We start from the raw sequence: 56979 nt of genomic DNA, 5'->3' as shown, positions 1-56979 counted from the left end.
TGCGTTTGTTGAGCGGCATGGCTTTTACCGCACCGCTGGCAATCAGCTCCGCCAGTTCGGCGACATCCAGCAACGCGCACATGTGTTCGATCACGGTGCCCGCCAGCCATGGCCGCTGGCCCCGGTGGCTGCGCCATTTGATTTCGTTCGGGTCCAGGCGCAATGAACGGCTGACCTGATGCACTGCCAGCCCCCACTCGTAGCCCTGGACCGAAATAACGTATTGCAGGCCCTGGCGGAAATCATCCCGATAGCGGTCGGGCATGACCCAACGCGCGGTGTCCAATACCTTCAAGTTGCCCTGCTGGCTCGGCAGGATCCCGAGGAACCATTCCGGCTGGCCAAACAACGGCGTCAACTCCTGGCCTTCCAGGGAGTAGATCGACCCCAGGCACACCAGCGGCACTGCCAGGGTCAGCCCGGCGACGTCGAACAGCAAGCATTCGAACGGTTCTGCGGCCCACACCGGGCGACCATCGCCCTGCACCGGCGGCGGGGTGATGCTCGGCGGGAGGTGAACCTCAACCACGGGCGCGATCACCACAGGCGTAACAGGCTCGGGCACAGCCACCGTTTCCGGAACGGCTAAGGGAACCACCAACGCATCACGGGCCTGCTCTTCCAGGACCGCCAGTTGAAACTCGTCCAGGGCCGCGGGTGTTGGCTCGATGACTTCATCGAGGATCAGAATCGGTTCCGGCATTTCCTCGGTCGCGTCCTGGAGCAAGGCGTCCAGGTAGGACTCCAGCGCCAGCTGCGGCCGGGTCTTGAAATCAACGGGACGGTTCATCTGTATGCCCACGCGCAAGCCCCACCAACCCTGTATTCAGAGGTTATCGGCCTGTAAGTGTCCGGACTTGAATCGAGAGCCGGTTTTGTCAGAAAAACCGCGGCGTCTGCATCGCTGGCAAGCCAGGCTCCTACAGGGCTGTTTATGATCATCACGCCACCTGCGCCACAAGTTGCTGGGACAACAGGTGCTTGAGCAACGCCCGATACGCCAGCACCCCACGGCTCTTGCCGTCGAACTGCGATGGCGTCAGCCCTGCCCGGCTCGCATCCCGCAGGCGCGTGTCCACCGGGATGTAGCCTTGCCAGATGGTGTCCGGATAAGCGTCGCGCAATACCCGCAGGGTGCCGAGGGAGGCCTGGGTACGGCGGTCAAACAGGGTCGGCACGATGCTGAACGGCAACGCCTGTTTGCGCGAGCGGTTGATCATTGCCAGTGTGCTGACCATGCGTTCCAGGCCTTTGACGGCCAGGTGCTCGGTCTGCACCGGGATCACCAGCTGTTGGCTGGCGGCCAGGGCGTTGACCATCAACACGCCGAGCAACGGCGGGCTGTCGATGATCGCGTAGTCGAAGTCCTGCCACAGCTGCGCCAGGGTCTTGGCGATCACCAGGCCCAGGCCGCTCTGCCCCGGCGACTGACGCTCAAGGGTGGCCAGGGCGGTACTGGACGGCAACAGCGAGATCTTTTCATTGCTGGTAGGCAGCAACAGTTGGCCCGGCAAATCGGTCGGCACGCTGCCCTTGTGCAGGAACAGGTCATAGCAACTGTGCTCCAGGGCATCCGGGTCGTAGCCGAAATAGCTGGTCATGGAGCCGTGGGGGTCCAGGTCGACCACGACCACACGCTTGCCGGCCTCTGCCAGCAAGCCGGCCAAGGCGATGGAAGTGGTGGTTTTACCGACACCACCCTTTTGATTGGCAACTGCCCAGACTCTCATTCTGATTGTTCCTCCCGGCAGGCACAGGCTCGACCGAGAAATTGCATGGGGTTATAGAGCCGGTGACGGAGAATTGACGGCACTCCCGCGAACCGGCGCCTTTACGGGCGCTGGTGCAGTTTGTGTGCCAGCCCGCTTCAAGGCGGCATCCGGTGTTGCATTGGCGGTGCCGGTACCGGTCAGGCTGCGGCGCACATCCAGGTTGCGCGACACCACCAACACCACCCGACGATTGCGCGCGCGGCCTTCCGCCGTGGCGTTATTGGCCACCGGCTGGAACTCGCCATACCCCACCGACGCCAGGCGCCCGGGGTTCACGCCCTGCATCGCCAGCATCCGCACAATACTCGCCGCGCGGGCCGAAGACAGCTCCCAGTTGGTCGGATATTGCGCCGTGCTGATCGGCAGGTTGTCGGTAAACCCTTCAACGTGTACCGGGTTCTCAAACGGCTTCAGGATCGCCGCCACCTTGTCGATGATGGTGAACGCCTGGTCGCTGGGCATCGCATCGGCGCTGGCGAACAGCAGGCTGGAATTCAGCTCGATTTCCACCCACAACTCATTGCCGCGCACGGTCATCTGGTTGGAGCTGATCAAGTCGCCAAAGGCTGCACTGATGTTATCGGCGATGCTTTTCAGCGGGTCACTGGTGCCACCGATGCCGGCGGCGGTTTCATCGCTGTCATTGACCAGCGGCTTGGCCGGGGTCACGGTCTTGGGGCGTTCTTCGCCGATGGGAATCGGCTTGAGGGCGCGGTCAGCGTCGTTGAACACGCCGATCAGCGCCTGGGAAATGACTTTGTACTTGCCTTCGTTGATTGAGGAAATGGAGTACATCACCACAAAAAACGCGAACAACAGCGTAATGAAGTCGGCGTAGGACACCAGCCAGCGTTCATGGTTGACGTGTTCTTCAGGCTCGCGGCGGCGACGGCTCACAACAAATACCTCCCATCAATCCATGAAGCCCTGGAGCTTCAATTCGATGGAGCGCGGGTTTTCACCCTCGGCAATCGAGAGGATGCCTTCGAGCAACATCTCGCGATAACGCGACTGGCGCATGGCGATCGACTTGAGCTTGCTAGCCACCGGCAACAACACCAGGTTGGCACTGGCCACGCCGTAGATGGTGGCGACGAACGCCACGGCGATCCCGCTGCCCAGTTGCGACGGATCGGCCAGGTTGCCCATCACGTGGATCAAGCCCATCACCGCACCGATGATGCCGATGGTCGGCGCATAGCCGCCCATGCTTTCAAAGACTTTGGCCGCGTTGATGTCGCGGCTTTCCTGGGTGTAGAAATCCACTTCCAGGATGCTGCGAATCGCTTCCGGCTCAGCGCCGTCCACCAGCAATTGCAGGCCTTTGCGTGCGTAGCTGTCGGGCTCGGCATCGGCCACGCCTTCCAGGCCCAGCAGGCCTTCCTTGCGCGCCGTGAGGCTCCAGTTGACCACGCGGTCGACGCCGCCCGGCAGGTCGACACGCGGCGGGAAAATAATCCAGATAAGGATCTGCATCGCGCGTTTGAACGAACTCATGGGCGACTGCAGCAAGGCTGCGCCCACCGTGCCGCCGATCACAATCAACGCTGCCGGGCCGTTGGCCAGGGCACCCAGATGGCCGCCTTCGAGGTAGTTGCCGCCGATAATCGCGACAAACGCCATGATGATGCCAATCAGGCTCAATACATCCATTACAGGCAGGCCTCCACCAGATGCTTGCCGATGTCGTCCAGGCTGTAGACGGCGTCGGCCAGGTCAGCTTTGACGATGGCCATGGGCATGCCATAGATCACGCAGCTGGCTTCATCCTGGGCCCAGATCGCGCTGCCGCCCTGCTTGAGCAGGCGCGCGCCTTCACGGCCGTCGGCGCCCATGCCGGTCAATACCACCGCCAGAACTTTGTCGCCGTAGGACTTGGCGGCGGAACCGAAGGTGATATCCACACACGGTTTGTAGTTCAGGCGCTCGTCACCCGGCAGGATTTTGATCGCACCACGACCATCGACCATCATCTGCTTGCCGCCAGGGGCCAGCAGCGCGAGGCCCGGGCGCAGGATGTCGCCATCCTCGGCTTCCTTGACGCTGATGCGGCACAACTTGTCCAGGCGCTCGGCGAAGGCCTTGGTGAACGCAGCCGGCATGTGCTGGATCAACACGATCGGCGCAGGAAAGTTGGCCGGCAGCTGGGTCAACACGCGCTGCAAGGCAACCGGGCCGCCGGTGGAGGTGCCGATGGCCACCAGCTTGTAGGCCTTGCGCTTGGGAGCAGGCGAATGCGCGGCGGGCGCAGCCGTACGCACAGGTGCTGCGGCCGGGCGCGCAACCGGCGCAGGCGCCGGGCGACCAAAGGTGCTCGGGGCTGCCGGTGGCGGTGTAACAGGTGCCGGCGCCGGTGCACTGAACAGGCTGCGTCGGTTACTGCGGGAGATGCTGTGCACCTTCTCGCAAAGCATCTGTTTGACCTTCTCGGGATTGCGCGAGATGTCTTCGAAATTCTTCGGCAGGAAGTCCACCGCGCCGGCGTCCAGCGCATCCAGGGTGACCCGGGCGCCTTCGTGGGTCAGCGAGGAGAACATCAACACCGGAGTCGGGCAGCGCTGCATGATGTGCCGCACCGCCGTGATGCCGTCCATCATCGGCATCTCGTAGTCCATGGTGATCACGTCTGGCTTGAGGGCCATGGCCTGATCGATCGCCTCTTTGCCGTTGGTGGCCGTGCCGACCACCTGGATATTGGAATCCGATGAAAGAATTTCCGAGACGCGGCGGCGGAAGAAACCTGAATCGTCCACCACCAGGACCTTGACTACCATAAACACTCCGTTAGGCCGGGCGAGGGACAACCGCCCTGCCCGGGCCGAATCAAATACGCCGTGCGGCGTAACGCTTGAGCATGCTCGGAACATCCAGAATCAGCGCGATCCGACCGTCACCGGTAATGGTCGCACCCGACATGCCCGGGGTTCCCTGCAGCATTTTGCCCAAAGGCTTGATGACCACTTCTTCCTGGCCCACCAGCTGATCGACCACAAAGCCGATACGCTGGGTGCCCACGGAAAGAATCACCACATGGCCTTCGCGCTGCTCTTCATGCTTGGCCGAAGCCACCAGCCAGCGCTTGAGGTAGAACAGTGGCAGCGCCTTGTCGCGCACGATCACCACTTCCTGGCCGTCCACCACGTTGGTGCGCGACAGGTCGAGGTGGAAGATTTCGTTGACGTTGACCAGCGGGAAGGCGAACGCCTGGTTGCCCAGCATCACCATCAGGGTCGGCATGATCGCCAGGGTCAACGGCACCTTGATGACGATCTTCGAGCCCTGGCCCTTGGTCGAGTAGATGTTGATCGAACCGTTGAGCTGGCTGATCTTGGTCTTCACCACGTCCATGCCCACGCCACGGCCCGACACGTCGGAAATCTCGGTCTTGGTGGAGAAGCCCGGGGCGAAGATCAGGTTGTAGCACTCGGTGTCGGTGAGGCGGTCGGCGGCGTCCTTGTCCATCACGCCACGCTTGACCGCAATGTTGCGCAGTATCGTGGGGTCCATGCCTTTGCCGTCGTCGGTGATCGACAGCAGGATATGGTCGCCTTCCTGTTCGGCCGCCAGGATCACTTTGCCCTGGCGGTTTTTGCCCGAGGCTTCGCGCTCTTCCGGCGTCTCGACACCGTGGTCGACCGCGTTGCGCACCAAGTGGACCAGCGGGTCGGCCAGGGCCTCGACAAGGTTTTTGTCGAGGTCGGTTTCTTCACCCACCAGTTCCAGGTTGATCTCTTTCTTGAGCTGGCGTGCCAGGTCGCGAACCAGGCGCGGGAAGCGGCCGAAGACTTTCTTGATCGGCTGCATCCGGGTCTTCATGACGGCGGTTTGCAGGTCGGCGGTGACCACGTCGAGGTTCGACACGGCCTTTTGCATGGCCTCATCGCCGCTGTTCAGGCCCAGTCGCACCAGGCGGTTACGCACCAGCACCAGTTCGCCGACCATGTTCATGATGTCGTCCAGGCGCGCGGTATCAACCCGCACGGTGGTTTCGGCTTCACTGGCCGGTTGCTTGTCTGCGGCCGGAGCAGCAGCGGCACGCGCGGGTGCCGGGGCCGGTGCAGGTTTGGCAGCCACTGGTGCAGCGGCCTTGGCGGCCACCGGGGCTGGCGTTGTCACCGCAGCGGCAGCTGTAGCAGCCGGTGCAGCAGCGCCGACCACTTCGGTGAACTTGCCCTTGCCGTGCAGTTCATCCAGCAGGGCTTCGAATTCGTGATCGGAGATCAGTCCATCGGCAGCCGGTGCAGCGGCTGCAGTAGCAGCAGGTGCTGCAGGTGCGGCGGCGGTTGCGGCGACTTCCGGCAGTGCATCGGCAGCAAACGAGCCTTTGCCATGCAACTGGTCCAGCAGCGCTTCAAATTCGTCGTCGGTGATTTCGTTGCTGGCAGGCGCCGCGGCTTCCGTAGGCGCTGGCGCTGCGGCCACCGCGTCCGGGGCAAACTGACCCTTGCCGTGCAACTGGTCGAGCAACGACTCGAACTCGGCGTCAGTGATGTCTTCAGTGGTTGGCACCATGGCCGGCGCATTGGCCGCCGGAGCCTCGGCTTCGGCCTTGACGGCGTTCAGCGAGTCCAGCAGTTGTTCAAATTCGCTGTCGGTCACGTCGCCCGCAGGCTCGGCGACAGGCTCAGCCACCGCTTCGACCACCGGCGCGTTGGCCGCAGGTTCCGCCAGGCGCGCCAGGGCGGCCAGCAGTTCCGGAGTGGCGGCCGTGATCGGTGCACGTTCGCGCACTTCACTGAACATGCCGTTGACCGCGTCCAGCGCTTCCAGGATCACGTCCATCAGTTCCGAGTCGACGTGTCGCTCACCCTTGCGCAGGATGTCGAACACGTTCTCGGCGATGTGACAGCACTCCACCAGCTCGTGGAGCTGGAGGAAGCCGGCGCCCCCTTTTACAGTGTGAAAACCGCGAAAAATTGCATTGAGCAGGTTCGCATCATCCGGTCGGCTTTCCAGCTCGACCAGTTGTTCGGACAGTTGCTCTAAAATTTCGCCGGCCTCTACAAGGAAATCCTGAAGGATTTCTTCATCGGCGCCGAAGCTCATGGGTGTGCTCCTTAGAAGCCTAAACTGGACAGCAAATCGTCTACGTCGTCTTGCCCGGATACAACGTCTTCACGTTTATCGGCATGAATCTGCGGACCTTCACCCTTGGCGAGGTGTTTTTGTGGATCTTTTTCAGAAAGGATCGCTTCGCGGTCATGTTCGATGCCGGCAAACCGGTCGACCTGGCCCGCCATCAACACCAGTTTGAGCAGGTTGCTTTCCACCTCGGTGACCAGTTGGGTCACGCGCTTGATCACCTGACCGGTGAGGTCCTGGTAGTCCTGGGCCAGCAGAATGTCATTCAGGTTGCTGGAAACCGTGCGGTTTTCCTGCTCGCTGCGGGACAAAAAGCCCTCGACCCGACGCGCCAGTTCACGAAACTCTTCAGCGCCCACTTCCCGACGCATGAACCGGCCCCAGTCAGTGCTCAGGGCCTTGGCTTCACTGGCCATACCGTTGACCAGAGGCGTGGCGTTTTCCACCAGGTCCATGGTGCGGTTGGCCGCCGCCTCAGTCAGCCTGACCACATAGGACAGGCGTTCGGTGGCATCCGTGATCTGCGAGATTTCTTCGGCCTGGGGCATGTGCGGGTCAATCTGAAAATTGACAATCGCACTGTGCAACTCACGCGTGAGCTTGCCCACTTCCTGGTACAGGCCGCGGTCACGGGTCTGGTTGAGCTCATGGATTAACTGCACCGCGTCACCGAACTGGCCTTTTTCAAGGCTTTCGACAAGTTGGTGAGCATGTTTTTTCAGGGTCGACTCAAAGTCGGCCTGCGATGATTCTTTATGCTCCATAGCTCCCCCGTGGCAGCATCAATGACCGATGCGTTCGAAGATCTTTTCGATCTTCTCTTTCAAGGCCAGTGCAGTGAATGGCTTGACCACGTAGCCGTTAACCCCGGCTTGGGCGGCTTCGATGATCTGTTCACGCTTGGCTTCAGCGGTCACCATCAGCACAGGCAGGCTGCGCAGTTTTTCATCAGCGCGCACGTGGCGCAGCAGATCGATACCGGTCATGCCCGGCATGTTCCAGTCTGTTACCAGAAAGTCGATGCTCCCGCTGTTGAGGATCGGAATCGCCGTAATGCCGTCATCCGCCTCGACCGTGTTAGTGAACCCAAGGTCACGCAACAGGTTTTTTATGATCCGCCGCATCGTTGAGAAGTCATCAACGATGAGGATTTTCATGTTCTTGTCCAATTCGACCTCCAAGCAGTCTTAAACGCGCCCAGCACCTGGGCGCGCCATATCAATCAACAGGCGTTACACAAAAAGGACTACCGGGGGCGCACCACGGGCCAAGCCCGTCCGGGCGCAGAGCCCGGACGGTATCGTTCGCAGTGTCCCCACACTGCCTGTCAGCGCGCTCGCCACTCTCCCAAACGCCCCCGCAAGCGGGCCGCGCACTGGCTGTGTAACTGGCTGACCCGCGATTCGCTGACCCCCAGGACCTCACCGATTTCCTTGAGGTTCAGCTCTTCGTCGTAGTACAGCGCCAACACCAGTCGCTCACGCTCCGGCAAATTGGCAATCGCGTCCGCCAGCGCACGCTGGAAGCGTTCATCTTCCAGATCGCGTGACGGTTCGAGATGAGCACTCGCGCCGTCCTCGTGCAGCCCTTCATGTTCGCCGTCCTGCAAAAGGTCGTCGAAACTGAACAGGCGGCTGCCCAAGGTATCGTTCAAAATCCCGTAATAATCGTCGAGACTCAATTGGAGTTCGGCCGCAACTTCGTGATCTTTAGCGTCGCGACCGGTTTTTGCTTCAATTGAGCGAATTGCGTCACTCACCATCCGCGTGTTGCGGTGTACCGAACGCGGCGCCCAATCACCTTTACGCACTTCATCGAGCATGGCCCCACGGATACGAATCCCCGCGTAGGTCTCGAAACTCGCGCCTTTGCTCGCGTCGTACTTGGTCGACACTTCGAGGAGGCCGATCATCCCCGCCTGGATCAAGTCTTCGACCTGGACACTGGCAGGCAAGCGCGCCAGCAAGTGATAGGCAATGCGCTTGACCAGGGGCGCATAGCGCTCGATCAATTCGACCTGACTGTCACGTGCCGACTTCTTGTAAAGGTTGTAGCCGCTGGCTGTCATAGCACCGGTCCTGCGCTCGTCTGATGCACCAATCGCTCGACGAAAAACTCCAGATGCCCCCGAGGATTGGCGGGCAACGGCCAGGTATCGACCTTCTGGGCAATAGCCTTGAACGCCAATGCGCACTTCGAACGAGGGAACGCTTCATAGACCGCACGCTGCTTTTGCACGGCCTTGCGTACGCACTCGTCGTAAGGAACTGCGCCAACGTATTGTAAGGCGACATCGAGGAAGCGATCTGTGACCTTGGTCAACTTGGCGAACAGATTCCGCCCTTCCTGCGGGCTTTGGGCCATGTTGGCCAGCACGCGGAAGCGGTTCATGCCGTAGTCGCGGTTGAGCAGTTTGATCAGGGCGTAGGCGTCGGTGATCGAGGTGGGTTCATCGCACACCACCAGCAATACTTCCTGGGCTGCGCGCACGAAGCTGACCACGGATTCGCCGATCCCGGCGGCGGTGTCGATCACCAGCACGTCGAGGTTGTCGCCGATGTCACTGAACGCCTGAATCAGGCCGGCATGCTGCGCCGGGCTCAGGTGCACCATGCTCTGGGTGCCGGAAGCGGCCGGCACGATGCGAATCCCGCCGGGGCCTTGCAACAGTACGTCGCGCAGCTCACAGCGGCCTTCGATCACATCGGCCAGGGTATGTTTGGGCGTCAGTCCCAGCAGAACGTCGACGTTCGCCAGGCCCAGGTCAGCATCCAGCAGCATGACGCGACGGCCAAGCTCTGCCAGAGCCAGGGACAAATTCACTGACACGTTAGTTTTCCCGACGCCACCTTTGCCGCCGGTCACCGCGATCACCTGTACGGGATGCATGCTGCCCATTTTATTTCTTTACCTTGTCTTGCTTAGACGCAGGCTACATAAGTTGGCCGCGGGAACTGCTGGCAGGCCATCGATGTAGATACTTTGCAATGTGTTCATATTGCCTCAGCCGACTCGCTTGTTCGGGCTGTGGTAGAGGTCAGCAAACATGTCAGCCATCGCTTCCTCACTCGGTTCTTCCTGCATTTGCACGCTGACAGCCCGGCTGACCAACTGATGACGGCGCGGCAGATGCAAATCATCCGGGATCCGCGGCCCGTCGGTCAGGTAGGCGACCGGTAACTCATGACTGATGGCCAGGCTCAATACTTCGCCCAGGCTTGCCGTTTCATCCAGTTTAGTCAGGATGCAGCCCGCCAGCCCACAGCGCTTGTAGCTGTGGTAGGCGGCCGTCAATACCTGCTTCTGGCTGGTAGTGGCAAGTACCAAATAGTTTCTGGATTTGATCCCGCGCCCGGCCAGGCTTTCCAGCTGCATACGCAGGGCCGGGTCACTGGCTTGCAGGCCGGCGGTGTCGATCAGCACCACGCGCTTGCGCAGCAGCGGGTCGAGGGCGTTGGCCAGGGACTGGCCCGGGTCGACGTGGGTCACCGGCACATTGAGGATGCGGCCCAGGGTCTTGAGTTGCTCCTGGGCGCCAATGCGGTAGCTGTCCATGCTCACCAGCGCGATGTTCTGCGCGCCGTACTTGAGCACATAACGTGCGGCCAGCTTGGCGAGGGTGGTGGTCTTGCCCATGCCGGCAGGGCCGACCATGGCAATCACGCCGCCTTCTTCCAGGGGTTCGATTTCCGGGGTGACGATCATCCGCGCCAAGTGGGCCAGGAGCATGCGCCAGGCCTGGCGAGGTTCTTCAATTTGGGTGGTCAGTTGCAGCAGGTCGCGGGACAACGGGCCGGACAGGCCGATGCGTTGCAGGCGACGCCACAGGTTGGCCTGTTGTGGCTGGCTGCCCTGCAACTGGTTCCAGGCCAGGGAGCCCAACTGCACTTCCAGCAGTTCACGCAGGCCGTTGAGTTCGAAACGCATCGAGTCGAACACCCGCTGGTCTACCGCTGCCGCCGGGGCGGGCGCAGCAGGACGCGGCGGTTCAACAAAAGTCGGCTCTACCAGAGGCTCGGACGCCGTCAGCGGCAACCCGGCAAACAGCTGGCGATTGGTGGATGCGTCGCTGTCGCCACGCATGCTCAGTTCAGCCTGGGCCGAGACAATGCGCGAAGCGGTCTTGCGCAGCTCGTCTTCCAGTTCCATGTTCGGCACACGCGGCGCCAGGGCCGAGGGCTTGTAATCCAGGGCAGCCGTCAGCTCCACACCGCCGGCAATACGACGGTTACCGATAATCGCAGCGTCGGCGCCCAACTCATCACGTACCAGTTTCATGGCCTGACGCATATCGGCGGCGAAAAAACGCTTCACTTGCATATCCCACTACCTCAGCCGTTGGGCCCTACTGTCGCGACGATAGTCACTTGCTTATTGTCAGGAATTTCCTGGTAAGCCAATACATGCAAATTCGGTATAGCCAGGCGTCCAAACCGCGACAACATCGCCCGGACGGGGCCAGCCACCAGCAGGATCACCGGATGGCCTTCCATTTCCTGGCGCTGCGCGGCCTCAATCAACGAACGCTGCAGCTTCTCAGCCATGCTTGGCTCCAGCAACACGCCTTCATCAGCGCCCTGCCCAGCCTTCTGAATACTATTGAGCAATATTTGTTCCAACCTTGGTTCCAAGGTGATCACAGGCAGCTCAGAGTCAAGCCCTACAATGCTTTGGACGATTGCACGCGACAATCCGACGCGCACTGCGGCCACCAAGGCGGCAGTATCTTGACTCTTGGCGGCATTGTTGGCGATAGCTTCGGCAATGCTGCGAATATCCCGCACCGGCACCTGTTCGGCCAACAGCGCCTGCAGCACCTTGAGCAGTTGCGAGGTAGACAGCACGCCCGGCACCAGTTCTTCGGCCAGCTTTGGCGAGGCCTTGGCCAGCAATTGCAAGAGTTGCTGGACTTCTTCGTGGCCGATCAGCTCGTGGGAATGCTTGTACAGAATCTGGTTAAGGTGGGTCGCGACCACCGTGCTGGCGTCGACCACGGTGTAGCCCAACGACTGCGCCTGGCTGCGCTGGCTGATTTCGATCCACACAGCTTCCAGCCCAAAAGCCGGATCTTTGGCGGTAATCCCGTTGAGGCTGCCGAACACCTGGCCCGGGTTGATCGCCAGTTCGCGGTCCGGGTAGATCTCGGCTTCGGCCAGGATCACCCCCATCAGGGTCAAGCGGTAGGCGCTGGGCGCCAGGTCGAGGTTGTCGCGGATGTGCACAGTAGGCATCAAGAAGCCCAGGTCCTGGGACAGCTTCTTGCGCACACCCTTGATCCGCGCCAGCAACTGCCCGCCCTGGTTGCGATCCACCAGGGGAATCAGGCGATAGCCGACTTCCAGGCCGATCATGTCGATCGGGGTCACGTCGTCCCAGCCCAACTCCTTGGTTTCAAGGGCCCGGGCCGGCGATGGCAGCAGTTCCTGCTGACGCGCCACTTCCTGCTGGGCAATCACCTTGATGTTGTTTTGCTTTTTCCAGAACAGGTAGGCACCACCGGCGGCCATGGCAGCCATGCTCAGGAACGAGACGTGAGGCATGCCCGGCACAATACCCATGATGGCCATGATGCCCGCCGCCACGGCCAGCGCCTTGGGCGAGGCAAACATCTGCCGGCTGATCTGCTTGCCCATGTCTTCGGAGCCCGAAGCACGGGTCACCATGATCGCCGCCGCTGTAGATAACAACAGTGATGGCAATTGCGCCACTAAACCGTCACCGATGGTCAGCAAGGCGTAAACCTTGCCGGCGTCGCCGAAGGTCATGCCGTGCTGGAAGATGCCGACCGCCATGCCGCCGATCAGGTTGATAAACAGAATCAACAGGCCGGCGATGGCGTCGCCGCGCACGAATTTGCTGGCACCGTCCATGGAACCGTAGAACTCGGCTTCCTGGGCGACTTCAAGACGACGGGATTTAGCCTGGTTCTGATCGATGAGGCCAGCGTTGAGGTCGGCGTCGATGGCCATCTGCTTGCCGGGCATCGCGTCGAGGGTGAAACGCGCGCTCACCTCGGAAATCCGCCCGGCACCCTTGGTCACTACCACGAAGTTGATGATCATCAAGATCGCAAAAACCACGATACCGACTACGTAGTTACCACCGATCACCACCTCACCGAAGGCCTGGATCACCTTGCCTGCGGCGGCGTGGCCGTCCTGGCCGTGGAGCATCACCACTCGGGTGGAGGCCACGTTAAGCGCCAGCCGCAGCAGCGTGGCGATCAGCAGAATCGTCGGAAACACCGCAAAATCCAGCGGCCGCAGGGCGTACACACACACCAGCAGCACGACCACGGACAGCGCAATGTTGAAAGTGAAGAACACGTCCAGCAGGAACGGCGGCATCGGCAACATCATCATTGCCAGCATCACCAGCAACAACAACGGCACACCCAGATTGCCTCGCGAGAGGTCAGTCAGGGTGCCACGGGCCGTGCTGAGCATTTGAGAGCGATCCACCGGTATTCCTCGTTTCCTTGAAGCAAACTTTTGACGCCGGGAGGCGTCCTGAAGGCGGTATTGCAAGAAGCCTTCCAACTTTTGCTTGAGGGAGCAGATCGGTCTCACGGACAGCGAAGGGCTAGCGCCGTACACACATCACCTGTGGCGAGGGAGCTTGCTCCCGTTGGGCTGCGCAGCAGCCCCAGAACGGCTTACGCGTTTTGCCTGAATAACCGCGATAGCTTTATTGGGGGCGCTTCGCGCCCCAGCGGGAGCAAGCTCCCTCGCCACACAAGCTCGTTTACGGGAGATGGCGAAACGTCCGACAGGGATTTAGGGTTGCTGGTGGGAAGAAAAAGGCGCTATCGAAGATAGCCATTCCCCCTCCCACAACGCCCCCCGTCGAAGACCTGCTGGTCAACCTCACCGAAACACTGGCTTCGGCCCATGCCCTGACCTGCGACTTTGCCTGTGAACTGGAAGGATCGCGGCGGGAAGGCGCGCTGGGGATTGCGCAGTTGATTGAGATGGGTCGGTTGCTGGCTGATCGGGTGCTGGATGACATAGCGCCCTTGCCTGCGACTTAAACGTTGCCATAGGCAATTGCGGGAACACTCAGGAGATTTTTTTGCCTGGACGGACGCCATCGCGGGCAAGCCCGGCTCCCACAGTTGACCAAGTTGGCCGGGAGAATGCGATCAAAATGTGGGAGCCGGGCTTGCCCGCGATGAGGCCAGGAGAGGCGCTACAACACTCAGGAATCCCGACGCAAATCCGGCGGAATCGGCAGGTCTTTGAGCGGATCCGGCCGCTTGCCCTTGCCCGCCCGGTACTGGCGGATCTGATACACGTACGCCAACACCTGAGCCACCGCCAGGTACAGCCCGGCCGGAATCTCTTGGTCCAGGTCGGTGGAGTAGAAGATCGACCGCGCCAACTCCGGCGACTCCAGCAGCAGAATGTCATTGGCCACGGCAATCTCACGGATTTTCAACGCGGTGAAATCACTGCCCTTGGCCAGCAGCATCGGCGCCCCACCCTTCTCCGGGTCGTACTTGAGCGCCACGGCATAGTGAGTCGGGTTGGTGATGACCACGTCGGCGTCGGGAACGGCAGCCATCATCTTGCGCTGGGACATCTCGCGCTGCAGCTGACGAATCCGCTGTTTGACCTCGGGCCGGCCTTCCTGGTCCTTGTGCTCGTCGCGCACTTCCTGCTTGGTCATCAGCAGTTTCTTGTGGCTTTCCCACAGCTGGATCGGCGCATCCACCGCGGCAATGATGATCAACCCGCAGGCCATCCACAGCGAACTCCAGCCCACCACTTGCACACTGTGGATGATCGCCAGTTCGATCGGCTCGTGGGCGATGCGCAGCAGGTCGTCGATGTCGGACGACAACACCGTCAACGCCACAAACAGGATCAGGATGAACTTGGCCAAGGCCTTGAGCAGTTCCACCAGGGCCTTGGTGGAAAACATCCGCTTGAGCCCGGGCCCCGGGTTCATCCGGCTGAACTTGGGCGCCATGCTGCCGGCGGCAAACAGCCAGCCGCCGAGGGAAATCGGGCCGATCAGTGCGGCCAGCAGCAAGGTAATCAGGATCGGTTGCACCGCAAGGATCGCGATCTTTCCGGAGTGCAGCAGGTACAGGCCCATGGCGCCCGGGCTGAGCAGCACCTCACGGGGCAGGGAGAAATTCAGGCGCATCAACTCCATCAGGTCCAGGGCCAGGCCACCGCCGTAGATCAGCAGGCCACCGGAGCCGGCGAGCATGATCGCCAGGGTGTTGAGCTCTTTGGAACGGGCAATCTCGCCCTTTTCCCGGGAGTCCTTTTTACGTTTCTCCGTGGGGTCTTCTGTTTTGTCCTGGCCACTCTCGCTCTCGGCCATGGCTTACCGCGCCCGCGCCAAGTCACGTAAGAACTGCAGGGCGTCAGTCGCCAGCGGTTGATACTGATTGAGAATGTCAGCCATGCCGACCCAGAAAATCCCCATGCCCAGCACCAGGGTCAGCGGAAAACCGATGGAGAAGATGTTCAACTGCGGCGCCGCCCGGGTCATCACGCCAAAGGCGATATTGACCACCAGCAGCGCGGTGATCGCCGGCAATACCAGCAGCAACGAGGCACCGAGCACCCAGCTCAAGCGCCCCACCAGTTCCCAGAAGTGATTGACCACCAACCCGCTGCCCACCGGCAAGGTGGTAAAGCTCTCGGTCATGACCTCGAACACCACCAGATGGCCGTTCATGGCCAGGAACAGCAAGGTCACCAGCATCGTCAGGAACTGCCCGATCACCGCCACCGACACGCCGTTGGTAGGGTCGACCATGGACGCGAAGCCCATGCCCATCTGGATCGAGATGATTTGCCCGGCGATCACAAAGGCCTGGAAGAACAGCGTCAGGGAGAAACCCAGCAAGGCACCGATGATGATTTGCTCGGCGATCAACATCATCGCACTGAGGTCCAGGGCATTCACCGGCGGCATCGGCGGCAAGCCCGGCACGATAACCACGGTAATCGCCACCGCGAAATACAGGCGGATGCGGCGTGGTACCAGGGTGGTACCGAACACCGGCATGGTCATCAGCACCGCCGTGACCCGGAACAACGGCAGAATGAACGAGGCCACCCAGGTGCTGATCTGGGTGTCGGTCAACGCCAACATCGAATTCACGGGGTCAGCCGATCAACTGCGGAATACTGCCGTACAGCTGCAGGATGTATTCCATGAAGGTTTGCACCAGCCACGGGCCGGCAACGATCAGGGTGATCAGCATTACCAGCAGGCGCGGCAGAAAGCTCAGGGTCTGTTCGTTGATCTGGGTCGCAGCCTGGAACATCGCCACCAGCAGGCCCACCAACAGGCTCGGCACTACCAGCACAGCGACCATCATGGTGGTCAGCCACAGGGCTTCACGAAACAGGTCGACCGCTACTTCTGGCGTCATCGTCTACACCCCACCGAAACTGCCGGCCAGGGTGCCGATAATCAGCGCCCACCCGTCCACCAACACAAACAGCATGATCTTGAACGGCAACGAAATGATCAGCGGCGACAGCATCATCATACCCATGGCCATCAGCACACTCGCCACAACGAGGTCGATGATCAGGAACGGAATGAAGATCATGAAGCCAATCTGGAACGCAGTCTTCAGCTCCGAGGTCACGAACGCCGGCACCAGGATGGTCAGCGGCGCCATGTCGGGACTGGCGATGTCGGTACGCTTGGACAGCCGCACGAACAACTCAAGGTCGCTGGAACGGGTCTGCGACAGCATGAAATCCTTGATCGGGCCCTGGGCCTTGTCGATCGCATCCTGGGCGGTCATTTTCTCCGCCAGATAGGGTTGCAGGGCTTGCTGGTTCACCTTGTCGAACACCGGCGCCATGATGAACAGCGTCAGGAACAGCGCCATGCCGGTCAGGATCTGGTTCGACGGCGTCTGTTGCAGGCCGAGGGCCTGGCGCAGGATCGAGAACACGATGATGATCCGGGTGAAACTGGTCATCAGCATCACGAACGCGGGGATGAAGCTCAGCGCGGTCATGATCAGCAGGATCTGCAGGCTGACCGAATACTCCTGCGCGCCCGCCGCGTTGGTGCCCAGGGTAATCGCCGGGATCGACAACGGGTCTGCCGCGTACGCCAGCGGCGCTGCCAGCAACAGCATGAGCGTCAATAAAACGCGCATTACTTCTTATCCTTCTGATCCTTGCCCAGCAACTCCATGAGGCGCTGGGCGAATTCCGGCGTGGCCGCTTGGGTCTGGGCCACTTCCACAGGCTGCTTGAGCACGTGCAACGGGGTGATACGGCCGGGGGTGATGCCCAGCAGAATCTGCTCTTCGCCCACCTGCACCAGCACCAGCCGGTCCCGCGGGCCAAGGGCACGCGAACCCACCAGCTCAATCACCTGGGCATTGCCCGGACCGATGCGCTGTACACGGCGCAACACCCAGGCGAGCACGAAGATCAGCCCCACCACCAACAACAAGCCCAACACCAACTGGGTCAGTTGCCCGCCAACGCCACTGCCGAGCGCCGGTGCGGCCGCCTGGGCGACCGGTTCTGCTGCCATTACGCTCAAGGGCAGCGTCGATAACAGTCCTACCAATGAGCGCTTCATATCAACGCAACTTCTTGATGCGTTCACTTGGACTGATCACGTCGGTCAGGCGGATGCCGAACTTCTCGTTGACCACCACCACTTCGCCATGGGCGATCAGCGTGCCGTTGACCAGCACGTCCAGCGGCTCACCGGCCAGACGATCCAGCTCGATCACCGAACCCTGGTTGAGTTGCAGCAGGTTGCGGATGTTGATTTCGGTGCTGCCGACTTCCATGGAGATCGACACCGGGATGTCGAGGATCACGTCCAGGTTCGGACCGTCCAGGGTCACCGGCTCGTTGTTCTTCGGCACGCTGCCAAACTCTTCCATGGGAAGGCGGTTGCCCACCGGTGCGGTGGCCGCATCAGCTGCCAGCAGCGCGTCGATATCGTCCTGGCCGACATCGCCGGTTTCCTCCAGGGCAGCCGCCCACTCGTCAGCCAGGGCCTGGTCTTCGGCGGAAGTGTTTTCGTGTTCGGTAGCCATTACATGTCCTCGGCGGAGCAGAAATTAATGTGGATCAGCGGCGGTTGATCGGTTCAATCACTTGCAACGCGAGGTTGCCTTTGTGAGAACCCAGCTTGACCTTGAACGACGGCACGCCGTTGGCGCGCATGATCAGTTCTTCCGGCAGCTCGACGGGAATCACATCCCCCGGCTGCATGTGCAAAATATCCCGCAACCGCAACTGGCGACGGGCCACGGTGGCGCTCAGGGGTACGTCGACGTCCAGCAAGTCTTCGCGCAGGGCCTTGACCCAGCGTTCGTCCTGGTCGTCGAGGTCGGACTGGAAGCCGGCATCGAGCATTTCGCGCACCGGCTCGATCATCGAGTACGGCATGGTCACGTGCAGGTCGCCGCCACCGCCATCGAGTTCGATGTGGAAGGTGGAGACCACAATGGCTTCGCTGGGGCCGACGATGTTGGCCATGGCCGGGTTCACTTCCGAGTTGATGTACTCGAAATTGACTTCCATGATCGCCTGCCAGGCTTCCTTCAAGTCGATGAAGGCCTGCTCCAGCACCATGCGCACCACGCGCAATTCAGTCGGGGTAAATTCACGGCCTTCGATCTTGGCGTGACGGCCGTCACCGCCGAAGAAGTTGTCCACCAGCTTGAACACCAGCTTGGCGTCGAGGATGAACAACGCGGTGCCGCGCAGAGGCTTGATCTTCACCAGGTTGAGGCTGGTGGGCACGTACAGCGAGTGCACGTATTCACCGAACTTCATCACCTGCACGCCGCCCACCGCCACGTCCGCCGAGCGGCGCAGCATGTTGAACATGCTGATGCGGGTGTAACGGGCGAAACGCTCGTTGATCATCTCCAGGGTCGGCATGCGTCCACGGACGATGCGATCCTGGCTGGTCAGGTCGTAGCTTTTGACGCTGCCGGGCTCGGCAGCCATTTCGGTCTGTACCAGACCATCGTCGACGCCGTGGAGCAGCGCATCGATTTCATCCTGGGACAGCAGGTCCTGCACGGCCATGTCGTGATCCTACTGCAATACAAAATTAGTGAAGAGCACCTGCTCGATCACCGGTTTGCCGACTTCCTTCTGGGCCACTTCCTGCACGCTGGCAGTGACCTTCTGGCGCAGCATTTCCTGGCCCACCGGGGTGGCGAGGGTGTCGAAGGGCTGGGCGGAAAACAGCATCACCAGGTTGTTGCGGATCACTGGCATGTGCACCTTGAGGGCATCCAGGTCTGCCTGGTTACGCGCCAGCAGGGTAATGCTCACCTGCAGGTAGCGTTGACGGCCGTTCTGATTGAAGTTGGCGACAAACGCCGGAAGCATCGGCTCGAAGATTGCCGGTTGCTTGACGTTAGGGTTGACCTCGGCCGTCGCGGCCGGTTTGCTCTGGGCGCTGTGCATGAAGTACCAGGTAGCCCCCACGGACAGGCCGATCGCCAGGAACAAGGCCAGGACAATCAGCAGGATAAGCTTAAGCTTGCCCTTGCCTGCGGGTGGTGTTGCTACGTCGTCGCTCTTCGCCATGCCAATAATCCGTCACTATTCAGGGATTCATAGTTCTGGGGAAAGGCAAGAGCAAGTGTTATGCCAGAGTTGTCAGTTCAGATGGGAAGAGTACGGCTCTCTCACTCACAACCCCGATCAACTGTGGGAGCTGGCTTGCCTGCGATGAGGCCCTGCCAGCCGATATCTTGGTTGCTGACCCACCGCTATCGCAGGCAAGCCAGCTCCCACATGACCTGATTCCAACTGGAAAAAGGGCCGCTTCTCAGATCAGGCGTAGTAGTCCACGGCACTGGAACCAATGATGGACTGCACCACCGGCGCGGCAACCTCTGCCACCTCACCGATACCGCCACCATTAACCCCATCACCCCGCCCGCCGCTGCCACTGACGCCGCGTGCCTGGCTCTGCTGTTGTTGATCCTGACCCTGCTGACCCTGCCAGCCCCGGGATTGGTCAGACACGTTGACGTCGACCTGGCCCATGCCCTGCTGGGCAAACATCTCCCGCAGACGGCCCGACTGGCTTTCCAACGCGTCACGAACCACCGCGTGGCCGCTCATGAAGGTGACCTGCGCCTGTTGGTCAGCGGACATTTTCACGCTGATGTCCAGGCGGCCCAGTTCAGCGGGTTGCAGCTGGATCTCTGCCGATTTGAGGTTGGCGCTGGACAAGTACATGACCCGGTTCACCACCTCGTCGGTCCAACCGCTCTGGTGCATGGCCAGTGGTGCGTTGGCGACCGGCGGTAGGGCATTTGCAGTTTTCGGCGTGGCGGCCTGGGTCAGTGCAGCGAGGCGATTGGCGAAATCGTCGACACGGGTGTCGCTGCGGGCGTCTTTCAGGTCCTTGAGGCCGCCATCGATCTGGCCGGTGAAGGCTTTGTCGCCGCCCTGGTCGGTGCTGTCCTTGGACGCTTGCTGGTCGACCATACTGGCCAGGCCAGTGGCGAAGTTTTGCGCGGCAGTTGGCTGATCCTGGGTCGGGGCCGGCGTGCCTTTGGCTGGGGTTTGGCTGCTGGCAGATACGTGTCCGCCCTGCTCCATGGCCAGGCGCACGGCGGGCATGGCGTCCAGTGGATCGGCTTCTGGGTCGAAGGCGGGCTTGGCGTCGTCGGTGGCGGCCACGGGTGGCGCTACCACTGGCTGGGCCTTGTCGTCTTTCGCGACAGCCGGTGCCGGTGTTTCGACGGGCGCTGGCGTTGCCGGGACGGGAACGGGGACTACCGCGACCATCAGCGCCGGGTCGACGGCGGGGTCGACCGGGGGTTGCTGGGCCAGGGCGGGGTCATCTGCCGGGGCCGTGTCGTCGGTCTTGGCGGTGGTGTCCGGGGTGTCGGGCTTGGCCGGCGGGGTGGCAGGCAAAGTCTTGCCGTTATCGGCAACCGATGGAGTGCCGGCGGCAGGCTTGTCGTTGTTGGCGGCGGGCTTGGTGCTGGCGTCCGCAGGCTTGTCGCGGGTCGACTTGGTGGTGGTGTCGGTGGGTTTTGCCGTGGGCGCGGGGGCCTGTTTGGCGAACACCTGAGCGAAGCCCGGGGCCTTGTCCCGCGGGTCCGCAGCCACTGCCGGTGGATTGGCAGCGGGCGCTTGAGGCTTGGCCGCGGGGGCCGCCTGAAGAAGCGAATTCGGGGTGATTGCCATAGCTAAGAGTCTCCGCCGCACAGGGGTCGAGGGTGCGGTTACAGGAGGTATAGCAAGAGTTGGGCCAGGTTTTGGTTTTGGGTGTATATCCGTTATTTGGGTGATGGCTTCTATTGGTTCCGCTCTTACAGCGGGTCACTTTGGAAAAGCCCCAAAGTAACCAAAGGGCTCTTGCCCCACCACTCGGCTCCTCGCCTAGGCTCGGAGTGCCCTCACTCCGGCTTTGGACCGTGGGCCGCCGTCATGGGCCATCCCTGGCCCAGGACGGCTAACCTGGCGTCCTGCCAGGTTACCCACGCTCCAAAGCCTGCGTTCGGCCAGCGTGGTTTAACGGGGCGCCTAAGATCAAGATCAAAAGCAGATCAAGGGCACAGCGGCCTCCCGGCCGGCTTGAGTGTTGAAGAGCAAAAGCCAAATCAAAAGCTAAAGCGAGCACGGTCAAATGTGGGAGCTGGCTTGCCTGCGATGGCATCAACTGGGCCTACCTGATGCACCGAGTTGTCTGCATCGCAGGCAAGCCAGCTCCCACAGAAAAGCAGAGCTGCATCAGCTTCAGATTTGGCTTTCGCTCTGGATCTTGCCTTTGCTTTTAACACTCAAGCCGGCCGGGAGGCCGCTGTGCTTTTGCTTTTGATCTTGATCTTGATCTGACTGCCCCAATAAGCCCGAGGCCGAACGCAGGTATTGCGGAGCGGGTAAACCGGCAGGACGCCGGTTTAGCCGCGCCGGGCCATGGATGGCCCGTCGCGGCGGCCCGCGGAGCAATGCCGGAGTGAGGGAACGCCGAGCCACAGCGAGGCGCCGACAGGCGGGGCAGAGCCCTTTGCTTACTTTGGGGCTTTTCCAAAGTGAGCCGCTGTAAGAGCGGAACCATAGGCGGCCGTTACCTAAATAACGGATATACACACCACCTCAGAGCCAAAACGTCAGAGCTGAAAGCGCTCCCGCTCATGCTCATACAACGGCCGCACCAGCGCGAATTCATGGTCAATCTCATCCACCAGTCGCCCCAAATCCGTAAAAGCGTGCTTCGCGGACGTATCCTCGAGCAACTGACAAAGCTCAGCCAACCGCACCGCCCCAAGGTTACCGCTGCTCCCCTTAAAGCTATGGGCAATCCGCCCAAGGGCTTTCGCGTCATCCCGGGCCCGGCGCAGCGCCTCTACCCGCTTCTGCGAATCATCGAGAAAAGTGTCGAGCAGCTTCGGATACTCACCCTCCATGACCTCCTGCAAGCCAGTCAGCACATCGGGGTCCAGATGAATCTCTGCCACTTGTTCGCTCCTTGATCAAGAATCGGCGGATTATGCCAGAGCCTTCCATGAAAACTCCACGCACGCACACCGCCCTCCGTCAGACCAGCCTACATCGCTGCTCAACTGCCGCACCAGGCTCAACCCCCGACCAGACAGACGGTCAACATCCAGCGGCCTGGCCAGCACCTTCTCCACATCAAACCCCGACCCACTGTCCTCGATCCGCAAGGTCAGGCACCCACCCTCCCCGATCGGCACCACATTCAGATGCACCCGCACATACCCACTGCTCAACCGCGCCAGCCGCTCATTACGCTCGCGGTAATACGCCGCAAACCCCTGGGCATCACGCTTGAGCCGCGAATCCAACCCCAGCACCCCATGCTCCAGAGCGTTGGAATACAACTCCGCCATCACGCTATACAACGCCCCGCTTTGCTCACGCAGGCCATGAACCTCCAACAGCAACTGCAACAAATACGGCAACGGGTTGTAGGACTTGAGCGTCTCGGCCCGAAACTCAAAACTCACCGACCAATCCAGCGGCGACGACTGGCCGCTGTCGGAATACACCATCGACGGCGAACGCAACGCCTCCCCCGCCTGCAGGCTGATCTCCACCATGCTGACGTCATCACGCACTTCGCCGCGAAAAGCCGCCAGGGCCTGCTCGATCTCCTCGAATAACCGGTCCGGCTCGCGGTTGGCCGCAAAAACCTGCTGCAAACGCTCGGCGCCAAACAACTGCTCCTGGGCATCCGCAGTATCCAGCACACCATCCGACAGCAAGAACACCCGGTCGCCCAGCGCCATCGGCCAGACTTCAGTGCGGTCATCAAACGCCTCGGCCGTCAGCACGCCCAATGGCAAATGCCGCGACACCAGCGGCGTGCGCTTGCCAGTGGCGATGTCATGCACATAGCCCTCGGGCATGCCGCCGTTCCACACTTCCACCACCCGGCGCTGGGCGCTGAGGCACAGCAAGGTGGCGCAGCAGAACATGTCCACCGGCAGGATGCGCTTGAGCTTGGCGTTCATCTCCCGCAGGGTCTGCGCCAGGCCGTAGCCCTTGGCCGTCATGCCGTAGAACACTTCCGCCAGCGGCATCGCGCCGACCGCCGCCGGCAAACCATGACCGGTAAAGTCCCCCAGCAGCACATGCATATCGCCCGACGGCGTGTAGGCAGCCAGCAACAAGTCACCGTTGAACAACGCATAAGGCGATTGCACGTAGCGAATATTTGGCGCGGCGTTGATGCAGCCGGAATGCGCGACTTTGTCGAACACCGCCTTGGCCACGCGCTGCTCCTGCAGCAGGTAGTCGTGGTGCCGGGCGATCAGGTCGCGCTGCTGCAACACCGTGGCCTGCAAGCGACGCAGGCGGTCCATGGCGTTGATTTTGGCCGCCAGAATCACTTGGTTATAGGGCTTGGCCAGGAAGTCGTCGCCGCCGGCATCCAGGCACTGGGCCAGGGCTTCACTCTCGCGCAGGGAGGTGAGGAAGATAATCGGCACCAGCGCCTCCCCCGCCAGTTGCTTGATTTGCCGGGCCGCCTCGAAGCCGTCCATGACCGGCATCAGTGCGTCCATCAGCACCAACTGCGGCCGCTCGCGGGTAAACACGTCGACGGCTTCCTGGCCGTTGCTGGCGGTCAGTACCTGGTGGCCCTGACGGCGCACGATGCTCGACAGCAACAGCAGGTCGGCGGCGCTGTCTTCGGCGATCAATACCGTCAGCGCCTCGAGGACCGGGGCCAGGACGCTCAAGTGAGGTCGAACAGTTTGTCGAAGTTGGAGATGGCGAGGATCTTGCGCACGTCGGAGTTGCTGTTGACCACCTGCACTTCGGCATCGTCGCCGCCGGCATGGTCCCGCAGCAGCAGGAGCATGCCCAGGGCCGAGCTGTCCATGTAGGTGGTTTCCTTCAAGTCCACCACGTAGATCTCGGGCACCTTGTAGAACTTTTCGTAGGCATCACGAAAAGCCTGGTGACTACCGAAATCGAATCGGCCCTTGACGGTGATCGTCGCTTTCTTCCCATCCAGGGACACTTCTGATTCGACTGACATTCGACTGCTTCCTTGTCATTGGCAATGTGCAACAAGGTTTAGCAGGTGATGGGGAAGTGGGCAACTCCATGTGGGACGGGTGGCGTGCTCAATAGGGGTTTTGGCGGGGCAGACGCTGGGACAGTTCATCGAGCAACTTCTGCTCGCGCTTGTCTTCCAGCGCGCGGGCTTCGTCGATGTAGCGTTGCACCAGCTTGCGCAGGCCTTCGACCCGGGCGTAGGCCTGTTGCCAGCTGTCGCGGGCCTTGTCGACATTGGCCTGGTGCCAGGCCAGGCTCTGGCGCTGCTGGCCGACGGCGGTTTCCAACTGGTTGAGAAAGCCCTGGTAGCCCATCAGCCATTGGCCGGAGACGCCTTTGCTGCCGCGCTCGATCCACTGCTGCTGGTACTCGCCGCGAAAGCGTTCCAAATCCCCCAGCTTGCTTTCCGCCAGGCGAACCTGGCCCTGGAAGTAACCCAGGCGCTGGACGGCGGTCTTTTCAGCTTTTTCGGCCATGTCCACCACCGGGGCAAGGCGTGCGGCGCGGGTATTGGCCATGGTTTATCCGCCGGGTGCCGGAGCGAAGATGCTACCCAGATGCGCCTCGCTTTCACCCATGCTGATCTTGTCGTTGAGGCCTTGGCGCAGGTAGGTCACCAGTTGAGGTTGCAGGGCAATCGCCAGGTCGGTCTCGCGATCACCGCCGGCCACATAGGCGCCCACGCTGATCAGGTCGCGGCTCTGTTGATAGCGCGACCACAGTTGCTTGAACTGCTGTGCGCGCATCATGTGCTCAGGCGTGACCACCGACGGCATCACCCGGCTGATGGAGGCTTCGATGTCGATGGCCGGGTAGTGCCCTTCCTCGGCCAAGCGCCGGGACAGCACGATGTGCCCGTCGAGCACGCCCCGCGCCGAGTCGGCAATCGGGTCCTGCTGGTCATCGCCCTCGGAAAGCACGGTGTAGAACGCGGTGATCGAACCCCCACCGGCTTCAGCGTTACCGGCGCGCTCCACCAGCTTGGGCAGCTTGGCAAACACCGACGGCGGATAGCCCTTGGTGGCTGGCGGCTCGCCAATGGCCAGGGCAATTTCCCGCTGGGCCTGGGCGAAACGGGTCAGGGAGTCCATCAGCAACAGGACGTTCTTGCCCTTGTCGCGAAAATATTCGGCGATGCGTGTGCAGTACATCGCGGCACGCAGGCGCATCAGCGGCGCGTCATCCGCCGGTGAGGCGACCACCACTGAGCGCTTGAGGCCTTCTTCGCCGAGGCTGTGCTCGATGAATTCCTTCACCTCGCGGCCCCGCTCGCCGATCAGCCCGACCACGATGATGTCGGCCTCGGTAAAGCGGGTCATCATGCCCAGCAGCACCGACTTACCCACGCCGGTACCGGCGAACAGGCCCAGGCGCTGGCCGCGGCCCACCGTCAATAATCCGTTGATGCTGCGAATGCCCACGTCCAGCGGCACGCTGATGGGGTTGCGCTTGAGGGGGTTGATGGTCGGGCCGTCCATCGGCACCCAGTCTTCAGCCTTCATCCCGCCCTTGCCGTCGAGGGCACGGCCGGCGCCATCCAGCACCCGGCCGAGCATGCTCATGCCCATGGGCAGGCGGCCGGTATCCGCCAGCGGCACCACTCGGGCGCCGGGCGCGATACCGGCAACGCTGCCGACGGGCATCAGGAATACTTTGCTGCCGGAAAAGCCCATCACTTCGGCTTCGACCTGCACCGGGTGGTAGCTGTCGTCGTTGATCACCATGCACCGGCTGCCCATGGCTGCGCGCAGGCCTTCCGCTTCCAGGGTCAGGCCGACCATGCGCAGCAGGCGGCCCTCCAGGATCGGCTGGCCCGGCAACTCAGTGACTTCGGCATAGCCACCCAGGCGCTTGGCGAAGCTGGTGCGATCAAGGCGCATCAGGGGTGTCCAGCTCGACGCTCAAGTCCGGCTCCGCCGGGTGCAGCGCCTGCTCGTGCAACTGGTCAAACAGCTTGGCCATGATCTGGGTGATGCGCGTCTCCACCGTGGCGTCGATGCGGCTGTGCTCGGTCTCGACTCGGCAACCACCGGGCAGCAGCGCGGCGTCTTCGACGATGCGCCAGGTTTCTTCATGGCGCTCGCGCAGGGCTTTGACCTGTTCGAAATCCTGGGGATTGATGTACAGCCGCACATTGCCGACGCCCAGGGGCAGCAGCTTGAGGGCTTCGCGCATCACGCTTTCGATTTGCGTGGAATCCAGGGCCAATTCGCGCTGAATCACCTGGCGGGTGATGTGCTCCACCAGCCCGACCATGGCTTTTTCGATCTGCGAATCCTGCTCGGCGATGGGCTCGAACAGGCTGCCCATCAGGGTTTCCAGGCTGGCCAGCTTGACGCTCAGCGCCGCCTCGGCTTCCTGGCGGACCTTGAGGGTGGTGCTGCGAAAACCGTCTTTCTCGCCGGTGGAAAAACCTTCGTTGTAGGCTTCCTGACGAATGCTTTCGAGCTCTTCCAGGGTCAGTGGCTGGACTTCTTCCAGCGGCACCTCTTCCATCTCGGCCGGAGCTTCTTCTACCGGCTCGGGCTCTGGCTCCGGGCGATGCGGGTCGAAACTGGGCAGCGACCAGACGTCGAACCCTCCGACGTCCCGTGCGCGAATCAGATCGCTGGGCGTCTCATCTTTGTTCGACATGCGCGGCGCCTTAAATCATTTCTTCGCCGCCCTTCCCACCGAGAACGATTTCTCCGGCTTCGGCCATACGGCGGGCAATGGTGAGGATTTCTTTCTGCGCAGTTTCCACGTCGCTGACGCGCACCGGGCCCTTGGCCTCGAGGTCGTCGCGCAACAGTTCGGAAGCCCGCTTGGACATGTTCTTGAAGATCTTTTCCTTGACGCCTTCGTCCGAGCCCTTAAGGGCCAGCACCAGCACGTCGGAGGAGACTTCACGCAGCAACGCCTGGATGCCACGGTCGTCGACATCGGAGAGGTTGTTGAACACGAACATGAGGTCTTCGATCTGCACCGACAGGGTATCGTCGATCTCGCGGATCGAGTCCATCAACTGGCCTTCCACCGAACTGTCGAGGAAGTTCATGATGTCGGCCGCACGCTTGATGCCGCCCAACGTGGTACGCGAAGCGTTGGAATTACCCGAGAACTGCTTCTCGAGAATCGTGTTCAATTCTTTCAGGGCCGCCGGCTGTACGGTGTTCAACGACGAGACGCGCAGGATGATGTCCAGGCGCACCTTGTGGTCGAAATGGCCGAGCACTTCACCGGCCTGGTCGGGGTCGAGATACGCCACCACGATCGCCTGGATCTGCGGGTGTTCGTAGCGGATCACGTCGGCCACGGCCCGCGGTTCCATCCACTTCAGGCTGTCGAGGCCGCTGGTGTTGCCACCCAGCAGGATGCGGTCGATCAGGCCGTTGGCCTTGTCTTCGCCCAGGGCCGAGGTGAGCATCTTGCGAATGTAGCTGTCGGAGCCGACACCCAGGCTGGTCTGGTCGCCGACGATCTCGACGAACTCGCTCATCACCTGCTCGACTTGCTCACGGTGCACATTGCGCATTTGCGCCATGGCCACGCCGACACGCTGAACCTCTTTGGGCCCCATGTGGCGCAGCACTTGGGCGGCGTCGGTTTCTCCAAGGGACAGCAACAGCACGGCGGCTTTGTCGACCCGGGAGAGTTTGGCTACTGCAGCTCGGCTATCACTCATCTGCGTTAATCCACTCTTTCACGACTTGGGCCACACGACCCGGGTCTTCGGCCACCAGGCTCTTGATTGCGTTCAACTGAGCGTCATAACCCTCGCTCGGGCTCGGCAACAGAATGCTTTGCGGGCCACCGAGGCTCACGCGGTCGTTGGCCAGTTCGCCATCCAGGCCGCCCATGCCACCCAGTTCGACGTCGCCGCCGGCCAGGGCCAGTTGTTTTTTGCCGTGACCGGTAATGTTGTTGAGCACCGGACGCAGCACACCGAACACCAGCACCAGGATGAACAGCACACCCAGCACTTGCTTGACGATGTCCCAGAACCACGGCTGAGTATAGAACGCTGCCTCGGCAATCACCTCGCCCCGCTCGGCGGAAAACGGCATGTTGATTACGCTGACGCTGTCGCCACGGCTGGCATCGAAGCCCACCGCGTCCTGCACCAGGCGGGTGAAGCGCGCCAATTCATCGGCGCTCCACGGGGCACGGGTAACGGCGCCGTCGGCGGCGTTGATCTTGACCTGGTCATCCACGACCACCGACACCGACAGGCGATTGATCCGGCCCTGCTGCTGCTTGGTGTGGCTGATGGAGCGGTCGAGCTCGAAGTTCTTGGTGGACTGGTTGCGCTTGTCGGCCGGGTACGGCGCGAGCATGGGCTGGCCGGTGGCCGGGTCCATGATCTGCTGACCGTTGGCGTCCAGCAGCGGCTGGCCAGGTTGCACCGCACCCGCGGTAGCGGCAGCGCCACCGGTAGTTTGCGGCGCCGTGGCCGGGGTTGGCGGCTGGTTGCTCAGGGCACCCGGCACGCCTTGCGGGCCATTGCTGGCGGTGCGTTGTTCGGTGGTCGATTGCTCGCTGCGCAAGGCAGGCTGGTCCGGGTTGAACTGCTCGGAGGTGGACTCGACGGCGCTGAAGTCCACGTCGGCAGACACTTCAGCCTTGTAGCGATCATTGCCCAACACCGGTTGCAGGATGTTGTGCACACGCTGGGTCAGCATGCTTTCCATGCGACGGCTGTAGTCGAACTGCTTGCCGGCCATGGTCAGCGAAGAGTTTTCCGCGAGGTCCGACAGCAGGTTGCCCTTCTGGTCGACCACGGTGATTTGCGACTTGCTCAATTCGGGAACGCTGGTGGCCACCAGGTTGATGATCGCCAACACCTGGCCAGGCTCCAGGGAGCGGCCGGCAAACAGCTCGACCAGTACCGAGGCGCTGGGCTTGCGCTCGTCGCGTACAAACACCGAGCTTTTCGGAATCGCCAGGTGCACGCGGGCGCCCTTGACGTTGTTCAACGCAGAAATAGTCCGCGCCAGCTCGCCTTCCAGGCCACGACGGTAGCGGGTGGCTTCCATGAACTGGCTGGTACCCAGGCCTTGGTCCTTGTCGAGGATTTCAAAGCCGATATTGGCGTCGGAAGGAGTGACGCCGGCCGCAGCCAGCTTCATCCGCGCACGGGCCACATCATCGGCCTTGACCAACAGGGCGCCGGAATTCGGTTCGACGGTGTAGCCGATGTCGGCTGCTGCCAGGGTTTCCATGATCTGCTTGGAATCCATGCCCGCGAGACTGCCATACAGCGGGCGGTAATCCGGTTGCTGGGACCACAGCACCACGGCAAAACCAATCGCCACGCTGGCAGCCAGGCCGACCATCAGGCCCACCTGACGCAGCATGGTCATCTCGGAGAGGTTTTCCAGGAACGACAGGCCAAACAGCGGCGGCTTGCCGTCTGCCTTGGCGGGTGCGTTATCCACGACTGCTTCTGCCATGACTCAAATCGTCCTTAAACCGGCATCTGCATGATGTCTTGATAGGCTTGAACCAGCTTGTTGCGCACCTGGGTCAAGGCCTGGAATGAAACGCTGGCTTTTTGCGAGGCGACCATCACGTCGGTGAGGTCCACGCCGCTTTTGCCGATCTCGAAGGCGGTGGCCAACTGATTGGAGGCCTGTTGGGTATCGCTGACTTTGTTGATGGCCTGGCCGAGCATGTCGGCAAAGCTGCTCTGGCCCAATTCCGGCACGGCTTGCGCGGCGGATTTCGGTTGGGCCATGGCATCCATTTGCATGGACCGCATATCCAACATCAACCGATTGAACTCAACACCTTGGCTCATGACCTTCTCTCTCCGACGACCCGCAATTTTTTGACACTACACAGCGATTACAGGGGTGGTAGCAACAAGGGTGCCAGCTCCGTGGCATTCTGTAAGAAAAGGCGACTGACCTTGTCGGCTTCGAGAATTTTCAGGTGGCGTAGAGGTAGGCTTCCACGTCCATCCCGGCATCGCGCATCTGCGCCAGCTTGTAGCGCAGGGTGCGCGGGCTGATACCCAGGCGCTCGGCGGCCTCTTTGCGGCGGCCGCGCTCGGAGCGCAAGGTGTCGATGATCATCTGGAATTCGCGGCGGCGCAGGTCGTCACCCAAGGCACCGGCCGACTCGGCAGGCGCGGCTTCAATCTGTGGCGCGACCGCCAGGCTTGGCAACGGCGCTGCGCCCGTGCCCATGGCCAGGCAGAAGTCTTGAGGCTGGATCAAACCGCCCTGTTGCAGAATCAAAGCGCGCTGGATTGCATTGTCCAGTTCCCGCACGTTGCCGGGCCAGGGGTAGCTGATCAGGCAGGCCTGGGCGTCGGGCGACAGGCGCGCCTGGGCGTGCTTCATTTTATTGACGTGCTTGCTCAGCAGGCGTTCGGCCAGCGGAATGATGTCTGCCGGGCGCTCGCGCAACGGGCGCCAGGCCAACGGGAACACCGAGAGGCGGTAGAACAGATCCTCACGGAAGCGCCCCGCCGCCACTTCGCCCGCCAGGTCGCGGTTGGTGGTGGCCACCACACGGATGTCCAGCTGGATCGGCTTGCGTGCCCCCACCCGCTCCACTTCGCGCTCCTGCAATACCCGCAACAATTTGGCTTGCAGGCCAAGGGGCATTTCGGAGATTTCGTCGAGCAGGATGGTGCCGCCATCGGCCTGCTCGAACTTGCCGGCCTGGGCGGCGATGGCGCCGGTGAACGAGCCTTTCTCATGGCCGAACAAGGTGGCTTCGAGCATGTTGTCGGGGATGGCCGCGCAGTTGATCGCAATGAACGGCTGACTGGCACGATGGGACTGCTGGTGGATGTAGCGCGCCAGCACTTCCTTGCCGGTGCCGGACTCGCCGGAGATCAATACGGTGGAATCGCTGCGGGCGACACGGGCCGCCAGCTCCAGCAATTGCGCACTGGCCGGCTCGAAGGCAATCGGACCTTCGCCGTCAGCGACACCCAGGGCACCGAGGGCATGGCGGGCGACCAGTTCGATCAAGGCTTTGGGTTCGAAAGGTTTGACCAGGTAATCCGCAGCGCCCTGGCGCATGGCGTCGACGGCGCGCTCCACGGCACCGTGGGCGGTCATCAACAGCACCGGCAATTGCGGCTGGCGCGCACGCAACAGGCCGAGCAATTGGTGGCCGTCCATGCCCGGCATGTTCACGTCGCTGACCACCAGGCTGAAGGACTCCTGCTCCACGGCCTCCAAGGCGTCTTCGGCAGAACCGACCGCCCGGTAGTCATGGCCCGCCAGCAACAGCGTGTCAGCCAATGCTTCACGCAGGGCGCGATCGTCTTCAACCAATAAAACCTTGATAGCCATGACCTTTTACTCCGCGCTGACGGCGCATGAAAACAGCGGCAGCGTGATCAACGCGCACGTGCCGCGACCCAACCGGGAATGCAGCTGCAATTCTCCCTGATGGGCACGGGCGACTGCCTTGACCACGGTCAGGCCCAGGCCGGTACCGTTGGTTTTGGTGGTGAAAAAAGGTTCGCCGAGGCGTTGCAGCACCACCGGGTCAATCCCGCTGCCACCGTCGCTGATGCTCAGGCGCAAGGTGTCGCCGCGACTATACAGGTGCACTTTGAGCCGCGCCCCGGGGCCGCTGGCCTGGGTCGCGTTTTCGATCAGGTTGAGCAGCGCGCCCACCAGGGTGTCGCGGTTGCACAGCAACTCGCCGTGATGGCTGTCGCACTGCCAACGGACTGACGCTTCCTGGATATGGGTGGCGGCTGCGGCTTGCAGGGACTGCATCAATGCAGCCGGGGTGACACGATCGGTCAGCGGCAATTCGCCGCGGGCAAACACCAGCATGTCGCGCACCTGATGCTCCAGCTCGTGCAGGCGCTCCTTGAGCCGCCCGGCAAAACGCTGGTGGGTGGCCGCCGGCAACTGCTCATCAGTCAAATGACTGGCGTAAATCAGCGCAGCGGACAACGGGGTACGAATCTGATGCGCCAGAGAAGCGACCATCCGCCCCAGGGATGACAGGCGCTCGTGGCGTGCCAACTGGTCTTGCAGGTGACGGGTTTCAGTCAGGTCGTTGAGCAACACCAACTGGCCGGGCTCGGCATCCAGGGAACGGGTGGCGATGGACAAGCGGCGTCCGTCCTTGAGGGAGATTTCGTGGCCGTCGTCTTCCCGCGGCGCAAAGCAGCGGGTGATGACCTCGCGCCACAGCTCGCCTTCCAGCGGCAGGCCCAGCATGTCGCAGGCGGCCGGGTTGGCTTCGCGCACGCGGCCCTGGTCGTCGATGACGATCACGCCACCGGGCAACAGGTCGAGGAGGTTTTGCAGGCGGTTGGCCAGGCGCTCTTTCTCGGCCAGCTCTTCCATGCGCTGGGCGCTGACCACCGCCAACTCGCCTTTAAGCTCGGAAACCCGTGCTTCCAACAGGCTGTAGGAGTCAGTCAATTGGCTCGACATCTGGTTGAACAGGGAAAACGCCTGCTCAAGCCCGAGACGGCTGATCTGCTCTACGGAGGGGGCAGGCCCCTGAGTGTCAGGGACCGAAGATAGTTGGGCGGCGTGGGGCATCATGCTCTCTCGCTTGGCTGACCGTCAGTTAAACGGAACGTTGCGAGTGCTGTAGCAATACCCGTGCCGAAAAAAAACCGCTGATTAATCAGCGGTTTGAAAAACAGGCGTCAATCATCCGCCTGTTCATCACCTTCTTTGCGGCTCATGCCGTACTTGCGCATCTTCTCCACCAGGGTGGTGCGGCGAATGCGCAGGCGTTCGGCGGCACGGGCGACGATGCCGTTGGCGTCGTCGAGGGCCTGCTGGATCAGGCCTTGTTCAAGGCTGCCGAGGTAGTCTTTCAAGTCCAGGCCTTCCGGCGGCAGCATGGCAGTGGAGCCGAGGTCCGGCGTATGGCCGTTGATGGCCACGCGCTCTTCCAGGTCGCTGCGCAGGCTGTCTACCAGTTGCTCGTCTTCGTCGTCGACGTAGCGGAATTTCTTCGGCAGCTCGACCACGCCGATCACCCCGTACGGGTGCATGATCGCCATGCGCTCCACCAGGTTGGCCAGCTCGCGGACGTTGCCCGGCCAGCCGTGACGGCACAGGGACATGATCGCCGCCGAGTTGAAACGGATCGAACCGCGCTTTTCGTGCTCCATGCGCGAAATCAGTTCGTTCATCAGCAGCGGGATGTCTTCGACACGCTCGCGCAGGGGCGCCATTTCAATCGGGAATACGTTGAGGCGGTAGTACAGGTCTTCGCGGAAGCTGCCGACCTCGATCATGCTTTCGAGGTTTTTGTGGGTAGCGGCAATGATGCGCACGTCGACGCTTTGGGTCTTGTTGCTACCCACACGCTCGAAGGTGCGCTCCTGCAAGACCCGCAGCAGCTTGACCTGCATCGGCAGCGGCATGTCGCCGATTTCGTCGAGGAACAAGGTGCCGCCGTTGGCCAGTTCAAAACGCCCGGCACGGCTGGTGATCGCCCCGGTAAAGGCGCCCTTCTCGTGGCCGAACAGTTCGCTTTCCAGCAGCTCTGCCGGGATCGCCCCGCAGTTGACCGGCACGAACGGCCCGTCGCGGCGCTTGGAGTGGTAATGCAGGTTGCGCGCAACCACTTCCTTGCCGGTGCCGGACTCGCCAAGGATCAGCACGCTGGCGTCGGTGTCGGCAACTTGCTGCATCATCTGGCGCACGTGCTGGATCGCACGGCTGGTGCCGACGAGGCTGCGGAAAAGATTGGGTTCGCGGTGACGGCCGCGTTCGCGGGCCTGGTCGTACATCTCGCGGTAGACCTGGGCACGGTGCAGGGAATCGAGCAATTTGCTGTAGCTGGGTGGCATTTCGAGGGTGGAAAGGACACGACGGCGCTGGTCTTCCGGAAGGTCCACAGAAGAAATATCGCCCATCAGCAACACCGGAAGGAACTCATCCCAGGTTGACAGTGTCTTTAACAAGCCCAAAACGGCGCCAGGAGCATTTACCGTCCCGATCAGCACACAAATGACTTCACGGCTCGACGACAAAGAGCTGACCGCCTGCTGCCAGTCGTGGCTGCCGCAGGGTAAATTTTCTTCCCCAAGAAAATTCAGGATCACCGCCAGATCGCGGCGTCGAACGCTATCGTCATCGATCAGCAGGATTTTGGTTTCACGCCACATGCAATAGCAACTTCCCTAGTAAAACTCTAATGCCCTCGAGTTGGGGCAATCTAGATAGCGGTAGGCATTTTCTGCGCTACAGCTTTCTGACGTCTGAAAATAGCACTAGTTAAGTCAAAAATATGTGCACGGTCAAATTAATGACGCGCCTTGTTCGGATTAACTGAGCCTTCAGCCGAACAGATGGTAAACCTTTGACGCACTTTCCGCTCGGTTGATCTGCGACATCTCCTCGAAAATCGCCTGACGCTCCCCGGTTGTCACCTCAAGCAGCTGCTGATACACCTCCAGCAAACTCTCCAGCTTTTCCCGCAGGGCATCTTCGTCCACCGGCGCATTGCTCAGCGCCTCATCAATCACCGCACGACACCCCAGGTCCAGTTCGCCGATGGCGTCCCAGTTACGTGCGGCCAATGCGTCCATCAAGGCTTCGCGGGTCTCGTCAATCCGTTGCAGGGCGTGGTTCATAACGTCTTCCTCAGGCCAGCAGGCCTACAGTGTTGCAATACCGTCCCAGCCTTCCTTGAGCGTAATCATCAAGCCGGCTACTTCGTCGATCATTGCCACATCGCTCTTGGTATTGGCTTCGAGCAAGCGCGTGGTCATGTAGGCGTACAGGTTATCCAATTGCTGCAAGGCGGCCGGATCATCGGTTTTTTCCGGGTTCAGGCCGTCACGCAGGCCAATCAGGATATCGATCGCCTTGCCCAGCAACAGGCCCTTTTGCGCGATGTCACCACGAGCCATGGCGCCCTTGGCCTGGGCCATGCGGTCCAGCGCGCCTTCCATCAGCATTTGAACCAGACGGTGCGGGCTGGCTTCGGAGACCTGGGCATGGGAATTGACCTTCTGGTATTGGCGAAGGGCTCTCATGGGATTCATGTTTCTACCTCGTGACAGGCAACAGCTAAAAAGAATGGGCTCTGACTATTATGTCGACGGTGTCGCAAAAAACTTTAAGCCGGCGGTCTGCTGAAGATCCCGCCCAGCGAAGCTATTCACTTCACCGGGCGGCTTCATTGAGGATCAACTGTCCGAGGAGGTCTTGTTCAGCGCGTTGAGCGTGGTCATGACACTGGAGCGTTGACTGGTGAGCTGAGCCACCAGGTTGTTCATGGTCGTGTACTTGGCGGTCAGGCTTGTCTTCAGGGCAGCCATGCGCGCGGTCAGGGTGTCCTGCTGGTTTTGCAGGTCCTTGAGGTTGGCCGACAGCGTCGAAGAACGCGTGGCCAGGACGCCGGTGTTGGTCACCGCATAGCTGTCGGTCGCAGATTTCATACGCGCCAACAGGCCATTGTCACCATTGAAAATGCCGCCGATGTCGGTGGGATTGGTGGCGATGGCGGCACTGAACACCTTGTCGTCAATGCTCAACTTGCCGGTTGTCTGGTCAGTGTTCACACCAAACTGGGCCAGGGATTTCAATGTGCCCGTACCGGCCAACGCATTCAGCTGAGCACGCACGGCCGTCTGCAAACCGCGCATGGTGGAATCGCCCGTCAGCGCAGCAGAAGTGGTGGAACCATCCGCGTTGGTAGTGACGGCGGTCTCGGTATTGATCGCGGTCATCAGGGCGTTATAGGTGTCGACAAAACCCTTTACCGAACTCTTGAGAGTGTCGGTACTACGCGTGACGGTGATGGTTGATGCTATCCGATCCTTTTCATCTTTGCTGCCGGTGGGCAGCGGAGACACCGCCACCAACTTAATACTCACACCACTGATCGCGTCGGACAGGGTATTGCTCTTGGATTCCTGAGCAGTACCGTCAATGGTGTACTTCGCATTCTGCGGCGGGCTGCCCACCACTGAAGAGCCAGTATCCAAACCGGAGTTGCCACCCAGCTTGATATCGGTACCGGCGCCAGTATTGGAAGACGTCACGACCAGTCGGGAACCGGTGGCATCAGTCAGAATGTTGGCACTCAGACCTGCGCTGCTGTATTGCGCGTTGATTGAGTCACGCACCTGCTGCAACGTCGCTCCAGGTGGAACGCTGACCCCATAGCTCTGACCTGACTGGGAAATTTCCAGGGTCGTCGCAGTGGTGCCGGTATTGACGACCGTCTTCGCCCCCGCCGCATAAGTCTGGGTAGCAACTTTCGAAGCCGTCGCCAGTTGGCTGACGATCAAGGAGTAGCTCCCGGCAGAAGCACCGGCGCCCAGGGTGACGGTAGAAACATTGGCATCCGAGGTGGTCGCCGTCAGGCCGCCGATACTGGCGTCCTTGGTCATGTTGTCCATGGCGCCGCGGAAGGCATCCAGCGCCGCTTGAATCTTGCCGATCGAGGACAGTTGGGCGGTCGACGTTTGCGTCTGCTTGTTGATCTGCGACTGCTTGGGCGCTTGTTCAGCGTTCACCAAGGCCGTAACGATCGACTCGGTATTAATCCCCGTAACCGGGCCGCTTACCGTGATATCACCCATGACTCTTCTCCTGATCGGGGCTGGCGCTTTCTTGACGGACGACGCCTCAAGCAGCTACAGCAACAAAATTCATGCCAGCTCAGACTTTAGCGTCAAACAACACGTTGCTGGCGTCGTGAAGGCTTTGTGCGAGTTTCAATGCGGTTTCCGACGGGATCTGACGAATGACCTCGCCGCTTTCGGTCGCGATGACCTTGACCACCACCTGATGGGTGGAGTCATCAATGGAAAAATCCAGGTTGCGCTGGGCCGCCTGGACAAATTTGCGAATATCGTTGACGGCCTTTTCCAGGTCGTCCGGTTTCGCTTCCTGCTTGGGCTTTACTGCTGCGACGGTCGCATCAACCTTGGGGGTCTGCGAGTCGGCAGTCACAGGGGCAGGCGCACTCTGTGGCGTTGGGGCAGCAGGATAAGACAGGTTCAACTTGACGCTCATGTCCATGTCCAATCTCCTCATCACGCAAAAGACAAAAGGGCACGTAAACGCGCCCTTCCGTCAGTCATCTACCGATGGCTATTACTGAAGCAGCTTCAGTACAGCGGATGGCAGTTGGTTGGCCTGGGACAGGATCGCAGTGGAAGCCTGTTGCAGGGTTTGTTGCTTGGTCAGCTGAGCAGTTTCTGCAGCGTAGTCAACGTCCTGGATCTGACCGCGAGCGGCGCTGGAGTTGTCCGAGATGCTCTGCAAGTTAGCAACGGTGTTGTCGAAACGGTTTTGTACAGCACCGAGACCGGCACGCTGGGAGTCGATGTCCGAGATCGCCTGGGTGATCACGTCGATCGAGTTCTGTGCGTTGGCAGCAGTGGTGATGTCGGTGTTGTTAACGGTGGTTTTGGTGGAGTTGGCAGCAGTACCAGTCGCTGCGAACAGACCAGTCACACCGGCGCCGCTCAGGGAGTAGCTGCTGGAGGAGTTCAGGGAAACTGCACCAGTAGCGATGATCGCGGTGTTAGCCAGAGCAACGGCAGTACCGAAGGTGCCAGTGCCGTCTTGGGTAGCCACTTTGATACCGGCAACAGCGCCTGGGTCGCCAGCGTTGAAGGTCAGGTTCTCACCGGTGTCAGACTTGACCGACAGCGCTTGAGTGGTCGAATCGTAGTTAACGGTGATGCCCAGCTTGGCAGCGTTGGACTTCAGCTGGTCAGCCAGATCGGAAGTGCTGGTTACGCCAGTGAACTGGACCGCAGTACCGCTGCCGACTTTCAGGGTGAAGTTAGCGCTGGCAGGGGTTGCACCAGCAATGGCAGCGGAGTCAACGGTGAACTGGGCAACAGTGCTGGCAGTAGCAGCCAGGCCGCCGACAGCGCCGTTCATCTGAGCAGCGATCTGCTTGGCGGAAGCACCAGCAGCGATGGTCAGGTTGGAGGACTGGCCGCCACCGGTAACAGCGATCGCGCCGCCGGCAACGCCTGTTGCGCTTGGAGCAACGCCTTGGGATTTCAGCTGCTGCGAACCAATGTTGTTGGCCGCAACGTTACCGATGCTCATGTCGATGGTCTGGTTGGCGTTGGCGCCGACCTGGAACGAAGTGGTACCGAAAGAACCGTCCAGCAGGTTCTTGCCACCGAAAGTAGTGGTGGTAGCGATACGGGTCAATTCAGCAGTCAGAGCAGCGTATTGAGCCTGGTTCGACTTACGGTCTTCAGCGCTTGGCGAGCCGTTGGCGGATTGCAGAGCCAGGGTACGCATGCTTTGCAGGATGTTGGTGGACTGCTGCATGGCGCCTTCAGCGGTCTGAGCAATCGAGCTGCCGTCGTTGGCGTTCTTGATTGCAACGCCCAGGCCGTTGATCTGGCTGGTCAGACGGTTGGAGATTTGCAGGCCGGCCGCATCGTCTTTGGCGCTGTTGATACGCAGGCCGGAGGACAGACGCTGCATGGAAGTTTGCAGGGCGCCGGAAGCCTTGTTCAGGTTGTTCTGAACGTTCAACGAAGCAAGGTTAGTGTTTACTGTTAAAGCCATGACGAAATCCTCGTGGGTTGTTTACTGCGGCTTCCGGCCCTGGCAACCGCCGGGTGTGGCCTAGAGAACCTTCGTAATAGTTATCGTCGTGAAAGCAGGTTGCTTGAGGACTTTTTTGATTTTTTTTACTAGCACGATGCCACCCCTTGTAATTCAAGCATTTACGACGGCCCAAACCCCCGCAGTTGCTGGCTTTTTGGCGCCAAATAAAAACGCCCATGATCTTTCGATCATGGGCGTTTTTTTGTGCAGCGCCTTTAAGGCATCAAGGGCGATGCAAAATCGCCGAGCCCCAGGACAGGCCCACGCCAAAACCACTGATGGCGACGCGCTTCCAGGTGGAGTCGAGCATATGCTTTTCCAGCAGCAGCGGAATGCTCGAGGACACGGTGTTGCCGGTCTCGACCATGTCCTTGATGAACTTGTCCACCGGTGCATCTTCGAAACGCCGGGCCACGGCGTCGACAATCGCCGCACTGCCCTGGTGAATGCAGAATGCGTCAATCTCGTCAGCCTTGAGGTCCGACTCATTGAGCAGCTCGTGCAAATGCGCCGGCACCTTGAGCAAGGCGAAGTTGAACACCTGGCGGCCGTTCATGAAGAACACGCCATCGCTGACCTTCAAGTGCGGCGCACCGGAACCGTCAGTGCCGAACTTGGCCTTGCCCAACTGCCAGGGCGCGTCTTCGCCCATCCAGGTGGCGGTAGCGGCATCGCCGAACAGCATGGTGGTGTTGCGGTCTTCCGGGTCGACGATCTTCGAGTACGGATCGGCGGTCACCAGCAGGCCGTTTTTCAGGCCAGTGGCTTCCATGAAGCCCTTCATCGCATAGATGCCGTAGACATAGCCCGAGCAGCCCAGGGAAATATCAAAGGCCGCCACGTGAGTCGGCAGGCCCAGTTTGTCCTGGACGATGGCGGCGGTGTGAGGCAAGCCCTCTTCGTCGCCGTTCTGGGTGACGACGATCAGCGCATCGATGGATTCGCGCTTCAAATCGGGGTTGTTGGCAAACAAGGCGTTGACCGCCTCGACGCACAGATCGGAGGTTTCCTGTGCAGCATCCTTGCGCGGCAGGAACGCCGAACCGATCTTGCCAATGATGAATTCTTCATCCTTGGCGAATTTGGCACCCTGGGCGTAGTTATCGATCCCGTCTGCCGGCACGTAACTGGCGATGCTTTTTATGCCAATCATTGTGGCTTCCCAATACTAAATAGCTGGAGAACACCCCGCGAGACACGTCGCCGGGTGCTGACAATAATGGGGATAACCCCGCAAAAAACTCGCCGAAAACCGCCTTTACACCTTGGCGGCAGGCCCTCGCAGAGACCTGGCGACGACCTATCCTTTTCACACGATACAGTGAAGATGCGCTTTATGACTCACAGGTCACTCAATTTTCTGCGCTTTGTGCGAAACACGGGGACATACAAGCGCCAAAAACCACAACGGCCCACCCCGTTTCCAGGGTGAGCCGCAGGTTTGCAGCTGCTCGAATCACATCTTGCTGAACAGGCTCAACTGGGAGATTTTCACGAACGCCAGTTGCGAGGCCTGCAGCATGGTCTGCTGCAAGGTCAGGTCAATGGCGGCTTGCCCCATATCAACGTTGGCCAGGGACGACATGGTGGACGTATTGGCCAGGCCCAGGCTGGTGTTTTCCGTGCTCTGGATATCCATCGCACTCTGGCGTGCACCAATGGAGCCGCGAACCTGGTCGATCTGCGCCGAAGCGTTACCCAGGTTGCCAATACTCGTGGCGACCACGTCCTTGAGGTTATTCAAGGCAACCGGATTGCCGTCGGCCGGGGTTTCCAGGGCCTTGCGCAATTGGCCCAGGGTGTCCAGGGCATTCATGTTCTTGTTGCTGGTGGCGCCGACCGAGAACTGGTCACCGGCACCTGGCGTGCCACTCACACCAAAGGTCAGGCCGGCCGTGGTGATCGACGTCGCGCCGGCAGCCATGGTGCCGCTGGCAATGGCCTTGCTATTGGCGGAGTACGGCTGGGCGAACACCTGGTAATCGGTGCCACTGGTGAACTTGATCACCGCACCCGAGTTGGGAAAGGTGCTGGTATAAGCCGCCGAATCCGTGACCGTGCCACCCGTCAGTTGCGCAGTGGACGGATTGCTTGCCGTACGGGAAATACTGAAGCTGTCAGGCTTGGTTGCCAGGGAGAATTGCTTGCCCGCCACCAGCGCATCGGATGCCGGGCCCGACGCAACGTCTTTGCCCAGGTTCAGCCGGATGTCGAACGTGACACCCCGCAGGCTGACGCTGGATGAGCCTTCCTTGGTGGAGTCAAACGTACCGTTACCGGTGATCTCCGAGGTGACGTCGTTGCCGTCCTTGTCGGTCACGCTGTATTGGGTGCTGCTGGAGAAGGTCAGCTTGTACGGCTGGCCATCGGAAAAGCTGTTGGCAAACTTCGTGCTCGACGTGACCAGCCCCGCCGAGATCCCCACCGTGCCGTCATTCACGGCAGGCGGCAGCAACGTGGCCTGGGTGCGACCGGTATTGGACGAGCTTTCCAGCAGCGCCTTGCCGGTATCACCCATGGAGATCGAGAGGTTGTTGGAAATCTGCAGGCTCAGGGGCGTCTCGTCACCCTGGTAGGTGTAAGTACCGTCATTGTTGCGGGTGTACGGCGGTGTATCGGTCTTGGCACCGGAGAACATGTAGTTGCCGCTGGAATCCTTGGAGTTGAGCAAGCCCAGCACCTGGTCCTCAAGCGCTCCTACCTGGGCGGCAATCGCCTTGCGATCGTCATCGCTCTTGGCGATGTTACCGGCCTGCTGCGCCAGGCCCTGGGCGGTTTGCAGCGCGTTATTGATGCTTTGCAGCACGCTCTCTTCGTTGGTCAGGGAGTTTTGCAGGGTGGTGATGTTGGTGTTGTATTGCCCCAACATGTCTTTCTGCTGCTGCAGCATCAGCAATTGGGCAGCAGCCACCGGGTCATCGGAAGCGGTCTGCACCCGGACGCCGGAACTCGCCTGGTCCTGGGCCTTCACCACACCGGAATAGTTGTCCTGGTATTTGGCGGAGCTGGTGTCGAAATACTGCTGTGTAGAAATACGCATCGTCCCAGACTCCCTTAAAGTGCGTTGATCAGTGTGCTGAAGGTTTCCTGCGCCGCCTTGATGATCTGCGACGACGCGGTGTAGTACTGCTGGAACTTGATCATGTCGCCCGCCTCTTCATCCAGGTTGACCTGGGACACCGAGTTGGCGGCCGCCTTGTTCGCCGTCAGCAGCGCACCGGTCGCGGTGCTGTCGGTATTGGCCTGGGCAGCCTTGGAACCCACTTGGGACACCAGGCGGCTGTTGGCACTGACCAGGCTCACGCCCCCGTTGCCGTCCGTCACACCGACAGTTGCCTTGGTTTGCAGCGCCAGCAGCGACTGGGCGTTGCGGCCGTCGGAGGTGGCGCCACTGTTGAAGGAGAAGGTGGTGCTGTCGTTATTGGCCGGCGAGCCGCCAACGGTGGTGTCAAAACTGAAGCTCTTGCCGGTGATCACGGCGCCGGTGGCGTCGCGCATCGGCACATTGATGGTGATCTTGTTGCCCTGGCCCGGAATGATGCTGCCGGTGCCGATCTTGAAGCCTTGGGCGTCGGTGACGGTGTACGGCTGTGTGCCGTCCGCGGCCTTATCGCCGAACACCATTTTCACCGGCATCGAGTTTTCGATCCCGGTGCGCAATTGGGCGGTATCGGCACCGCCATGAATATCCAGCGGCACCGTCAACTGCGGCGGCGTGAACGTGCCGGTGCCGGTGTTCTTGCCGGCAACGCCCGCCAATGGGCCGGCGAATGCGAGTTTATTCGGGTCCGTCAGGTCGACGCCGATCCCGCTGGCGCCATTGCTGGTGGGGCTGACCTTGAAGCTGTCACCCGCCGCCATCGGCCCTTTGCCATCCAGCGCCAGGGTGAAACCGTCAATCACCGGCGGCGGCGTGGTGGTGGTATCGAACGAGCCCATGGCCTTGCCATCGGAACGCACCACGTTGTACTGGTTGCCGCTGGTAAACGTGACCTTGTAGTCGTAGGTGGTCAGCTTGCTGCTGTCGGCAATCGACACATTCAGGTTGCCGGAGCCGGCGCTGTTACCCGCGGTCCCCTGACTACGCTGGGAGATGGCGGCCGCACTGTTGATATCCGAGAACAGCGAAGAGCCGAAATCACCATTCAAATCCAGGCCCTGGCCCAACTGGTTGTTGACGGTATCGGCGGTGACGATGGCCAGTCGGCCCAAGTCATTGATGGCCGGCATCAGCACATCACTGCGATAACGCATCAGGCCGCCAATGCTGCCACCGCTGACCACCGAACCGATGTCCATGGAGGTGCTGCCCATGTTGATCTGAATGGTGTACTGGCTGCTGTCGTTCTTGCTCGGCACTGCCGAAATGGTATTGGCAACATCGCCGTCTACCAGCGACTGGCCGGTGCCGGTTGTGATGTTGACCTGGCCGTCCTTTTCAGTGGCCGTGACACCGATCAGTTCATTGAGGGAGCGCACCGCTTCGTTGCGCGCATCCAGCAGGTTGGCGGGCGCGTTGCTCGTCGAGCCCTGGACCTGGGAAATCTGCTTGTTCAGGGATGCAATCGAGGAGGTCAGCTTGTTGACCTGATCACTCATGGTGCTCAACTGGCCGTTGATGCTTTCTTTCTGTTGAGTCAACTGCGAGGAAATCGCGTTGAACCGGTTGCTCAAGGTCTGGGCACTGGTCACCAGCAATTGCCGGGCGGACACATCACTGGGCGTGGCTGCAGAAGCCTGCGCCGCCGCGAAAAAGGCGCTGAGCACGGCCGACATGCCGGTGCTTTTGTCCGACAGGGTCTTGTCGATTGCACTGGCCTGGCCCAAGTAAGCATTGGCGTCGCTATTGAGCGCGGTGCTGTTCTGGTAAGCGGTGTTCAGGAAGTCGTTGTACACCCGGCGCACATCCGCCAGGGTCGTACCGGTGCCGATGAACACACCGCCGAACGCATTCGACGCACTGGCGTTCTGGGTGGTCTGCTGACGCGAGTATCCCGGGGTGTTGACGTTGGCGATGTTGTTACTTAAGACCGACAACGATCCTTGGGCGGCATTGAGCCCCGACATCCCGATATTGAGCAAACTCATGATTCAGACCTTATAAATGAGTGGAAGCGCCCGCGGCAGCGTAGTTCTGGTAGCTGTTCATCGTTTTTGCGATCTGCGAAATCTTGCTGGCGTAATCCGGGTCGGTTGCATAACCGGCTTTTTGCAACTCGCGCACAAACTGTTCCGGGTTGTCGGCTGATTTCACAACTTCTTTATAGCGATCATTGCTTTGCAGCAACGTCACCAGGTCATGGAAGCTGTCCTGGTAGGAGTTGTAGGAACGGAACTGCGCCGTCTCCTTGACCATCGCACCATTGCGAAACTCGCTGGTGATCGCCCGGGCCTGTTCGCCCTGCCAACTCTGGCCGGCCTTGATGCCGAACAGGTTGTGGCTGCTGGTGCCGTCTTCGGCACGCATCACCGATTTACCCCAGCCGGTTTCCAAAGCGGCCTGGGCCACCAGGTAGCGTGGGTCGATGCCAATCCGCGCGGCGGCCTGCTTGGCCATCGGCAACATGGTGGCGACAAATTCATCCTGCGAACTGAAGGCTTTTTTCGCGGGTGCCAGCGGCGGCTGGGCCACGGCGCGACCGTAAACCTGCATTTGTCCGCGCGGGGGTAGTGCAGCCAGGCTGCGGGCAGAACTGTTGACCACACCGTCATCGGCGGCGCTGTTACGCAGCGGCGCGGCCTTGGCGGCAGTGGTGGTGGCATCGGCACCCGGCACGATGCCGGCCAGCAGGCGATCCGTCAGCTTGCTCGGCAACGAGATGCGCCGCTGATTCATCAGCGCCATATCGTTGGCGTGGGAGTTGGTGCCTTCAGGCACCGCCACGCGGTACGCCCACAAAGGCCGTTGACCATTGCTGCGGCCCAGCGGGCCATCGGCCTTGGTACCGGCGGCAATTTCGGTCGGCACATCCACCTTCTTCGCCGGTGCGGCCGGGCCTTGCAAGGTGGCCGCCTGGGCGTCCACCGGCTTGTTCTTCTGCATCTGGCGCATCAGCACGTCTGCCAGGCCAATACCACCGCCCTCACGAGACAGGGAGACCGCCAACTGCTGGTCGTACATTTCCTGGTACTGCTTGGCCGCCGGAGTATTCAGCGGGTTGTCCTTGCCCAGGGCTTCGGTGGCCGAGCGCATGGACTTGAGCATCTCGCCGAGAAACAGCGACTCGAATTCCTGCGCGACCTTGCGCATGTTGCCGTCGCTGTTCTTGTCGCCGAACTTCAACTGGTTGAGCCGGTTGAGGTCGGAATAAGAACCCGAGTCCGCCGTGCTGGTCAGGCCGCTTTTGCGCATGTCCATGGCCATGGCGTCAGATCACGATCAGGTCGGCTTGCAAGGCGCCGGCCTGTTTCAATGCTTCGAGGATCGCCATCAAGTCGCCGGGCGCTGCGCCCACCTGGTTCACCGCGCGGACAATCTCGTCCAGGGTGGTACCAGGGCCGAACTTGAACATCGGCTTGGCTTCTTGCTGGGCATTCACCCGCGAACGGGGGACCACGGCGGTCTGGCCGTTGGACAACGGGCCAGGCTGGCTGACGATCGGGTCTTCGGTGATGGTCACGGTCAGGCTGCCGTGGGTCACCGCCGCTGGCGAAACCTTGACGTTCTGGCCAATCACGATGGTGCCGGTCCGCGAATTGATGATGACTTTCGCCACCGCCTGGCCCGGGTCAACCTCAAGGTTTTCCAGCAGAGACAGGTAGTCCACACGCTGGCTTGGGTCCAGCGGAGCGGTGACACGCACCGAACCACCGTCGATGGCCTGGGCCACGCCCGGGCCGAGCAGCTCATTGATCTTGTCGACCACGCGCTTGGCAGTGGTGAAGTCCGAACGGTTGAGGTTCAGGGTCAGGCTGTTGCCCTGGTTGAAGCCGCTGGGCACGGTGCGCTCCACCGAGGCACCACCGGGAATCCGGCCGGCCGACGGCACGTTGACGGTGATCTTCGAACCGTCACGGCCTTCGGCGTCAAAGCCGCCCACCACCAGGTTGCCCTGGGCAATGGCGTAGACGTTGCCGTCGATACCTTTGAGCGGCGTCATCAGCAAGGTGCCGCCCCGCAGGCTTTTCGAGTTACCCATGGACGAGACGGTGATATCGACCACCTGCCCTGGCTTGGCAAACGGCGGCAAGTCAGCGCTGATGGACACCGCCGCGACGTTCTTCAACTGCACGTTGCCCGAACCCGGCGGTACCTTGATGCCGAACTGCGAAAGCATGTTGTTGAAGGTCTGCAGGGTGAACGGGGTCTGGGTGGTCTGGTCACCGGTACCGTTAAGCCCCACCACCAGGCCGTAGCCGATCAACTGGTTGGACCGGACGCCGGAAATGCTCGCGATGTCTTTCAAGCGCTCAGCCTGGGCGCCTGCGCTCAGGGCCAGCAGCAACATCGCAGCCATCAGCTGTTTGAAGTTCAAAGTGATCACCTAGAAAGGGAACAGCGGGCTAAGGAAGAAACGGTCAAACCAGCCCGGCTGACTGGCGTCAGCAAACGAACCCGTACCCGAGTAGGTGATGCGTGCATCGGCAATCCGTGTCGACGGCACGGTGTTGTCGGTGGAGATATCGTCGGCGCGAACCATGCCCGCAATGCGCACCAGTTCGTCACCGGTGTTGAGGGTCATCCACTTCTCGCCGCGTACGGCAATGATGCCGTTGGGCAGCACGTCGGCCACGGTCACGGTGATCGAACCGGTCAGGCTGTTGCCCTGCCCCGCCGCACTTTTGCCGTTGGTGGCGCGGTCGCCGCTGTAACCGGCGTCCAGGCTCAGGTCACCACTGCCCAGCGGGTTGTTGGTGTTCGGTACACCGCCAAACAACGAGGTCAGGCCGATGCTGGTCTTGCTGGTCTTGCCGATCTGCGAGTTGGCGTTCTTGCTCGCCTGGGTCTTCTCGTTCAGCGTGATGGTGATGATGTCACCCACCCGGAAGGCCTTGCGGTCGCTGTACAGGTTCTGTTCGAAACCGGCCTGGTAGATCGAGCCATTGTTGGCGGCCGCCGGCAACGGCGTGCGTGGCAACACCGGCGCATAGTACGGATCATTGGGCTTTGGCGTCGGCGCGACACAGCCCGCCAGCGCAGCAATCCCACTCAATGCCAGAACAGAAACATAGCGATTCATGACCCATACCTCACGGTGTTGCAGGCGCCTTCAAGAGCGCCCCATAGACTTGATTACAGATTCTGCGTTACGAACGAAAGCATCTGGTCGGCGGTGGAAATCACCTTGGAGTTCATCTCGTAGGCGCGCTGAGTGGTGATCATGTTGACCATCTCTTCAACGGTGCTGACGTTGGACGTTTCCAGGGTGCTTTGCAGGGTGGTACCAAAACCGTTAAGGCCAGGGGTGCCGATTTGCGGCGCGCCGCTGGACGCGGTTTCCAGGAACAGGTTGTTACCAATCGCCTGCAGGCCGGCCGGGTTGATGAAGTCGGCGGTTTGCAGGTTGCCGATCACCTGGGAGGCCGGGTTGCCGGCCACAGTGATCGACACGGTGCCGTCGTTGCCGACGGTGAAAGTCTGGGCGTTGTTCGGCACCACAATCGCCGGCTCCAGCGCGAAACCGTTGGCGGTCACGACCTGGCCATTGGCGTCCAGGTGGAACGTACCGTCGCGGGTGTAGGTGGTGGTGCCGTCCGGCTGCAGGATCTGGAAGAAACCCTTACCGTTGACCGCCAAGTCCAGCGGCTGGCCGGTTTGCTGCAAGTTACCGGCGCTGAAGTTCTTCTGAGTGCCAACGATGGCCACACCGGTACCCAGTTGCAGGCCCGACGGCAATTCGCTGTCCTGGGTCGACTGGGCGCCAGGCTGCTTCTTGATCTGATAGAGCAAGTCCTGGAACTCGGCGCGGTCACGCTTGAAACCCGTGGTCGACACGTTGGCCAAGTTGTTGGAAATGGTGGTCAGGTTGGTGTCCTGGGCGGACAAACCGGTTTTGGCAACGTATAGAGCAGGAAGCATGTTCTTCTCCTTCGTGCGCCTGTTTTATGGCGCCGCGCTACAAAAATTAGTGTGTGGCTGCTATCAGCTCATCGCCAGAACGCGAGTCATGGCCTGGTCGTCTTCTTTGGCGCTGTTCATCATCTTGATGTGCAATTCGAACTGCTTGGACAGAGCCAGCACCGCCGTCATTTCTTCAACGGCGTTCACGTTGCTCGCCTGCAGGAAGCCCGACGTCAGCTTGACGGTGGCATCGGCCTGGGCCGGCTGGCCATCCTTGGTGTGGATGGTGCCGTCGAGGCCCTTGGTCATGTTCTTGAGGTCGGGCTGCACCAGCTTGATCCGGTCCACTTCAGCCATCACTCGCGGGCCTTCGCCCATGGCGCGGATGCTGATGGTGCCGTCCTGGCCGACTTCGATCTGCTGCTGGGGCGGCACGGCAATCGGGCCGCCGTTGCCCATGATCGGCATCCCGTTGCCGGCCCGCAGCACGCCCAGCGCATCGACGTTCATGCTGGCGCTGCGCACGTAGGACTCGCCGCCATCCGGGTTTTGCACGGCCATCCAGCCGTCGCCGCTGACGGCCACGTCGAGGTCACGGCCGGTTTCAATCATCGCGCCAGGGGAAAAATCCGTGCCTGGGCGCTCGGTCAAGGCAAAGGCCCGCGCCGGAAAGCTGTCACCGAACACCGGCATCGAGCGCGCCTGTTCCAGGTCGCGTTGAAAACCATTGGTGGAAACGTTCGCCAAGTTGTTGGCGTGGGCCTTCTGCGCCAGTGCATTCTGGCTGGCGCCGGTCATTGCCACGTAAAGGTACTTATCCACGCTCTTTCCTCTTTCTGACGGACGCTTGCCGCCCACCGCTGTACTGATGAGGCTTAAGCAATTTGCGAACCAACTTTTGGAAATACGGAAAAGTCCAGGCGGAGCGGGGGTTTGCCGGCAGGTAGCAGCTTAGGGCAGTAGGAAGAGAGTCGAAAAAACGGCGGACTTATGCCGCTAACGGCAAGTGCAGGTATCAAGACCGACAAAGAACCCATGTGGGAGCGGGCTTGCTCGCGAATGCGGAGTGTCAGTCACCCTATGTACCGACTGACCTACCGCATTCGCGAGCAAGCCCGCTCCCACAGGTTTAACCGCGTTCGGCTTTGACGACTTCGTAGTCGCGCAACTTGTTGGCAATGGTGGTGTGAGATACGCCCAGCCGCTTGCCCAACAGTCGACTGCTGGGATGCTCGGCATACAGCTGCTCCAACACCGCCTTCTCGAAGCGTCCGACGATCTCCTCCAACCCGCCTTCCAGGGAAAAATCCCCCAGCGGCTGGCGCACGCCATAGTCCGGCAGGCGAATGTGCTCAGCCTTGACCGTGCCGCCCTCACACAGCGAAACCGCCTGGAACAGCACGTTCTCCAACTGCCGCACATTTCCCGGCCAGTGGTAATGGCTGAGGCGATCCATCGCCGCAGGCGCCAGCTTGGGCAGCGGGCAGCCGATCTGCCGGCTGGCCTGATCCAGGAAGTGCTCCACCAGCGGCGGCAAACCATCCAGGCATTCGCGCAGCGGCGGGATATGCAGCGAGAGCACATTGAGACGGTGGTAAAGGTCCTGGCGAAATTCGCCCCGGGCGCACAGCTCGGAAAGGTCCACCTGCGTCGCGCAGATCACCCGCACGTCCAGGTACACCTCTTCATCACTGCCTACCCGGCGAAAGCACCCGTCCTGCAGAAAGCGCAGCAACTTCACTTGCAGCCGCGCACTCATTTCCCCGACGCCATCGAGAAACAACGTGCCGCCCGCCGTCAGCTCCAGCAGCCCCAACTTGCCCTCCGCCCTCGCCCCTTCAAAAGCACCGGGGCCATACCCGAACAACTCGGTCTCGGCCATGGACTCCGGCAAACCGGCGCAGTTGAGCGCCATCAACGGCGACTGCCCGCGCGGGCTGGCCAGGTGGCAGGCGCGGGCCAGCAACTCTTTGCCGGTGCCGGTTTCGCCTTCTATTAATAGAGGGGCATCCAACGGTGCCATGCGCCGGGCTTCACGCACCACGGCGGCCATGACTTTGGAGCTTTGGAAAATGCTGTCGAAGCCCCGCAGCTCCTGCTTGCGCACATTGTAGATACGCTCACCCACGCGGTCGGCACGGTGCAAGGTCAGCACGGCGCCGGCCATGGCTTCGCTGTCGTCATGTTCAGAGGATTGCAGCGGCGCAATATCGGCCAGGAACACATCGCCCTTGACCTTGACCCGCAAGCCATTGATCCGCGACTTGCTGGCCCGTACCAGTTCCGGCAAATCGAAGTCTTCGGCGTAGCGCGACAACGGAATGCCCGGCACCTCATCCACCCGCACCCCGAGCAACTGCGCCGCCGCTCGGTTGGCGGCAACGATGGAGCCGCCCATGTCGATGGACAGCACCGGAAACTCCAGCGCTCCCAGCAGCGCGTTGAGTTCCATGTGCCGACGTTCGCTGGGCATCAGCCCAACCCGCTTGACGCCAAACACCCCGGCAATCGCTTCGAACTGCGGGCGCAATGCCTGGAATTGCAGGTTCACCAGATTCGGGCAGAACAGGTAAATGGCGTTGCCGTGTTCGCCACCGACTTCGCCCTTGGCGACGTTTACGCCGTACTCCACCAGCAGGTTGAGGATGTCCCGCAGGATGCCGATGCGGTTCTGACAATGCACTTTGATACGCATGTGAAGGCCCGAAGAGGTGGAGGCGCTGCGTCTTTTTGCCGCTGGGCGCAGATAGTCGTCAAGATTATGTGACAGTCGCGAGGCGATTCACACCCAAAACACGCCACATACACAACTAGACGCCTCAACCGTAACGAAAACTTTACGAATTCCAGTAACTTTTCCTACAGACCCGTGCCGCAAGAGGATGGATTCCTGGTCCAGGCGGCGTATCAATAGGCTCATCCCAGGACATAACAAGAACGAATGCCTAGCAGGAGAGCAGTATGAAGCAGACGCAGTACGTGGCCCGCGAGCCCGACGCGAACGGTTTTATCGACTACCCGCCCGAAGAACATGCGGTGTGGAACACCCTGATCACGCGCCAACTGAAAGTGATCGAGGGCCGTGCCTGCCAGGAATACCTGGACGGCATCGACAAGCTCGGCCTGCCCCATGACCGCATTCCGCAATTGGCGGAAGTCAACAAAGTGCTGGCCGAGACCACCGGCTGGCAAGTCGCCCGGGTGCCGGCACTGATCCCCTTCCAGACCTTTTTTGAATTGCTCGCCAATAAGCAGTTTCCGGTGGCGACGTTTATTCGTACCCGTGAAGAGCTGGATTACCTGCAGGAACCGGACATCTTTCACGAGATCTTCGGCCACTGCCCACTGCTGACCAACCCCTGGTTCGCGGAATTCACCCACACCTACGGCAAGCTCGGCCTTGCCGCCACCAAGGAACAGCGCGTGTACCTGGCGCGCCTGTACTGGATGACCATCGAGTTCGGCCTGGTGGACACGCCCGAAGGCCGGCGCATCTACGGCGGCGGCATCCTGTCTTCGCCCAAGGAGACCGTGTACTGCCTCTCGGACGAACCTGAGCACCAAGCCTTCGACCCGCTGGAAGCAATGCGCACGCCGTATCGCATCGACATCCTGCAACCGCTGTACTTCGCCCTGCCCAACCTCAAGCGCCTGTTCGAAGTGGCGCAGGAAGACATCATGGGCATGGTTGAACGCGGGATGCAGCTGGGTCTGCACGCACCGAAGTTTCCGCCCAAGCCCAAAGCGGCTTGAGCTGTGGCTTTTCGGGCCAGGTGAGTCTGTTCCCTGGCCCCGCGTTGCTTTAGGGTGACGCCACTGACGACCGTTTTCCAAACACTCGATTTCAGGAATACCCACATGACCACGTTGAACCAAGCCCACTGCGAAGCCTGCCGCGCCGACGCCCCGCAAGTCAGCGACGAAGAATTGCCGGTGCTGATCAAGCAGATCCCCGACTGGAACATCGAAGTACGCGACGGCGTGATGCAGCTGGAAAAGGTCTTCCTGTTCAAGAATTTCAAATTTGCCCTGGCCTTCACCAACGCCGTGGGTGTGATCTCCGAAGCTGAAGGCCATCACCCGGGCCTGCTCACCGAATGGGGCAAGGTCACCGTGACCTGGTGGAGCCACTCCATCAAGGGCCTGCACCGCAACGACTTCATCATGGCTGCGCGCACCGACGAAGTGGCCAAGGATGCCGAGGGCCGCAAGTAATGCATTTCGACGCAATTGGCCGGGTGCCCGGGGACCCGATCCTCGGGCTGATGGAGCTGTATGCCCAGGACCCGAACCCGAACAAGTTCGACCTCGGCGTGGGCGTGTACAAGGACGACCAGGGCCTGACGCCGATCCCCCATTCGGTGAAACTGGCCGAGCAGCGCCTCGTGGAACAACAAACCACCAAAACCTACATCGGCGGCCACGGCAATGCCGCCTTCGGCACGCTGATCAGTGAATTGGTGCTGGGCGCTGGTTCGCCGCTTCTGAGTGAACGCCGCGCCGGCGCCACCCAGACACCTGGCGGCACCGGCGCGCTGCGTCTGAGCGCTGACTTTATCGCCCACAGCCTGCCCGGCCGCGGCGTGTGGCTGAGCAACCCGACCTGGCCGATTCACGAAACCATCTTCACCAAGGCCGGGCTCAAGGTCAGCCATTACCCATATGTGGGCAGCGACAATCGCCTGGATGTTGCGGCGATGCTGGCCACGCTGGCCACGGTACCCAAGGGCGACGTGGTGCTGCTGCATGCCTGCTGCCACAACCCGACCGGCTTCGACCTGTCCCAGGATGACTGGCGCCAGGTGCTGAAGATTGTCAAAGAGCGCGAGCTGCTGCCGCTGATCGACTTTGCGTATCAGGGTTTTGGCGATGGCCTGGAACAAGATGCATGGGCGGTGCGACTTTTCGCGGCTGAGCTGCCTGAAGTGCTGATCACCAGTTCTTGTTCGAAGAACTTTGGCCTGTACAGCGACCGTGTAGGCGCGCTGATTGTGTGCACGACGAATGCCGAGAAGCTGACGGATGTGCGCAGCCAGTTGGCGTTTATTGCGCGTAACTTGTGGTCGACGCCGCCGGACCATGGTGCTGCTGTGGTGGCGACGATTCTCGGTGACGCCGGGCTGAAAAAGCAGTGGGCCGAGGAAGTTGAAGCGATGCGGGCGCGGATTGCGCAGCTGCGTTCCGGGCTGGTGGAGGCGCTGGCGCCCCATGGGTTGTCGGAGCGGTTTGCGCATATCGCGGCGCAACGCGGGATGTTTTCCTATACCGGCTTGAGTGCGGAACAGGTGAAGCAACTGCGGGAGCAGCACAGCGTGTATATGGTCAATTCCGGGCGTGCGAACGTGGCGGGGATTGATGCGACGCGGTTGACGCTGTTGGCCGAAGCCATCGCGGATGTTTCCCACATCTGACTGAAGAAACCGGATCCCAGTGTGGGAGCTGGCTTGCCTGCGATGCAGACGACTCGGTCTGTCTATAAAACCGAGTCGATGCTATCGCAGGCAAGCCAGCTCCCACATTGGGACCGAGCCTGTCTTTAGCCCGCGACCATTTCGGCCTTTAGCTGCGCCTCTTTCGCCTGGGCATCCGCCAACCGATACAGCTCGATATGCCCGTCCCAGTGCTCGATCAGCGCTGTGCACGACTCCACCCAATCCCCGCAATTGAGGTAATCCACCTCGCCCACCTTGCGAATCTCCGCATGGTGGATATGCCCGCACACCACGCCGTGCAATTCGCGCTTGGTCACTTCATGGGCAATCGCTTCTTCAAAATCACTGATAAAGCTGACCGCCGTCTTGACCTTGTGCTTGAGGTACGCCGACAACGACCAGTAGCCGTAGCCATAACGCGCCCGCCAGTGGTTCAGCCAGCGGTTGAGCGTGAGGGTGAATTCGTAGGCCGAATCGCCAAGGAACGCCAGCCAGCGGTGATACCGGGTGATCACATCGAACTGGTCGCCATGGATCACCAGCAGGTGCCGGCCATCGGCAGTCACGTGCACCGCTTCGTCCACCAGCTGGATATTGCCGAGGATCAGCTTCGAATAACGCCGCAGAAACTCATCGTGGTTGCCGGTGACGTAGATCACCTCGGTGCCGCGCTTGCTCATGGTCAGCAGTCGGCGGATCACGTTGGTATGGGCCTGGGGCCAATACATGCCGCTGCGCAGCTTCCAGCCGTCGATGATATCGCCCACCAGGTAGACCTTGTCGGCGTGGTAGCCCTTGAGAAAATGCGAGAGGTGTTCGGCCTGGCAATCCCGGGTGCCCAAATGCACGTCGGAAACCCACAGGGTACGCACGCGTTGCTTGCGGCTGGGCTTGGCGAGTTCGGCGCTGGTCATGGGCATGCCTCACGGTGTTTTCGCGAGCTTGCGCCCATGGGGTTAATAGCCCATGACAGTGTTGCGTCAGTCTGATGACAGCGCCCAAGGCCGGTGAAGCGATGTAAACTGCGGGCCTGCCCAGGAGACTGCGATGAGACCCAACCTCACGCTACGCCACTACGTCGAAGAGCCTATCGCCCACAGCCATGAACACGCGCAGCTGGTGTTTGGCCTGTCCGGGCATCTGGACTTCGAGGTGGATGGCCGTGGCAGCCAGGTACAACACAGCAGCGTGATGGTGCTGCCCTACGCCGCTCATCACGCGTGTATCAGCCGCGATGGCAGCCGCTGCCTTGTACTGGACGTGCCTGACGGACACTGGTTGGCTCAGTCCCTGGGGGAGCATGCCGACGCCAGCCGTCGCTTGCTCGACCAGTCCGCCCACCTGACTCTCGACAATCGCCAAAGCCAACTGGTGCAATGGCTGGCGAGCAGCCCGGTGGACGATCCGCTGATCGCCCAGCAAGGCGCCGTATTACTGCTGGCCAGCCTCAATCTCGTACAGCCGCCGACGGGCAAGCGCCTGCCCTATGCCGCGTTCGATGCGCATATTCAGCGGCACGCCGCACATCCGCTGCAAGTGGCAGACCTGGCGAAGATCGCCGACCTGTCCGTCGCCCGTCTGCATGCGCGGTTTATCGCAGAGTGCGGGCAAACGCCGATGGACTACCTCCGTACCCGGCGCTTGCAGATGGCGCGCGACCTGTTGCGCAACAGCCAATTGCCCATCGGCGAGATTGCCGCGCGGGTTGGCTACGGTTCGCAAAGTGCATTTGCTGCGGCGATGTTGCGGGAGTTTGGCCTCTCGCCCCGAGCCTTCAGACGAACACCGCCCGGTGTAGGAGCTGTCGAGCCTGCGATAGCATCACCGCGCGCGCTCTGAAATACCGAGTCGCTTGCATCGCAGGCAAGCCAGCTCCCACAGGGGATCGCTTCCTGGTAAGAGCCCTGCGACAAAACCCGCGAGCCCAACGACAGACGCGAACGCCTGCAACCCTCTAGACTGCGATCCTGTAAACCCGTTGTCTAAGGATCGCAATGACTCCCCGCACAGCCCTCGGCGCCCTGCATATCGGCGCATTGATGTTTGGCCTCACTGGCGTGTTCGGCAAGCTGGCGGCCGCCTCGCCGGCAATTATCGTGTTCGGTCGCGCCGCGTTCGCGGTGCTTGCCCTGGCGATCTTTGCGCGTTTCGCCAGCAACACCACCTGGCAGAGGCTGCAAGCCCGCGACTGGCGCCGCCTGCTGGTCAGCGGCCTGTTGCTGGCCGGGCATTGGGTGAGTTTCTTTATTGCGGTGAAGGTCGCCGGCGTGGCCATCGCCACCCTGGGCTTCGCCACCTTCCCGGCCTTTACGGTGATCCTCGAAGGCCTGATTTTCCGCGAGCGGATTCGCGCCAACGAAATCCTGCTGGTGGTGCTGGTCAGCATCGGCCTGGTGCTGGTCACGCCGGACTTCAACCTCGCCAGCCAGGCCACCAGCGGCCTGTTGTGGGCCGTCGGTTCCGGCTTGCTGTTCTCGCTGCTGTCGCTGAACAACCGCGCCAGTGGGCGCATCCCGCCGGTGCAGGCGGCCTTGTGCCAGAACGTGGTGGTCGCGCTGTGCCTGTTGCCGGTGGCTGCGCCTGGGCTCGCGGAGGTGCGCGCATTGGACTGGCTATGGATCGGCCTGCTCGGGGTGTTCTGCACCGGCCTGGCCCACAGCCTGTTTGTCGCCAGCCTCGCGGTACTCAAGGCGCGCACCGCCGCGGTGGTGTTTGCCATGGAGCCGGTGTACGGCATCACCATGGCCTGGCTGCTGTTTGCCGAAACCCCGACCCTGCGCATGCTGATGGGCGGCGCACTGATCATCGTGGCCATCGTGGTGTCCGGGCTGATGGGCAACGCCAAACCGGCCAAGCAGCCGGCCGCCACGGCCTGATCTATACTTCGTGTGTCCGTGACAGTGTGTGGTCGTTCAACGGATCCAGACTTCTCGACAACAGCCCGGGTGCTTTTTGAAGTTGCTGCAAGCGAGTGGTCATTCCATCAACGCGATGCAGGGGTTGCACCATGGAAATCTTCATCAGCCTGGTCCTTCAAATGATCAGCGGCGCCATCGGCGGGCAGATCGCCGGCCTGGGCAAACACAGCCTGGGCACCGGGCTCAATACGCTGGTTGGCGGGGTCGGCGGCCTGGTATTGGGCCAGATCGTTTCTCTGATCACCGGCACCGAGACCGCGACTGACCTGACGCTTGCCGCCCTGGCCAGCAACATCATCGGCGGCGGGGTCGGCGGGTTGGTCCTGACGATTCTCGTCAGTTGGGTGAAACAGCGGATGGCCACCAAGTAAGCGCTGATGCTTATTGCACGCGGTCGTTATGCCCCAGGTCCCGTTGCGGGTCGATCTGGTCGCGTACCCGTTGCTTGAGCACCTTGGCTTCCGGGAAGCCACCATCAGCCTTGCGCTCCCAGATCTGCACACCGTCGCAGGTAATCCGAAACGCACCGCCAGTGGCCGGCTCCAGGGCCACTTTGCCGAGGTCGTCTGCGAAGGTGCTCAACAGCTCCTGGGCCAGCCAGGCGGCGCGCAGCAACCACTGACATTGGGTGCAATACGTGATGACAATCTCGGGTTTGGCCGCTGACATGAATTGACTGGCTCCTGCTTGGCGGGTTGAAAGGATCGAGTGGCTATAATAC

56 protein-coding genes (1 of these 56 cut by a window edge) are annotated in these 56979 nt (G+C 61.2%); 7 read left to right on the top strand and 49 right to left on the bottom strand.

All coding sequences use genetic code 11. The annotated features are described in order from the left end of the window. From BLU46_RS25235 to flhA, 12 genes are all read right to left on the bottom strand, one after another. Positions 1–790, bottom strand: the 5' portion of a protein-coding gene (locus BLU46_RS25235; protein WP_093207501.1) for a chemotaxis protein CheW. 5 nt of this gene lie to the left of the window's left edge; only the first 790 of its 795 coding nucleotides appear in the window; the start codon lies at positions 788–790; its stop codon lies beyond the left edge, outside the window. A gap of 151 nt (positions 791–941) precedes the next feature. Next, the gene (locus BLU46_RS25230) at positions 942–1730 is read right to left on the bottom strand and encodes a ParA family protein (protein WP_093207498.1); all 789 of its coding nucleotides are present in this window, start codon (positions 1728–1730) and stop codon (positions 942–944) included. Between the two features lie 51 nt (positions 1731–1781). Continuing rightward, positions 1782–2669 carry a flagellar motor protein MotD gene (gene motD, locus BLU46_RS25225; protein WP_003210644.1) on the bottom strand — a complete coding sequence of 296 codons (888 nt, stop codon included), beginning with the start codon at positions 2667–2669 and terminating at the stop codon, positions 1782–1784. 15 nt (positions 2670–2684) lie between these two features. Next, a complete protein-coding gene (locus tag BLU46_RS25220; protein WP_017477474.1) occupies positions 2685–3425 on the bottom strand; it encodes a flagellar motor protein in 741 nt (246 codons plus the stop codon). Then, positions 3425–4546, bottom strand: a complete 1122-nt coding sequence (locus tag BLU46_RS25215) for a protein-glutamate methylesterase/protein-glutamine glutaminase (RefSeq protein WP_093207495.1) — start codon at positions 4544–4546, stop codon at positions 3425–3427. The genes BLU46_RS25220 and BLU46_RS25215 overlap by 1 nt, the downstream gene beginning before the upstream one ends. Positions 4547–4595: 49 nt before the next feature. Beyond that, complete coding sequence (locus BLU46_RS25210) at positions 4596–6818, bottom strand: chemotaxis protein CheA (RefSeq protein ID WP_093207492.1); 2223 nt, start codon at positions 6816–6818, stop codon at positions 4596–4598. An 11-nt stretch (positions 6819–6829) separates the two neighbouring features. Further along, the gene (locus BLU46_RS25205) at positions 6830–7618 is read right to left on the bottom strand and encodes a protein phosphatase CheZ (RefSeq protein WP_063028114.1); all 789 of its coding nucleotides are present in this window, start codon (positions 7616–7618) and stop codon (positions 6830–6832) included. An 18-nt stretch (positions 7619–7636) separates the two neighbouring features. Continuing rightward, positions 7637–8011, bottom strand: a complete 375-nt coding sequence (locus BLU46_RS25200) for a chemotaxis response regulator CheY (protein ID WP_005790040.1) — start codon at positions 8009–8011, stop codon at positions 7637–7639. A gap of 170 nt (positions 8012–8181) precedes the next feature. After that, the gene (fliA, locus tag BLU46_RS25195) at positions 8182–8922 is read right to left on the bottom strand and encodes an RNA polymerase sigma factor FliA (RefSeq protein WP_003214541.1); all 741 of its coding nucleotides are present in this window, start codon (positions 8920–8922) and stop codon (positions 8182–8184) included. Continuing rightward, complete coding sequence (gene fleN / locus BLU46_RS25190) at positions 8919–9752, bottom strand: flagellar synthesis regulator FleN (RefSeq protein ID WP_003192912.1); 834 nt, start codon at positions 9750–9752, stop codon at positions 8919–8921. The genes fliA and fleN overlap by 4 nt, the downstream gene beginning before the upstream one ends. Before the next feature lie 105 nt (positions 9753–9857). Then, positions 9858–11174, bottom strand: a complete 1317-nt coding sequence (gene flhF, locus BLU46_RS25185) for a flagellar biosynthesis protein FlhF (protein ID WP_017477470.1) — start codon at positions 11172–11174, stop codon at positions 9858–9860. Positions 11175–11185: 11 nt separating this feature from the next. Continuing rightward, positions 11186–13300: a flagellar biosynthesis protein FlhA gene (gene flhA / locus BLU46_RS25180; RefSeq protein ID WP_207198184.1), complete on the bottom strand. Its 2115-nt coding sequence runs from the start codon at positions 13298–13300 to the stop codon at positions 11186–11188. Positions 13301–13668: 368 nt separating this feature from the next. On the opposite strand from flhA, the gene BLU46_RS33280 reads away from it, so the two are divergent. Next, positions 13669–13884 (top strand): DUF6124 family protein, encoded by a 216-nt coding sequence (locus BLU46_RS33280; RefSeq protein WP_093210192.1) that lies wholly within the window; start codon positions 13669–13671, stop codon positions 13882–13884. A gap of 167 nt (positions 13885–14051) precedes the next feature. On the opposite strand, the gene flhB is transcribed toward BLU46_RS33280, so the two are convergent. The 35 genes from flhB to BLU46_RS24990 all read right to left on the bottom strand — a co-directional run bounded on the left by flhB (position 14052) and on the right by BLU46_RS24990 (position 50603). Continuing rightward, positions 14052–15188 carry a flagellar biosynthesis protein FlhB gene (gene flhB / locus BLU46_RS25170; protein WP_093207489.1) on the bottom strand — a complete coding sequence of 379 codons (1137 nt, stop codon included), beginning with the start codon at positions 15186–15188 and terminating at the stop codon, positions 14052–14054. A gap of 3 nt (positions 15189–15191) precedes the next feature. Then, positions 15192–15968 carry a flagellar biosynthetic protein FliR gene (fliR, locus tag BLU46_RS25165; RefSeq protein WP_003214551.1) on the bottom strand — a complete coding sequence of 259 codons (777 nt, stop codon included), beginning with the start codon at positions 15966–15968 and terminating at the stop codon, positions 15192–15194. Positions 15969–15981: 13 nt separating this feature from the next. Continuing rightward, positions 15982–16251, bottom strand: coding sequence for a flagellar biosynthesis protein FliQ (gene fliQ, locus BLU46_RS25160; RefSeq protein WP_003214552.1), 270 nt, complete (start codon positions 16249–16251; stop codon positions 15982–15984). Between the two features lie 3 nt (positions 16252–16254). Then, positions 16255–16998, bottom strand: a complete 744-nt coding sequence (gene fliP / locus BLU46_RS25155) for a flagellar type III secretion system pore protein FliP (protein ID WP_003214554.1) — start codon at positions 16996–16998, stop codon at positions 16255–16257. Then, a complete protein-coding gene (gene fliO / locus BLU46_RS25150; RefSeq protein WP_076015157.1) occupies positions 16998–17432 on the bottom strand; it encodes a flagellar biosynthetic protein FliO in 435 nt (144 codons plus the stop codon). Before fliO ends, fliP begins: the two co-directional genes overlap by 1 nt. A 1-nt stretch (position 17433) precedes the next feature. Next, positions 17434–17901 (bottom strand): flagellar motor switch protein FliN, encoded by a 468-nt coding sequence (gene fliN / locus BLU46_RS25145; protein ID WP_063028102.1) that lies wholly within the window; start codon positions 17899–17901, stop codon positions 17434–17436. A 34-nt stretch (positions 17902–17935) separates the two neighbouring features. After that, entirely contained in the window at positions 17936–18904 is a 969-nt protein-coding gene (gene fliM, locus BLU46_RS25140; protein WP_010166091.1) for a flagellar motor switch protein FliM, read from the bottom strand. A gap of 9 nt (positions 18905–18913) precedes the next feature. Then, on the bottom strand, positions 18914–19414 hold the full coding sequence (gene fliL / locus BLU46_RS25135) for a flagellar basal body-associated protein FliL (RefSeq protein ID WP_017477463.1): 501 nt from the start codon (positions 19412–19414) through the stop codon (positions 18914–18916). 249 nt (positions 19415–19663) lie between these two features. Continuing rightward, positions 19664–21034: a flagellar hook-length control protein FliK gene (locus BLU46_RS25130; RefSeq protein WP_093207486.1), complete on the bottom strand. Its 1371-nt coding sequence runs from the start codon at positions 21032–21034 to the stop codon at positions 19664–19666. 926 nt (positions 21035–21960) lie between these two features. After that, positions 21961–22308, bottom strand: coding sequence for an Hpt domain-containing protein (locus BLU46_RS25115; protein ID WP_020480190.1), 348 nt, complete (start codon positions 22306–22308; stop codon positions 21961–21963). 30 nt (positions 22309–22338) lie between these two features. Beyond that, positions 22339–24057 (bottom strand): fused response regulator/phosphatase, encoded by a 1719-nt coding sequence (locus BLU46_RS25110; protein WP_093207482.1) that lies wholly within the window; start codon positions 24055–24057, stop codon positions 22339–22341. Beyond that, complete coding sequence (locus BLU46_RS25105; protein WP_063028096.1) at positions 24054–24359, bottom strand: STAS domain-containing protein; 306 nt, start codon at positions 24357–24359, stop codon at positions 24054–24056. Before BLU46_RS25105 ends, BLU46_RS25110 begins: the two co-directional genes overlap by 4 nt. A gap of 88 nt (positions 24360–24447) precedes the next feature. Further along, the gene (gene fliJ / locus BLU46_RS25100; protein WP_008434833.1) at positions 24448–24897 is read right to left on the bottom strand and encodes a flagellar export protein FliJ; all 450 of its coding nucleotides are present in this window, start codon (positions 24895–24897) and stop codon (positions 24448–24450) included. 3 nt (positions 24898–24900) lie between these two features. Next, a complete protein-coding gene (gene fliI / locus BLU46_RS25095) occupies positions 24901–26259 on the bottom strand; it encodes a flagellar protein export ATPase FliI (protein WP_017477459.1) in 1359 nt (452 codons plus the stop codon). Next, positions 26249–27013: a flagellar assembly protein FliH gene (gene fliH / locus BLU46_RS25090; protein WP_063028094.1), complete on the bottom strand. Its 765-nt coding sequence runs from the start codon at positions 27011–27013 to the stop codon at positions 26249–26251. The genes fliI and fliH overlap by 11 nt, the downstream gene beginning before the upstream one ends. A 10-nt stretch (positions 27014–27023) precedes the next feature. Beyond that, the gene (gene fliG, locus BLU46_RS25085; RefSeq protein WP_017477457.1) at positions 27024–28043 is read right to left on the bottom strand and encodes a flagellar motor switch protein FliG; all 1020 of its coding nucleotides are present in this window, start codon (positions 28041–28043) and stop codon (positions 27024–27026) included. Continuing rightward, complete coding sequence (gene fliF, locus BLU46_RS25080) at positions 28036–29811, bottom strand: flagellar basal-body MS-ring/collar protein FliF (RefSeq protein ID WP_063028092.1); 1776 nt, start codon at positions 29809–29811, stop codon at positions 28036–28038. Before fliF ends, fliG begins: the two co-directional genes overlap by 8 nt. 14 nt (positions 29812–29825) lie before the next feature. Beyond that, complete coding sequence (gene fliE / locus BLU46_RS25075) at positions 29826–30158, bottom strand: flagellar hook-basal body complex protein FliE (RefSeq protein ID WP_003214581.1); 333 nt, start codon at positions 30156–30158, stop codon at positions 29826–29828. Between the two features lie 130 nt (positions 30159–30288). Next, entirely contained in the window at positions 30289–31671 is a 1383-nt protein-coding gene (locus tag BLU46_RS25070; RefSeq protein WP_093207479.1) for a sigma-54-dependent transcriptional regulator, read from the bottom strand. 6 nt (positions 31672–31677) lie between these two features. Continuing rightward, positions 31678–32889: a sensor histidine kinase gene (locus BLU46_RS25065; RefSeq protein WP_093210191.1), complete on the bottom strand. Its 1212-nt coding sequence runs from the start codon at positions 32887–32889 to the stop codon at positions 31678–31680. Between the two features lie 110 nt (positions 32890–32999). Then, positions 33000–34475 (bottom strand): sigma-54 dependent transcriptional regulator, encoded by a 1476-nt coding sequence (locus BLU46_RS25060; protein ID WP_063028088.1) that lies wholly within the window; start codon positions 34473–34475, stop codon positions 33000–33002. Between the two features lie 171 nt (positions 34476–34646). Next, complete coding sequence (locus tag BLU46_RS25055; protein WP_063028086.1) at positions 34647–34943, bottom strand: hypothetical protein; 297 nt, start codon at positions 34941–34943, stop codon at positions 34647–34649. A gap of 24 nt (positions 34944–34967) precedes the next feature. Beyond that, a complete protein-coding gene (gene fliS / locus BLU46_RS25050; protein WP_026077955.1) occupies positions 34968–35357 on the bottom strand; it encodes a flagellar export chaperone FliS in 390 nt (129 codons plus the stop codon). 144 nt (positions 35358–35501) lie between these two features. Continuing rightward, positions 35502–36902, bottom strand: a complete 1401-nt coding sequence (gene fliD, locus BLU46_RS25045; protein WP_063028084.1) for a flagellar filament capping protein FliD — start codon at positions 36900–36902, stop codon at positions 35502–35504. Between the two features lie 79 nt (positions 36903–36981). Beyond that, positions 36982–37344, bottom strand: coding sequence for a flagellar protein FlaG (locus BLU46_RS25040; RefSeq protein WP_093207474.1), 363 nt, complete (start codon positions 37342–37344; stop codon positions 36982–36984). 75 nt (positions 37345–37419) lie between these two features. Then, on the bottom strand, positions 37420–38865 hold the full coding sequence (locus BLU46_RS25035; RefSeq protein WP_063028081.1) for a flagellin N-terminal helical domain-containing protein: 1446 nt from the start codon (positions 38863–38865) through the stop codon (positions 37420–37422). A 265-nt stretch (positions 38866–39130) separates the two neighbouring features. Next, positions 39131–40060 (bottom strand): ketoacyl-ACP synthase III, encoded by a 930-nt coding sequence (locus tag BLU46_RS25030; RefSeq protein ID WP_063028079.1) that lies wholly within the window; start codon positions 40058–40060, stop codon positions 39131–39133. A 303-nt stretch (positions 40061–40363) separates the two neighbouring features. After that, complete coding sequence (locus tag BLU46_RS25025) at positions 40364–41947, bottom strand: flagellar hook-associated protein 3 (RefSeq protein ID WP_063028077.1); 1584 nt, start codon at positions 41945–41947, stop codon at positions 40364–40366. A gap of 14 nt (positions 41948–41961) precedes the next feature. Further along, the gene (flgK, locus tag BLU46_RS25020) at positions 41962–43995 is read right to left on the bottom strand and encodes a flagellar hook-associated protein FlgK (RefSeq protein ID WP_063028075.1); all 2034 of its coding nucleotides are present in this window, start codon (positions 43993–43995) and stop codon (positions 41962–41964) included. Between the two features lie 10 nt (positions 43996–44005). Beyond that, complete coding sequence (gene flgJ, locus BLU46_RS25015; protein WP_093207467.1) at positions 44006–45271, bottom strand: flagellar assembly peptidoglycan hydrolase FlgJ; 1266 nt, start codon at positions 45269–45271, stop codon at positions 44006–44008. Between the two features lie 4 nt (positions 45272–45275). Next, positions 45276–46364 (bottom strand): flagellar basal body P-ring protein FlgI, encoded by a 1089-nt coding sequence (locus tag BLU46_RS25010; protein WP_032899355.1) that lies wholly within the window; start codon positions 46362–46364, stop codon positions 45276–45278. A 27-nt stretch (positions 46365–46391) separates the two neighbouring features. After that, positions 46392–47087: a flagellar basal body L-ring protein FlgH gene (gene flgH / locus BLU46_RS25005; RefSeq protein WP_010166028.1), complete on the bottom strand. Its 696-nt coding sequence runs from the start codon at positions 47085–47087 to the stop codon at positions 46392–46394. Between the two features lie 53 nt (positions 47088–47140). Further along, positions 47141–47926: a flagellar basal-body rod protein FlgG gene (flgG, locus tag BLU46_RS25000; protein WP_017477441.1), complete on the bottom strand. Its 786-nt coding sequence runs from the start codon at positions 47924–47926 to the stop codon at positions 47141–47143. Positions 47927–47989: 63 nt separating this feature from the next. After that, complete coding sequence (locus tag BLU46_RS24995) at positions 47990–48730, bottom strand: flagellar basal body rod protein FlgF (protein WP_063028071.1); 741 nt, start codon at positions 48728–48730, stop codon at positions 47990–47992. Between the two features lie 307 nt (positions 48731–49037). Then, positions 49038–50603 (bottom strand): sigma-54-dependent transcriptional regulator, encoded by a 1566-nt coding sequence (locus BLU46_RS24990; RefSeq protein WP_093207461.1) that lies wholly within the window; start codon positions 50601–50603, stop codon positions 49038–49040. Positions 50604–50869: 266 nt separating this feature from the next. Here BLU46_RS24990 and phhA point away from each other — a divergent pair, with 266 nt between their 5' ends. The 3 genes from phhA to BLU46_RS24975 all read left to right on the top strand — a co-directional run bounded on the left by phhA (position 50870) and on the right by BLU46_RS24975 (position 53319). Continuing rightward, positions 50870–51661 carry a phenylalanine 4-monooxygenase gene (gene phhA / locus BLU46_RS24985; protein ID WP_063028067.1) on the top strand — a complete coding sequence of 264 codons (792 nt, stop codon included), beginning with the start codon at positions 50870–50872 and terminating at the stop codon, positions 51659–51661. A 105-nt stretch (positions 51662–51766) separates the two neighbouring features. Then, positions 51767–52123, top strand: a complete 357-nt coding sequence (locus BLU46_RS24980) for a 4a-hydroxytetrahydrobiopterin dehydratase (RefSeq protein ID WP_003214616.1) — start codon at positions 51767–51769, stop codon at positions 52121–52123. Beyond that, entirely contained in the window at positions 52123–53319 is a 1197-nt protein-coding gene (locus tag BLU46_RS24975; RefSeq protein ID WP_093207456.1) for an amino acid aminotransferase, read from the top strand. Before BLU46_RS24980 ends, BLU46_RS24975 begins: the two co-directional genes overlap by 1 nt. 125 nt (positions 53320–53444) lie before the next feature. Here the strand turns inward: BLU46_RS24975 and BLU46_RS24965 are convergent, their stop codons facing one another. Next, complete coding sequence (locus BLU46_RS24965) at positions 53445–54254, bottom strand: UDP-2,3-diacylglucosamine diphosphatase (protein WP_093207451.1); 810 nt, start codon at positions 54252–54254, stop codon at positions 53445–53447. A gap of 133 nt (positions 54255–54387) precedes the next feature. On the opposite strand from BLU46_RS24965, the gene BLU46_RS24960 reads away from it, so the two are divergent. The 3 genes from BLU46_RS24960 (at position 54388) to BLU46_RS24950 (ending at position 56629) form a co-directional block, all read left to right on the top strand. Next, complete coding sequence (locus tag BLU46_RS24960) at positions 54388–55179, top strand: AraC family transcriptional regulator (RefSeq protein ID WP_093207447.1); 792 nt, start codon at positions 54388–54390, stop codon at positions 55177–55179. Positions 55180–55334: 155 nt separating this feature from the next. Then, positions 55335–56216: a DMT family transporter gene (locus BLU46_RS24955; RefSeq protein ID WP_093207442.1), complete on the top strand. Its 882-nt coding sequence runs from the start codon at positions 55335–55337 to the stop codon at positions 56214–56216. 131 nt (positions 56217–56347) lie between these two features. Beyond that, positions 56348–56629, top strand: coding sequence for a hypothetical protein (locus tag BLU46_RS24950; RefSeq protein WP_093207438.1), 282 nt, complete (start codon positions 56348–56350; stop codon positions 56627–56629). A gap of 10 nt (positions 56630–56639) precedes the next feature. Here the strand turns inward: BLU46_RS24950 and BLU46_RS24945 are convergent, their stop codons facing one another. Further along, positions 56640–56927 carry a SelT/SelW/SelH family protein gene (locus tag BLU46_RS24945; RefSeq protein WP_093207434.1) on the bottom strand — a complete coding sequence of 96 codons (288 nt, stop codon included), beginning with the start codon at positions 56925–56927 and terminating at the stop codon, positions 56640–56642. Between the last annotated feature and the right edge of the window lie 52 nt (positions 56928–56979).

Origin of the sequence: Pseudomonas yamanorum (assembly GCF_900105735.1) — a bacterium.
Lineage (GTDB): Bacteria > Pseudomonadota > Gammaproteobacteria > Pseudomonadales > Pseudomonadaceae > Aquipseudomonas > Aquipseudomonas yamanorum.
Note: the sequence above shows the minus strand (reverse complement) of the source record. Positions and strands in the feature narration are given on the sequence as shown.

Excerpts from the sequence above, each read along its gene's own strand:
- BLU46_RS25030 (WP_063028079.1), bottom strand. The coding sequence starts at position 40,060 with ATGATTGGCATAAAAAGCATCGCCAGTTACGTGCCGGCAGACGGGATC.
- BLU46_RS24990 (WP_093207461.1), bottom strand. The coding sequence starts at position 50,603 with ATGCGTATCAAAGTGCATTGTCAGAACCGCATCGGCATCCTGCGGGAC.
- fliL (WP_017477463.1), bottom strand. The coding sequence starts at position 19,414 with ATGGCGAAGAGCGACGACGTAGCAACACCACCCGCAGGCAAGGGCAAG.
- flgK (WP_063028075.1), bottom strand. The coding sequence starts at position 43,995 with ATGAGTTTGCTCAATATCGGGATGTCGGGGCTCAATGCCGCCCAAGGA.
- BLU46_RS25065 (WP_093210191.1), bottom strand. The coding sequence starts at position 32,889 with ATGCCCCACGCCGCCCAACTATCTTCGGTCCCTGACACTCAGGGGCCT.
- fliG (WP_017477457.1), bottom strand. The coding sequence starts at position 28,043 with ATGAGTGATAGCCGAGCTGCAGTAGCCAAACTCTCCCGGGTCGACAAA.
- flgJ (WP_093207467.1), bottom strand. The coding sequence starts at position 45,271 with ATGGCCATGGACATGCGCAAAAGCGGCCTGACCAGCACGGCGGACTCG.
- fliH (WP_063028094.1), bottom strand. The coding sequence starts at position 27,013 with ATGTCGAACAAAGATGAGACGCCCAGCGATCTGATTCGCGCACGGGAC.
- flhB (WP_093207489.1), bottom strand. The coding sequence starts at position 15,188 with ATGGCCGAGAGCGAGAGTGGCCAGGACAAAACAGAAGACCCCACGGAG.
- BLU46_RS25060 (WP_063028088.1), bottom strand. The coding sequence starts at position 34,475 with ATGTGGCGTGAAACCAAAATCCTGCTGATCGATGACGATAGCGTTCGA.
- flgG (WP_017477441.1), bottom strand. The coding sequence starts at position 47,926 with ATGCTTCCTGCTCTATACGTTGCCAAAACCGGTTTGTCCGCCCAGGAC.
- flgH (WP_010166028.1), bottom strand. The coding sequence starts at position 47,087 with ATGAATCGCTATGTTTCTGTTCTGGCATTGAGTGGGATTGCTGCGCTG.
- BLU46_RS24955 (WP_093207442.1), top strand. The coding sequence starts at position 55,335 with ATGACTCCCCGCACAGCCCTCGGCGCCCTGCATATCGGCGCATTGATG.
- BLU46_RS24945 (WP_093207434.1), bottom strand. The coding sequence starts at position 56,927 with ATGTCAGCGGCCAAACCCGAGATTGTCATCACGTATTGCACCCAATGT.
- BLU46_RS24960 (WP_093207447.1), top strand. The coding sequence starts at position 54,388 with ATGAGACCCAACCTCACGCTACGCCACTACGTCGAAGAGCCTATCGCC.
- fleN (WP_003192912.1), bottom strand. The coding sequence starts at position 9,752 with ATGGGCAGCATGCATCCCGTACAGGTGATCGCGGTGACCGGCGGCAAA.
- fliE (WP_003214581.1), bottom strand. The coding sequence starts at position 30,158 with ATGAGCCAAGGTGTTGAGTTCAATCGGTTGATGTTGGATATGCGGTCC.
- fliI (WP_017477459.1), bottom strand. The coding sequence starts at position 26,259 with ATGCGCCTTGATCGCACCAGCTTCGCCAAGCGCCTGGGTGGCTATGCC.
- fliF (WP_063028092.1), bottom strand. The coding sequence starts at position 29,811 with ATGGCAGAAGCAGTCGTGGATAACGCACCCGCCAAGGCAGACGGCAAG.
- BLU46_RS25230 (WP_093207498.1), bottom strand. The coding sequence starts at position 1,730 with ATGAGAGTCTGGGCAGTTGCCAATCAAAAGGGTGGTGTCGGTAAAACC.
- BLU46_RS25220 (WP_017477474.1), bottom strand. The coding sequence starts at position 3,425 with ATGGATGTATTGAGCCTGATTGGCATCATCATGGCGTTTGTCGCGATT.
- BLU46_RS25215 (WP_093207495.1), bottom strand. The coding sequence starts at position 4,546 with ATGGTAGTCAAGGTCCTGGTGGTGGACGATTCAGGTTTCTTCCGCCGC.
- fliM (WP_010166091.1), bottom strand. The coding sequence starts at position 18,904 with ATGGCCGTGCAGGACCTGCTGTCCCAGGATGAAATCGATGCGCTGCTC.
- fliS (WP_026077955.1), bottom strand. The coding sequence starts at position 35,357 with ATGAATCCCATGAGAGCCCTTCGCCAATACCAGAAGGTCAATTCCCAT.
- BLU46_RS25205 (WP_063028114.1), bottom strand. The coding sequence starts at position 7,618 with ATGGAGCATAAAGAATCATCGCAGGCCGACTTTGAGTCGACCCTGAAA.
- BLU46_RS25130 (WP_093207486.1), bottom strand. The coding sequence starts at position 21,034 with ATGGCAATCACCCCGAATTCGCTTCTTCAGGCGGCCCCCGCGGCCAAG.
- BLU46_RS25105 (WP_063028096.1), bottom strand. The coding sequence starts at position 24,359 with ATGTCAGTCGAATCAGAAGTGTCCCTGGATGGGAAGAAAGCGACGATC.
- BLU46_RS24950 (WP_093207438.1), top strand. The coding sequence starts at position 56,348 with ATGGAAATCTTCATCAGCCTGGTCCTTCAAATGATCAGCGGCGCCATC.
- fliO (WP_076015157.1), bottom strand. The coding sequence starts at position 17,432 with ATGAAGCGCTCATTGGTAGGACTGTTATCGACGCTGCCCTTGAGCGTA.
- fliQ (WP_003214552.1), bottom strand. The coding sequence starts at position 16,251 with ATGACGCCAGAAGTAGCGGTCGACCTGTTTCGTGAAGCCCTGTGGCTG.
- fliP (WP_003214554.1), bottom strand. The coding sequence starts at position 16,998 with ATGCGCGTTTTATTGACGCTCATGCTGTTGCTGGCAGCGCCGCTGGCG.
- fliJ (WP_008434833.1), bottom strand. The coding sequence starts at position 24,897 with ATGGCCAATACCCGCGCCGCACGCCTTGCCCCGGTGGTGGACATGGCC.
- flhF (WP_017477470.1), bottom strand. The coding sequence starts at position 11,174 with ATGCAAGTGAAGCGTTTTTTCGCCGCCGATATGCGTCAGGCCATGAAA.
- BLU46_RS24975 (WP_093207456.1), top strand. The coding sequence starts at position 52,123 with ATGCATTTCGACGCAATTGGCCGGGTGCCCGGGGACCCGATCCTCGGG.
- BLU46_RS25210 (WP_093207492.1), bottom strand. The coding sequence starts at position 6,818 with ATGAGCTTCGGCGCCGATGAAGAAATCCTTCAGGATTTCCTTGTAGAG.
- BLU46_RS24980 (WP_003214616.1), top strand. The coding sequence starts at position 51,767 with ATGACCACGTTGAACCAAGCCCACTGCGAAGCCTGCCGCGCCGACGCC.
- BLU46_RS24965 (WP_093207451.1), bottom strand. The coding sequence starts at position 54,254 with ATGACCAGCGCCGAACTCGCCAAGCCCAGCCGCAAGCAACGCGTGCGT.
- fliA (WP_003214541.1), bottom strand. The coding sequence starts at position 8,922 with ATGACAGCCAGCGGCTACAACCTTTACAAGAAGTCGGCACGTGACAGT.
- phhA (WP_063028067.1), top strand. The coding sequence starts at position 50,870 with ATGAAGCAGACGCAGTACGTGGCCCGCGAGCCCGACGCGAACGGTTTT.
- BLU46_RS25040 (WP_093207474.1), bottom strand. The coding sequence starts at position 37,344 with ATGGACATGAGCGTCAAGTTGAACCTGTCTTATCCTGCTGCCCCAACG.
- BLU46_RS25035 (WP_063028081.1), bottom strand. The coding sequence starts at position 38,865 with ATGGCTTTAACAGTAAACACTAACCTTGCTTCGTTGAACGTTCAGAAC.
- BLU46_RS25025 (WP_063028077.1), bottom strand. The coding sequence starts at position 41,947 with ATGCGTATTTCTACACAGCAGTATTTCGACACCAGCTCCGCCAAATAC.
- BLU46_RS25055 (WP_063028086.1), bottom strand. The coding sequence starts at position 34,943 with ATGAACCACGCCCTGCAACGGATTGACGAGACCCGCGAAGCCTTGATG.
- fliD (WP_063028084.1), bottom strand. The coding sequence starts at position 36,902 with ATGGGTGATATCACGGTAAGCGGCCCGGTTACGGGGATTAATACCGAG.
- BLU46_RS25070 (WP_093207479.1), bottom strand. The coding sequence starts at position 31,671 with ATGGCTATCAAGGTTTTATTGGTTGAAGACGATCGCGCCCTGCGTGAA.
- BLU46_RS25200 (WP_005790040.1), bottom strand. The coding sequence starts at position 8,011 with ATGAAAATCCTCATCGTTGATGACTTCTCAACGATGCGGCGGATCATA.
- flhA (WP_207198184.1), bottom strand. The coding sequence starts at position 13,300 with ATGCTCAGCACGGCCCGTGGCACCCTGACTGACCTCTCGCGAGGCAAT.
- BLU46_RS25010 (WP_032899355.1), bottom strand. The coding sequence starts at position 46,364 with ATGGCTGCGATGTTGCTGCTGGCCCTGAGCGCAGGCGCCCAGGCTGAG.
- fliR (WP_003214551.1), bottom strand. The coding sequence starts at position 15,968 with ATGTTGGCGTTGACCGACACCCAGATCAGCACCTGGGTGGCCTCGTTC.
- fliN (WP_063028102.1), bottom strand. The coding sequence starts at position 17,901 with ATGGCTACCGAACACGAAAACACTTCCGCCGAAGACCAGGCCCTGGCT.